The organism is Kitasatospora arboriphila, assembly GCF_039528095.1.
In the GTDB taxonomy this organism is placed as follows: Bacteria; Actinomycetota; Actinomycetes; order Streptomycetales; family Streptomycetaceae; genus Kitasatospora; species Kitasatospora arboriphila.
Window position 1 is genome coordinate 34562 of record NZ_BAAALD010000018.1, and the last position, 57671, is coordinate 92232.

Sequence of the window (57671 nt, forward strand, 5' to 3'; positions counted from 1 at the left end):
GTCTCCGCCTACTACCTGTCCAAGTGGGGCAACGACCAGGCCAAGGACAACAACGGCGCCGTCATCCCCGACTGCCCGGGCGGTTCCACCCCGCCGCCGTCCGGCACGACCAGGTACTGGGTCGACACCTTCGCCAACGCCCCCGTCTACGCCTCCCCCACCAGCACGGCAAGCACCGGCACCCTCAACCAGGGCACCAACTACGTGTTCTGCAAGACCTGGGGACGCGAGATCCGCAACGGCAGCAGCTACAACCACTGGTGGCTGAAGACCGACCCCGACACCGGCCCCGCCGGCCAATGGGTCTCCGCCTACTACCTGTCCAAGTGGGGCAACGACCAGGCCAAGGACAACAACGGCACCGTCGTCCCCGACTGCTGAGCCGGCGGGCCCCGGCCCGGTGGACGACCCCGTCCCGGGCCGGGCCCTGCGGCCGAGCGGCACCGCCGGCCCACCCCACGCGACGTCGGCTCTCCCGATCGGTGGACCGGAACCGTCTCCGCGGCCGCTACCGTCTGCTGTGAACGACGGGACGTGGGACGGCGAGAGGATCGGCGGCGTGGAGGCACTCGGGTCCGCGGACCCCCGGCAGGTGGGCGACTACCGCCTGGTCCGCAGGCTCGGCGCGGGCGGGATGGGCCAGGTCTTCCTGGGGCGGACCGCGGGCGGGCGCACGGTGGCGGTGAAGATGGTGCACCCGCCCTACGCGGCCGACCAGGAGTTCCGGGTGCGGTTCCGGCAGGAGGTGGCGGCGGCCCGACGGGTCGGCGGTCGGTGGACCGCGCCGGTGCTGGACGCCGACACCGAGGGCGACCGCCCCTGGGTGGCCACCGGATACGTCGCCGGACCGTCGCTGGGATCGGCGGTCCACGAGTACGGTCCGTTGCCGGCCGCGGCCGTCCACGCGCTGGGGATCGGACTGGCCGAGGCGCTGAAGGCCGTGCACGGCCTCGGCCTCGTCCACCGCGACGTCAAGCCGTCGAACGTCCTGCTGGCCCTGGACGGGCCGCGGCTCATCGACTTCGGCATCAGCCGGGCACTGGACGCCACGACCGCGCTCACCCAATCGGGTTTCGTGCTCGGCAGTCCCGGCTACCTCTCGCCGGAGCAGGCCGAGGGGCGGACGGTGGGCCCGGCCTCGGACGTCTTCTCGCTGGGCGCGGTGCTGGCGTACGCCGCCACCGGCGTCCCGCCGTTCGGCGCGGGCGTGAGCACACCCGTCCTGCTCTACCGCGTCCTGCACGAGGAGCCCGACCTCCGCGGGCTCGACACCGTCGCCCCGGGGCTGCGGGACCTCGTGTCCGCCTGCCTCGCCAAGGACCCCGCGGCACGGCCCGCCCCGGACCGGATCAGCGCGTGGCTGGCGGCCGGCGACGGCGCGGCGGCGGAACGGCTGACGGGGCACGGCTGGCTGCCGTCCGAGATCGCCGGCTCACTGGCCCGCCTCGCGGTGGAACTGCTCGACCTCGCCGCCGAGGCCGCGCCGGGCGGACGCCCGGGCGACGTCGCCCCGCCACCGCTCCGGTCCGCCGTCCAGGTGCCGGACCCGGCGCACCACGGTCCGACGGTGCGGGGAGCCACGGCCGTACCGCCGCCGCCGGCCCACCCGCCCACGCCGACGGCTGCGGCCGTCCCGTCGGCCGGAATCATGGCGGCGGTCGACCCCCCGCCCGTGGCGGCCCGTTCCGGTCGCGTGCGTCCCGGTCTCGTCATCGCCACCGCAACGGCGGTCGTGGTGGCCGGTACGGCCGTCTACCTCTCCACCAGCCACAGCAACCACGTCTCCGGCGCCGGACAGCCGACGGCCGGCGGCCGCGACGCCCGGTCCTCCGGCCCGTCCGCACCGGTGCCCGCCCCGACGTCGCCGACCTCCGGCGAACCGGCCCCGCAGACACCCGCCGGCACGGTACCCACCGCCCTGCTCGGCACCTGGCAGGGTCCGCTCACCGGCCAACAGAACGACGTCCGGGCGGACTTCACCATCACCCTCACCCAGGGACGGCCGGGCGAGCCGGTCGGCACCATCCACAACAACACCGGAACCGGCACCCGCTACTGCGACTCCGTCGCCGACCTGGTCGCCGTCGGCACCGACCGCCTGATCCTCAAGACCCGCCCGATGAGCATCCTCACCGGCTGCGCAGCCGACCCGCACGAGCAGGTCTACACACGCAACGCCGACGGCAGCCTCCACCTCAGCGTCGGCGCCTACTCCGGCGACCTCGCGAGGAGGTGACCGCCGTGCACGACCGTCGGCCCGCCGTCCGCGGGCCGACCCGTGGCTCACCGGCCGGCGGGTGGGACTCCGGTCACGGCGCGCCGGAGGACACCCAGATGCTGATGGTGCTGCCGGGGTCGATCCGGCTGAAGCTGCCCGGCTCCTGGCGGACGACCTCGCCGCTCGGCCAGATCTTGTCCGGCACGCTCTGCTCCTGCAGCTTGAAGTGGCCGATGTCGGCGCAGGTGCGGGCGTCGGCCACGGTCATGTGTTCCAGTGCCGGTGCTTCGGGCCGGTCGCCGGTCGCGCTGTCGCAGCCGGTGAGGGCGCCGACGGCCCTGGGGTCGCCGCCGGTGGAGATCCAGACCTTGACGGTGCTGCCGACGGTGGTGTCCTCCGATCCGGGTTCCTGGCGTGCCACCTGCCCGGCCGGGGTGAGGCGGTCCTGGACCTTGCCGGCCTCCTCCAGCTTGAGGTGGGCGATGTCCGCGCAGGTCCGGGCGGCGTTCAGGGTCCTGCCCTTGAGCCAGGGGGTGGGGACCTTGCCGTGCTGCTCCTCGGCCTCGCAGTTGGCGAGGTCCCCCGTCGCCCGGGGATCGCCGCCCGTCGACACCCAGACGGTGACGGTGCTGCCCTGCTTCACCGACTGGGAGGTCCCCGGTTCCTGCCGGGTGACGGTGTCCTTGTTGTACTTGCTGCCGGTGGTGGTCTTCTGGTCGATCTTCAGTCCGGCGATCTCCGCGCAGGTCCGCGCCTCGGCGGGCGACATGCCCGAGAACGAGGGCGGGTTGAAGCCGTCGCCCCCGAAGGACAGCGGATCGCACGAGGAGTACGGGCCGGTCGCCCGCGGGTCCGGGGTGTGGGTGGCCGTCCGGTACCCGAAGGGGTCACCGAACGCGGTCACGGCCCAGACGACCGCGACGACGGGCACCAGGGCCAGACCGACGATCCTGGCGTTGCGCACGCGCCGCAGCTGCGCCTGCCGCCGGATCGCGACGTACCGCATGCCCTCGGCGAGGGCGTCGGCCGTGGCGGCGTCGTCGGCACCGGTGAACGCCGCGAACGGCCAGGACGGACCGGTACCCGCTCCGGCACCCGCGCCCCCACCCCTGCCCCCGGTGTCCCGGGCGTCGGCGTGCTCGGCCCCGGCGGGCCGGGCCCTGTCGTCCTCGGCCCTGATGTGCTCCGCCCTGATGTGCTCGGCCGTGACGGTGGGAGCGGAGTGCAGCGGACGGGTCGGTGCTCCGCCCGCGGCGGCCCGGCGGACGTCCTCGGCCATGGCGTGGGCGCTCTGGTAGCGCCCGGCGGGGTCCTTCGCGAGGGCGCGGGCCACCACCGCGTCGACGGCCGGCGGCAGCGACGGGTTGATCGAGGACGGCACCGGCGGCGGCTGCTGGACGTGCTGGTAGAGCACGCTCATCGCCGACTCCCCGTCGAACGGCAGGGTGCCGGTGACCAGTTCGAACAGCATGCAGCCGACCGAGTAGAGGTCGGAGCGGGCGTCCGCCGGCCTGCCCTGCGCCTGCTCGGGCGAGAGGTACTGGGGTGTGCCGAGGACGGTGCCCGTGCGGGTCATCGCGGTGGCGTCCGACTGCAGCGCCCGGGCGATGCCGAAGTCCATCACCTTGACGGTGCCGTCGTCCGTCGTCATGACGTTGGCCGGTTTGATGTCCCGGTGGACGAGCCCCTGGCGGTGGCTGCACTCCAGGGCGTCCAGCACGGCCGAGGTCACGGCCAGCGCACGGTCCAGCGGGACGGTGCCGCCGGCACGGCGCGCGGCCGCCTCACGGACGAGTTCGCGCACCGACCGGCCCCGGACGTACTCCATCACCATGTACGGCACCACGCCGTCGGGCCCGGTGTCCTCGCCGCTGTCGTGCACGGCCACGATGTTGACGTGGTTGAGCGCCGCGACCGCCTGCGCCTCGCGGCGGAACCGCTCGCGGAAGGCCGGGTCGCGGGCCAGGTCCGGGTGGAGCGTCTTCACGGCGACGGTCCGTCCCAGCACCCGGTCGCGGGCCCGGTGCACGGACGCCATGCCGCCCTCCCCGAGCGGTGCCTGCATCTCGTAGCGGCCCTGCCCGGCCGAGCGGATCGGCCCCGCCGTGTGCAGGCCCTCGGTCTCCTCGACGTCCATCGCCCCCGTCTTCCCCGTCGCCCTCTCGGCGCGGGGCCGCCACCGGGTGAACGTCGACTCCGGTGGCACCCCGTCGGCCGGGCGTGATCGCTGCCCGTGCGCACCGGCCCTGACCGACCGTCACCGGTGCGGCCGGGGCCGCACGGCGGGCCTGGTGTGCATGACAGGCGACCGTACCGCGCCGACCGCGGCCGGGTCGAACCGAATGCGTGCACGACTCGACCCGGCCCCGGCCCCGGCCCCGGCCCCGACGGAGCCCTAACGGAACATGCGGTCACCGGCGTTGGCCATGCGGTGGGTCGAGCCGTGGCGGTTCACCCAGTCGCGGACGAGGTCGACGGCGTTGGCGCACTGCCAGCTCCGGTCGTACTCGCGCACCCCGGTGAAGGCGCCGTAGCCCGCGATGATGCCGTCCACCCGCGCGTCGCCCAGCAGCTTGTCGACGTACCACGGGTCGTTGTAGGTGGTCGTCCAGGAGAGCGTGGCGGCGAGCTGTCCGGCGGCGCGGTCCGCGGCGCCCTTCTTCAGTTCCGCGCACGTGTTGTACGTGGCTTCGGTGCAGTTGCCGAACCCCTTGGTGATGTCGCTGTCGCCGTAGTCCATCACCCGGCGGCCGGCCGGGATCGCCGGGCCGGACCGGTCGAAGGCGGCGCGGACCCGGTCGCGCGTCCCGGTCGTCGTCATGCCCTCCAGCGGGCCGAGCCTGCCTTCGAGGCTCATCCAGCCGCGGCCGCCGACGTCCGGGGTGCTGCCGCCGTGGTACTCGTAGAAGCCGTAGAGCACCTGGATGCCGGCGGCCGTCAGCCGCTGGGCCTTGTCGCGCAGTCCGGCGACGCTGCATCCGCGGTTCTGCTGCTCCCCGCAGTAGTTGGGGTCCTTGATGTCCAGCCAGACCAGGGCCAGCCGGCGCCCGGCACCGGCGTTGCCGACGATCCGGTCGATCATGCTGTCGAAGCTCGGGCCCGGCCGGGCGTCGCCGGCCGAGGAGCAGTCGTGGTAGGCGCGCCATTCGTTCGGGTTCCACCAGGCGCAGACGTCGATCTCGATGCCGTTGGCGCCGTGGTCGAGTGCGGCGTCGACGCCGTCCAGGGTGTCGACCCGGTGCGCGACGGCGTAGATCGCGTGACGTTGGTCGGCCGCCGCGGCCGGGGTAGCCCCGACGGTGCCGGCGCCGACGGCTCCGCAGAGTGCGGCGGCGGTCAGCGCCGCCCACCTCCGCAAGCCGGCACCCCTCCCGAGTCGAGCGATCATGAATGGCCCCCTTCTTGTCCGCGTTCAGTCAATCGACCTCACCGACTGCATGCTGACACGGCCCCGGCGACGGGGAACCGGATCCGGCCACGCCACGGCACCCGCATGGCCGCGGCCCGGAGCCTCGGGACCGCCCTCACAGCCTCCGGCTGCGCAGCACCCCGGTCAGCATCGGCAGGGTGAACTCACCGCGGGCGGTCTCCGGTTCACCCGCGAGGAAGGCCCGGATCCGGCCCAGCGCGGCCTCCCGTTCCCGCTCCGGCATGACCAGCATCCCCGCGCGGGTCGCGAGCGAGGCGACCAGGGTGTCGGCCGTGCGGCGCTGCCCGTGCGGGAACGCGGTCTGCTCGGGCGACCCGAACCGGGCGGGTCCGCCGGCCTTCGGAAGGTGCATGGCGGCCGTTTCGGCACGCCAGGCGGCGGGCGTGTCACGGGGGCCGACGGCCGCGCTCCCGGCGGTCCGCGCCAGTCCGGCGACCCAGTCGACCCGGTCGTCCAGCAGGTTCCACAGGCCGGCCAGCACGCCGTCGGGTGCCAGGACCCTGGCGATCTCGGGGCCCGCGACGGCCATGTCGAACCAGTGCATGGCGTTGCCGGCCAGCACGGCGTCGACGGAGGCGTCCGGCAGCGGGATCGCCTCGGCGTTGCCCCGCAGGGCGCGGACGTCCGGCAGCGAGCGGCGCAGCTCGGCCAGCATCGCCGGGTCGGGCTCGACCGCGACGACCTCCGCGCCCGGCGCGAGCAGTCCCGCGGTCAGCTTGCCGGTGCCGGCGCCGAGGTCGAGCACCCGCGGGCCGGGCGCGGGTTCGAGCGCCCAGCGCACGGCGGCCTGCGCGTAGTCGGGGCGGTGTTCGGCGTAGGCGGTCGCCGCGACGCCGAACGACGAGGCGTGGAGTGAGCGTTCGTCCTGATTCACACGCCCACGCTAGCTGACGGACGGTCAGCCGACCCGATGGTGCGCGAACCGGATGCCCGAACCGGATGCCCGAACCGGCGGCCGGCCCACGGGTGTTCCGCGGGCACGGCTCGGCGGCCTGCTGCGCCGGTTCGACCGGTTCGACCGGCCCGGCGGGCCGGCGGGCTGGCGGGCTGGCGGGCCGGTCAGGGCTGGCGCAGGGCTTCGCCGAGCCGGCCGGCGGCCTCGACGACGGCCTGGGAGAGCCGGGCGCCGGGGTGGCGGGTGAGCCGCTCGATCGGCCCGGAGACGGAGACGGCGGCGACGACCCGGCCGGCCGGACCGCGCACGGGTGCGGAGACGGAGGCGACCCCGGCCTCGCGTTCGCCGATGGACTGGGCCCAGCCGCGGCGCCGTACGCCGCTGAGGGCGGTGGCGGTGAAGCGGGCGCCCTGCAGGCCGCGGTGGAGGCGTTCGGGCTCCTCCCAGGCGAGCAGGATCTGCGCCGCGGAGCCGACCTTCATCGGGAGGGCGATGCCCACCGGCACGGTGTCCCGCAGGCCGGAGAGGCGTTCGGCGGCGGCCACGCAGATCCGGACCTCGCCCTGCCGGCGGTAGAGCTGGGCGCTCTCGCCGGTGAGGTCGCGCAGGTGGGCCAGGACCGGGCCGGCCGCGGACAGCAGGCGGTCCTCGCCGACGGCCGCCGACAGCTCGGTGAGCCGGGGGCCGAGGGCGAACCGCCCTTGCAGGTCGCGGGCGACCAGGCGGTGCTGTTCCAGTGCGACGGCGAGCCGGTGGGCGGTGGGCCGTGCCAGGCCGGTGGCGGCCACGAGTCCGGCCAGGGTGGTGGGACCGGCCTCCAGGGTGCCGAGGATCGAGGTGACCTTGTCGAGCACGCCGACGCCGCTGGTGTTCTCCATGATGGGTACTCCGTCTCAGATCCCGTGAGCGGCGGGGGCCCCGCCCACGGACGCTCCGCGCGGGAGCGGGGGTGGTCAGCGAGGACAGGCCGGAGAAGTCGGCCGAGTGGCTGCGCCGGGCACGGGACGGGTACGCGGAGAGACCGGGGCGGGAAGCGCCCGGGCGAAGGACAGCACAGAGAGCACCGTGTCTCCTCATCTTTCCCGCGCCACAGTGGCGGCAGGCCGGAGTTGGCACTGATCCCGGGCGGCGCGGCGCGTACTTCGGACGCCGGTTCGACCGGGGAGTTGCCGGGGCTTCGTAGGGCCGGTCCCTCCACCCCTCTGGATGATTCGCGAGGAACCATACAAGATTCCGCGGGCGGCCCGCCAAACCTCCCCCGTCCGCGCCCAGGTCCGTCGGCATCGGCACGGAGCGAATGCCCTTGCTGCAAATTGCAGAAACCCCGTGCGCCCTGACTTGACGTGTCCTCAGGACGGCGGGATCGTCGGTCGCGCGACGCACCCCACCGCCCCCGCGGGCCGGGATCGCCCGTCCCACCGGTCGGCGACCCCCCGCGCACCCCCACCACCCTTCACCCGGGACGGCCGCGACGTGCCCCCACACGCCGTCGCGCCGACGTCCCGGGCCGCCCGGGAGGCAGTCCCCCATGGCTCACACCTTTCCGCGCGCAAGATCGGCCAGGACGGCGTCGTTCGCGGTGCTCCTCCTGCTCGCCACCGCCCTCGTGTCGCTCACGGCGTCCACGGCCGACGCCGCGCCGGCCGCCGTCAGCCTGCCCGGAACCTTCGACAGCGAGATCGGCTGCTCCGGCGACTGGCAGCCCGACTGCCCACGGGCGCAGCTCGCGCAGCGCTCCGACGGACGGTGGGCGGCCGCCTTCGCCCTGCCCGCCGGCAGCTACGAGTACAAGGTCGCGATCGACAACGGCTGGACGGAGAACTACGGCGCGGGCGGCGCGGCGGGCGGCGCCAACCTGTCCGTGACCGTGCCCGCGGGCGGCGCCTCGGTCGCGTTCGTCTACGACCCGGCCACGCACCTGGTCGACAGCTCCGTCCGGCCGGTCGTCACCGCCGTCGGCGACTACCAGTCCGAACTCGGCTGCGGCGCCGACTGGGCACCGACCTGCGCGGCCACCACCCTGCAGGACCCGGACGGCGACGGCGTCTACAGTTACACCACGACCGCGATCCCCGCCGGGGCGTGGAACACCAAGGTCACCGTCGGACAGTCCTGGACGGAGAACTACGGTGCCGGCGGGGCGGCGGGCGGCGCGAACATCGGCTTCACCGTCCCCGCGGACGGGGCGGCCACCACGTTCTCCTACTCCGCCGCCACGCACCTGACGACGGTGCGGAGCACCGAGGCCACCGACACCCCCGCCACGCTCGGCGCGATCTACTCCCCCACCGGCACCACCTTCCGGCTCTGGTCGCCCGACAGTTCCGACGTCAGCGTCAGCGTCGGCGGCACCAGCCACCCGATGACCCCGGTGACCGTGAGCGGCTACTCCGCCGTCTACCAGGCCGTGGTCGGCGGCGACCTCAAGGACCAGGCCTACCAGTTCTCCGTGCGCGGCACCGCCGTCCGCGACCCCTACGCCCAGATGGTCAGGCCCGGCACCACCCAGGGCGTCGTCGTCGACACCGCCTCGGTCGCGCCGACCGGCGGCAGCCGGGCCCCGCGGCCCGCCCTCGCCGATCGGGAGGACTCCGTCGTCTACGAGTTGAGCGTCCGCGACTTCACCGTCGACGCCAGCTCCGGGGTGGACCCTGCCAAGCGCGGGAAGTTCCTCGGCCTGGTGCAGACCGGCACCACCACCGCCGGCGGCGCCAGGACGGGCATCGACCACCTCAAGGAACTGGGCGTCACCACCGTCCAGCTGATGCCCTCGTTCGACTTCGGCAGCACCGTGCCCAACTGGGGCTACGACCCGGTCGACTACAACGTCCCCGAGGAGCAGTACTCCCAGTTCAGCGCGCCGGAGGACCGGATCCGCGAGTTCAAGGACATGGTCGACGGATTCCACCGCAACGGCATCCGCGTGGTCATGGACGTGGTCTACAACCACACCTACGACAAGAACGTCTTCGGCGGCATCACCGGGAAGTACTACACGCCGACCGACCTGTCCGCCACCGGCAACTCGATCGACGACGGCAACCCGATGGTCAGCCGCATGATCCGGGACTCGCTGGAGCACTGGGTCCGCGACTACGACGTCGACGGATTCCGCTTCGACCTCGCCGGGGTGCACCGCTACAGCAGCGTCTCCGCCTGGGCGGGCTACCTCAACACCACCTACCCGGACCGCAACCTCCTGCTGTACGGGGAGCCGTGGAGCGCCGCCGCCGACCCGCAGGAGGCCCAGAAGGTGCGCTACGGCACCGTCCCGGCCCTCGCACCGGCGCACGTCGGCGTCTTCAACGGCGTCTACCGGGACGCGATCCGGGGCGGCACGGACGACGACGTCATGGCCTACATGGGCGGTTCGGGCAACCCCGGCGCCATCGCCTTCGGCATGCGCGGCTCACCGACGGACGCGAAGAGCACCGCCGTCCTGTCCGACCTGTGGAGCCCGGCGTTCGCCTACGACCCCGAGCAGACCGTGAACTACGCCTCGATCCACGACAACCTGAACCTCTACGACAAGATCACCTACTCCGGGGCGAGCGGCGGCGCAGCCGGAACGGCCGGCCGGATCGACCGGTTCGCCGTCGGCATGGTGCTCACCTCCCAGGGGATCCCGGTCATCGCCGAGGGTGACGAGTTCCTCCGCTCCAAGGTCGTCGGGGGCGACTACGCCACGGCGAAGAACTCCTACAACGCCTCCGACACGGTGAACGCGATCCACTGGGGCGACAAGACCGCCAACGCGGCCGTGTTCCGCTACTACAAGGACGCCGTCGCGCTCCGGAAGGCCGCACCGGCGCTGCGCCTCACCGGCTGGGACGCCGTCCACAACCAGATGACCGCCCAGGTGGACGGCTCCGTGGTGGTCGGCCGCATCGGCTCCGACGCCGCGGCGCCCACGAGCTACGACACCGTCGTCGTCTACAACCCCACCGGCAGCACCTACGACGTGGGCCTGCCGCCGGGAACGTGGACGAAGGTCCTCGACGGCGGCGGCGCGGCCTCCGCCACCGGCGACACCGCCTGCGCCGGCCTCGCGGTGACGGTGTTCCGCAAGAACTGACACCGGGCGCGGCCGGTCAGTGGCCGGTCAGTGGCCGGTCAGCTCCAGGACCTCGACGGTGGTGCCGCCGGCGACCCCGCCCGGCGGCACCACCGCGAGGGCGTCGGCGAGCGCCAGACCGCGGAGCATCGCGGGCCCGTCGAACCCGAGCGGCACCGCGCCGCCCCCGGTGAACGCCACCGGCAGCAGCCGGGTGTCCCGTGCGCAGCCCGGCAGGTCGGTGGCGGCGACGACCCGGCGGGGGGACGGGTCCGGCCGGCCCGCCAGCCGCCGGAGCAGCGGCAGGGCGAGGGTCACCGCGCCGGCCACCGCGGCGAGCGGGTTGCCGGGCAGGCCGACCAGGAGGCGGGCCCTGCCGTCGGCGGCGGGCGGCAGTTCGGCGAGCAGCATCGGGTGCCCGGGCCGCACCGCGACGGAGTCGACCGGCAGCCGGGCGCCCAGCCCGCCGAGTGCGTGGTGCAGGAAGTCCACCGGCCCGGCCGCGGTGCTGCCGGTGGTGACCACGACATCGGCCGTCGAGCTGCGCAGGGCGGCGCCCAGCGGCCAGCTGTCGTCCGCCACCCGCCGGATCCCGGTCACCTCGGCGCCCGCGCTCCGCAGCAGGGGCGGCAGCAGCGGGCCGAGGGCGTCGCGCACCCGGCCGTCCCGCGGCAGGCCGGAGGTCAGCAACTCGTCGCCGAGCAGCAGCAGTTCCACGGTCGGGCGGCGGTGGACGGTCAGCCGGTCGTACCCGGCGGCCGCTGCCAGGCCCAGCACGGCCGGGGTGACGGTGGTGCCCGCCGCCAGCAGCAGGTCGCCCCGGCGGCACTCCTGACCGCGCGGGCGGACGTCGCGGCCCGGGGCCGCCGGCTCCGGTGTCCGCCAGTACAGGACGCCGTCGGGTGCCGTCGCCCGCCCGTGCTCGCGGCGCAGCACGGACGTCGCACCGGACGGCAGCCGGGCGCCGGTGGCGACGGGTACGGCGGTGCCCTGGTCGAGCGGCGCGGCCTCGGCGCCGCCCGCGAGGACGCCGCCGTCGCGCAGCCGCCACGGTCCCGTCCCCGCCACCGCCCATCCGTCCATCGCGGAGGTGTCGAACGGCGGCAGGTCGGTGAGGGCGGTCAGCGGCTCGGCGAGCGTGTGGCCGAGCGCCTCGGGGAGGGCCCGGACGGCGGCGGGCAGTGGCTGTCCGGCGCTGTCCCGGGCCGCCTCGCGCGCCCGTTCCCACGTGATGGCCCCGGACGTGGTGCCGTGTTCGGCGCGGGTGCGCAGCGCCGGCCGGTTCACCGGGCACCGCCGGTCGGGGCGGGGCGCCGGCGGTAGACCAGGTAGGGGCGGACGAGGTAGCCGACGGGGGCGCTCCACACGTGCACCAGCCGGGTGAACGGCCAGGCGGCGAAGAGCAGGCAGGCCGAGAGCGCGTGCAGTTGGAACAGCAGCGGGGCACCGGCCATCGCCTCGGGCCGGGGGTGGAGGGCGAACACCCCGCGGAACCAGATCGAGACGGTGGAGCGGTAGTCGTAGCCGCCGCCGACGACGTTGTGCACCGCGGTGGCGGCGAAGCCGAGCAGGACGGTCGCCGACAGCAGCGGGAAGAGCAGTTTGTCGCTGCGGTCGGTGACGATGCGGATCCGCCGGTTCAGCAGTCTGCGGGCGCTCAGCATGCCGAGCCCGGTGATCATGGCCGTTCCGGCGACCGTGCCGAGCGAGACGGCCGTCAGGTGGTAGGCGTGCTCGGAGATCCCGGCCGCCTCCGTCCACGAGGCCGGGACGGCCAGGCCCACGACGTGGCCGCCGATCACCGCGAAGGCGCCCAGGTGGAACAGCGGGCTGCCCCAGCGCAGCCAGCGGTGCTCCAGGAGCTGGCTGGTGCGCGAGGTCCAGCCGAACTGGTCCTGCCGGTAGCGCCAGACGTGCCCGACCGCGAAGACGGCGAGGCAGATGTAGGGGAAGGCGACCCACAGCAGCAGGTCGGCGCCGCCGGCGGGTGCGGCGAGGGGGGTGCCTGCGGGGCTCATCGGTGGCCCTCCTTGGTCCTGGTCGGCAGGAGCGGGATCAGTGTCGGAGGGGCGGGCTCCGGCGGGACGAACGTCTGCGGCGGTGCGAACAGGCCGCCGCCGTACGGGTCGAGGCCGACCTCCTCGGCGGGCGGGCCCGCGGCGGCGAGTTCCGCGACCGCCGCGAGGTCGGCGGCGGTGGGCGGCGGGAGGAGGGTGAGGAGCGCGGCGAGCAGGTGCCGGTAGGGGGAGCCGGCGTCGGCCAGCGAGTGCCGGATCAGTTCGAGTCCGCGCCGGTGCTGGCGCAGCGGCGCCTCGCCCGCGCCCGGGCCTTCGAGGGCGGCGAATTCGAGGACGACCGGGAGGTGGTCCGGGAGTTCGGCGGCGTCGGCCTCCCAGCCGGCGGCGCGGTAGCGCTGGGCGAGGGCGAGCAGGGCGGTGCCCCGGCGGCGGGTGTCGCCGTGCAGGTAGTAGGTCAGGTAGAGGCTGCTCCGGCGGCGCAGGTCGAAAACCTCGACGTAGTGGCGTTCCAGGGCGTCGGGCGGCTGCTCGGCGAACCAGGCGGTGAAGGCGGCGATCTCGACGGCGGCCGGGGAGGGCTGCAGGGCCTCGGCGGTGGCGGCCAACTCCTGCCGCCCGCGGACCAGTTCGGTGTCCGGGTACTGGAGCAGCAGGGAGAGCAGGCGCAGCAGGAGCACGCGCTGCGCGGTCTGCTCCGCCGTGCCGGCCGGGCGGGTCCGGGCCAGGATGCCGATGTGCGGTGCGTTCATGCCGCTACTCCCCCGTCCTTCTGCGCAGGGTGGGGATGCCGAGCATCACCCGGCCGCCCCGGTCGCCGGAGACCTCGACCGGGCAGCGGTCCTCGATCCCGGCGAGGGCGGCGGCGTCCTCCTTGTGCGCGGCCGGCACGACGTACCGGTCGGCGTACTTGGCGACGGCGAGCAGCCGGTGCAGGTCCTCCGCCTCGCGGGCGGTGAGCCCGACGGCCTTCAGCGCGCCCTCGTCGCCCGCCTCGCCGAGGGTGCGCCCGCGCATGTGGGAGCGCAGCGCGGTGAGCTTCATCAGCACGCCGGCCACCACCTCGGTGTCCCCGGCGCTGAACAGCTCGGCCAGGTACTCCAGCGGGATGCGCAGCCGGGTGACGGCGGCGAAGACGTGGTCGGGGTCGTCCCGGCTGCCGCCCGCCGAGTCCACCGCGTCGAGCACCGGGGAGAGCGGCGGGACGTACCAGACCATCGGCAGGGTGCGGTACTCCGGGTGGAGCGGCAGGGCGACCTTGTAGGTGGAGACCAGCGCGTGCACGGGGGAGCGCCGGGCGGCGTCCAGCCAGTCCTCGGGGATGCCGGACTCCCGTGCCGCCGCGATGACTCCGGGGTCGTGCGGGTCGAGGAAGACCCCGCGCTGGGCGTCCAGCAGGTCCTTGTCGTCGGGGGTGGCCGCGGCCTCGCCGACGCGGTCGGCGTCGTACAGCAGGAGGCCGAGGTAGCGCAGCCGGCCGACGCAGGTCTCGGAGCAGACGGTGGGCTGGCCGGCCTCGATCCGCGGGAAGCAGAAGGTGCACTTCTCGGCCTTGCCGGTGGCGTGGTTGACGTACACCTTCTTGTACGGGCAGGCGGTGACGCACATCCGCCAGCCGCGGCAGCGGTCCTGGTCCACCAGGACGATGCCGTCCTCGACCCGCTTGTACATCGCACCGGACGGACAGGCCGACACGCAGGCCGGGTTGAGGCAGTGCTCGCACAGCCGGGGCAGGTGGAAGAGGAAGGTCTGCTCGAACTCGAACTTCACCTTCTCGGCCCACTCGCCGGTCAGGTTGGGGTCGCCGCCCGCGTGCTCGGGCGCACCGCCGAGGCCGTCCTCCCAGTTGGCACCCCAGGTGATCGCCGTCGGCTCCCCGGTGAGGACCGAGCGCGGGCGGGCGACCGGGACGTCGTTCCCGGCCGGGGCGCTGACGAGGTTGTCGTAGTCGTAGGTGACCGGCTCGTAGTAGTCCTCGATGGACGGCAGGTCGGGGTTGGAGAACAGCGACAGCAGCCGCTTGACGCGTCCGCCCGAGCGCAGGACGAGCCGCCCGCGCGCGTCGAGCATCCAGCCGCCCTTCCACTTCTCCTGGTCCTCGTAGCGGCGCGGGTAGCCGACGCCGGGCTTGGTCTCGACGTTGTTGAACCAGGCGTACTCGACTCCGGTGCGGTTGGTCCACGTCTGCTTGCAGGTGACCGAGCAGGTGTGGCAGCCGATGCACTTGTCGAGGTTCATCACCATCGCGATCTGGGCCATGACCCTCATCAGTAGGTCACCTCCTGCGAGCGGCGGCGGATCACGGTGACCTCGTCGCGCTGGTTCCCGGTCGGGCCGTAGTAGTTGAAGGCGTAGGTGAACTGCGCGTAGCCGCCCGCGAGGTGGGTGGGCTTGAGCAGCAGCCGGGTGAGCGAGTTGTGGATGCCGCCGCGCCGGCCGCTGACCTCGGTCTTCGGCACGTTCACGTTGCGGTCCTGGGCGTGGTACATGTACACCGTGCCCTCGGGCATCCGGTGGGTGACGACCGCCCGGGCGGCGACGACGCCGTTGCGGTTGTACGCCTCGATCCAGTCGTTGTCCTTCACGCCGATCCTCTCGGCGTCGCCGGTGGACATCCAGATGACCGGGCCGCCGCGGGACAGGTCGAGCATGTACTTGTTGTCCTGGTAGTTCGAGTGGATGGACCACTTGGAGTGCGGGGTGAGGTAGCGGACGGTGACCTCGGCCCGGCCGTCGCGCAGGTGCTCGTCGCCGTAGTGCCGGGGCGAGTTCAGCGGGGGCCGGTAGACGGGCAGTTGCTCGCCGACCTCGGACACCCAGTCGTGCTGGACGAAGAAGTGCTGGCGGCCGGTGAGGGTGTGCCAGGGCTTCTTGTGCTCGGTGTTGATGACGAACGGCGAGTAGCGCCGCCCGCCGGTCTCCGAGCCCGACCACTCGTACGAGGTCAGCACGGCGCGGGGCTGGGTGCGGGTGTCGGCGAAGGTGATCCGCTCCGCCTCGCGTTCGGCGGCGAGTTCGACCAGGCCCTCGCTGCCGGTCTGCCGCTCCAGCACCCGGAAGCCCTCGGCGGCCAGCCGTCCGTTGGTGGTGCCGGACAGCGCGAGGACCGCCTCGCACATGTGGCTCGCGGTGGCGAGCGAGGGCCGTCCGGCGGCGATCCCGTCCTTCACGGTGCCGTTGCGGTGCCGGAGTTCGTCGATCTCCTTGTCGGGGACGACGGTGACGCCCTTGGTGGTGGTGCCCAGGGTGTCGAGCAGCGGGCCGACAGCACGCATCTTCTGCGCGATCGCGGTGTAGTCCCGTTCGACGACCGCCAGCTTGGGCATGGTCTTCCCGGGGATCGGCTCGCACTCGCCGGCCTTCCAGTCCCGCACCACCCCGCCCGGCTGGGCGAGTTCGTCGGGGGTGTCGTGCAGCAGCGGCACGGCGATGACGTCGGTGCGGGTGCCGAGGTGGTCGGCCGCCAGCTCGCTGAACCGGTCGGCGAGGGCCAGGAAGGTGTCGTAGTCGGTGCGCGCCTGCCAGGGCGGGGCGATGGCCGGGGTGAAGGCGTGCATGAAGGGGTGCATGTCCGTGCTGGACAGGTCGTCCTTCTCGTACCAGGTGGCGGCGGGGAGGACGACGTCGGCGTACAGGCCGGTCGAGGTCATCCGGAAGTCCATGGTGACCAGCAGGTCGAGCTTGCCCTCGGGTGCCTCCTCCCGCCACACCACGTCCTTCGGCCGCCCCTCGGGCGGGGTCTCCTCGGAACGCACGGCCCCGTCCGTGCCCAGCAGGTGGCGCAGGAAGTACTCGTTGCCCTTGCCGGAGGAGCCGAGCAGGTTGGCCCGCCACACGGTCAGCACCCGCGGGAAGTTGGCGGGGTCGTCGGGGTCCTCGGCGGCGAACCGCAGCCGTCCCGACTTCAGCTCGTCGACGACGTGCTCGGCGACCGGCCGGCCGGCCCGGGCGGCCTCGTCCGCCAGGTCGAGCGGGTTGCGGTTGAAACCGGGGTGGCCGGGTGTCCAGCCCAGTCGCACGGCCTGCGCCAGGCAGTCGGCGAAGCCCTTGCCCCGGAACCGTCCCTCGCCGAGCGGGGAGGCGATCTCGTCGGGCCCGAACGCCTCGTAGCGCCACTGGTCGGAGTTCAGGTACCAGTACGAGGTGCCCGCCATGTGCCGGGTGGGCCGCTGCCAGTCGAAGGCGAACGACAGGTGCTGCTGCCCGGTGACCGGGCGGACCTTCTCCTGGCCGACGTAGTGCGCCCAGCCGCCGCCGTTGACGCCCTGGCAGCCGGTCATGGTGATGAGCGCCAGGAACGCCCGGTAGATGGTGTCGGAGTGGAACCAGTGGTTGGTCCCGGCCCCCAGCGCGATCATGGACCGGCCGTTGGTGCGCTCGGCGTTGCGGGCGAACTCGCGGCCGATGCGGGCCGCCTGCTCGGCCGGCACGGAGGTGATCGTCTCCTGCCAGGCCGGCGTGCAGGGCTGCGACGCGTCCTCGTACGAGGACGGCCAGCTGCCCGGGAGCCCGGGACGGTGCACCCCGTACTGGGCGAGCATCAGGTCGAAGACGGTGGTGACGAGCCGGCCGCCGATCCGGCGCACCGGCACCCCGCGCACCAGGACGGAGCCGCCCTCGGTGGCGCCCTCGTCGAAGCGGGGCAGCGCGATCTCGACGGTCTCCTCGGCCCGCTCCAGCAGGCTCAGCTCGGGCACGACGTCGCCCAGGTCGAGGTTCCAGTGGCCCTGTTCCTTCGCCCAGCGGAAGCCGAGCGAGCCGTTCGGCACCACCGGCTCGCCGGTGGCCGAGTCGACGAGGACGGTCTTGGAGCCGGCGTGCTCCGTGTCCTGCCCGAGGTCGGCCGCGGTCAGGAACCCGTCCGGGACGAGGCCGTGCTCGTGCTCGCGCAGGGCCACCAGGAACGGGGCGTCGGTGAACGTGCGCAGGTAGTCCCGGAAGTACGGCACTTCGCGGTCGACGAGGAACTCGCGCAGGACCACGTGGCCCATGGCCATGGCCAGTGCGCCGTCCGTGCCGGGGTGCGGGGCGAGCCACTCGTCGGCGTGCTTGACGTTGTCGGCGTAGTCGGGGCTCACCGCGACGATCTTGGTGCCGTTGTAGCGGGTCTCGGTCAGGAAGTGCGCGTCGGGTGTGCGGGTCACCGGGATGTTGGAACCCCACATGATCAGGTAGCCCGCGTTCCACCAGTCCGCGGACTCCGGCACGTCGGTCTGGTCCCCCCACACCTGCGGCGAGGCGACGGGCAGGTCCGCGTACCAGTCGTAGAACGACAGCAGCGTCCCGCCGATCATCGAGTGGTACCGGGCCCCGGCCGCGAACGACGCGATCGACATCGCCGGGATCGGCGAGAAGCCCGCCACCCGGTCCGGACCGTACGTCCTGACGGTATGCACCTGGGCGGCGGCGACCAGTTCGGTCACCTCGTCCCAGTCCGCGCGCACCAGGCCGCCCTTGCCGCGCGCCCTCTTGTACGCCCGCGCCTTCGCCGGGTCCCCGGTGATCTCGGCCCACGCCGCCACCGGATCGCCCAGGCGTCTGCGGGCCTCCCGCCACAGCTTCAGCAGCTCGCCCCGCACGTACGGGTAGCGCACCCGGCTCGGCGAGTAGGTGTACCAGGAGAACGACGCCCCGCGCGGGCAGCCGCGCGGCTCGTACTCCGGACAGTCGGTGCCGATGGACGGGTAGTCGGTCGCCTGGTGCTCCCAGGTGATGATCCCCTCCTTGACGTACACCATCCAGGAGCAGGAACCCGTGCAGTTGACCCCGTGGGTGGACCGCACGACCTTGTCGTGGGACCAGCGGTCCCGGTAGAAGCCCTCCCACTCCGTGCCGCCCTCGCCGAACGAGGCGCGGCCGTCGGCCGACACCTCACGGCGGGTCAGCAGGCGTCTCGCCGCCAGCGGCCAGTGCTGTCGTTCGCGGGGCCCGGGGTCACCCGCAGCGCTCTCCTCGTCCATGGCCCGAACGCTAGGCAGTGCCCGCAGGTCCGCGCGGGGGCCGAAGGTCCCTGATCACCCGGCCGGCCGGCCCGGGGCACCGGCCGGGAATCGGGCCCTCCGGCACCCCGGTCCGGGACGGTCGGCAGGGACCGCGCAAGGCCCCGGACCAGCAGGCTGATGCCCGACCGAGCCCGAGGCCACCGGCGTGCACGACCTGACGGGCCGCACACCGGAGAGACGGAGAACCCCATGGACACCCGACCGAACGGGACGAGAGCGGCCGCGCCGGCCTCCGGGAGGCGGACCCTGATGCTGGCCCTGGCCACCCTCGGCTTCGCCCTCAACTTCTGGGCCTGGGCGCTGATCAGCCCGCTCGGGCCGCGGTTCAAGGACTCCCTCGGCCTCAGCTCGTTCCAGCAGTCGCTGCTCGTCGCCGTGCCGGTGATCGTCGGGTCGCTGGGCCGCATCCCGGTCGGCGCGCTCACCGACCGCTACGGCGGCCGGGTGATGTTCCCGCTGGTGTCCGCCGCCACCATCGTCCCGGTGCTGTACCTCGGGCTCGCCGGGCACTCCTCGCTGACCGAACTGCTCGTCGGCGGATTCTTCCTCGGCATCGCCGGCACCTCCTTCGCCGTCGGCGTGCCCTTCGTCAGCGCCTGGTTCCCGCCGGAGCGGCGCGGCGCGGCCGTCGGCGTGTTCGGCGCCGGGATGGGCGGCACCGCCATCAGCGCCCTGACCACCGTGAACCTGGTCAAGGGCCACGGCACCGCCACCCCCTTCGTCCTCACCGCGGTCGTGCTCGCCCTCTACGCGGTGGTGGCACTGCTCCTGCTGCGCGACGCCCCCGGCCGGACGGTGCCCTCCGAGCCGCTCGCCCGCCGCCTCGGCGCGGCGCTCCGGCTGCACGTCACCTGGCAGGCCTCCGCCCTGTACGCGGTCGCCTTCGGCGGCTACGTCGCCTTCTCCGTGTACCTGCCGACCTACCTCAAGACCGCCTACGGACTCCAGAGCGCCGACGCGGCCAACCGGATGGCCGGGTTCGTGCTGCTCGCCGTCCTGATGCGGCCGGTCGGCGGCTGGCTGTCCGACCGCACCAGCCCCGTCCGGGTCCTGACCTGGGCGCTCGCCGTGGTCGCCCTCGGCGCCCTGGTCCAGGGCTTCACCCCCGCACTCGCGCCGCTCGGCACGGCGGCCTTCCTGGCCATGGCCGCGGCGCTCGGCGCCGGCAGCGGCGCGACCTTCGCCCTCGTCGCTCTCCTCGCCCCCGCGAACCAGGTCGGCTCCGTCACCGGCGTGGTCGGCGCGGCCGGCGGCCTCGGCGGCTTCGTCCCGCCGCTCGTGATGGGCGCCCTGTACGGCAGCTACCACTCGTACGCGGCCGGCCTGGCGGCCCTCACCCTGGTCGCCCTGGCCGCCGTGGTCTTCACCGCCACCCGGGTCCGGCGCGCCGTCCGCGCCGCCTGACCCGTCCTCCGACCGACGAGGAGAACCCCGACATGTGCGAGTACTGCGGGTGCCAGGCACTGGCCACTATCCGCGACCTGACGAACGAACACGAGGCGGCGGTCAACCTGATCGGCACGGCCCGGGTCGCCCACCGCGAGGGCGACCCGGCCCGGATGGCCGAGGCCGCCCGGGCGATCGCCGCGATCCTGCGCCCGCACACCGAGGTCGAGGAACACGGCCTGTTCCCGGCCCTGGCCGGCGAGTTCCCCGAGCACATCGCCGCCCTGGAGGCCGACCACCGCCGCATCGAAGCCGTCCTCGCCGAGGCCGCGGACGGCACCCCCACCGACCCCGCCTGGCCCCGGCGCCTCCTGGACACCCTCGCCCAGCTGCGGGCCCACATCCTCAAGGAACAGGACGGCGTCTTCCCCGCCGCCCTCGCCGCACTGGGCCCGGCCGACTGGGAGGCCGTCGAAGCCGTCCGCGCCCGCGCCGGCACGGCCCTCCCCCGCCCGGCCCGCTGACCACCGCCCGCTGACCACCGCCCGGTCCCACCGCCCGGTCCCACCGGCATCACGCCGGTCCGCCGGAGCGGAGCCGGGCGGGGCCGAAGGGGTCCGTTGCGTTCGGCGGCACCCCGGTGCTGCGCCCGGAGCTCCGGTGCAGCCGCCGTGCTCGTGGATGCCCCTGGTGGGCGAGCAGCTCCACGACCTTGTCGACGGCGGCCTCGACGGTCTCGTGCTCCCAGATCCTCGGGGGGAGCCAACCCGGCCGGACGAGGTTCTCATCGGTGTGCCGGTCGCGACGCACGTCGTCGTCGAGCTTCCGCCACCACCATTCGGCGTTGTGCTTCGGCGCGTGCAGGTGCTCGGGGCACGCGTGCCAGAAGCAGCCCTGCACGAACACCGCGGTACGCCAGGGCACGAAGGTGATGTCCGCCCTCCCGCGGCGCAGGGTGGGGAGGGGAAGGTCCACCCGGTGGCGGAAGCCGAGTGCGTGCAGTGCCCGCCGGAGGGCGAGTTCGGGTGCGGTGTTCACACGGCGCTGGGCCCGCATCACCCGGCGGGCGTCGGCGTCCCTCGGTCGCGGGACCACCTGCCGGGCACCCGCCTCTTCCATGCCCCGATCAACTCCGACCCGGCCCGGGTGGTCACTCCGACCCGTCGCCGACCTGACCGGCCCGCGACCGTCGCGAGGTGACGCCCTGCCGGAAATTGCTTGGACCGCACCGGGGCCGTCGCGGGAGACTGGGGCTTCTGCCCTTCCGTGCAAGGTTTTTGACGATCAGTCATACATCATTTCATTCGCCGGGAGGGGCAGTCGCTGGGCTTCCGCACGACGCAACGAGGTCGGGATGGGATCGTCCGAGACACTCCGAGGAGCACCGGGCAGGCGTTCGGTGCTCCTCGCGCTCCGCTACTACGGACGGGAGCTGGCCCGGCTCCCGTACCTCACGGTGCCGGCCATGCTGCTGCCGGCGTTGGGCAACATCGGGATCGCCTACCTCGCGCCGCTGGCGGTGGCGAAGCTCGTCGGCCGGATCGCCTCCCCCGCGGGGGCCGGGTCCGGCTCGCTGCTGCCGTACGTCCTGGGCTTCGCCGGCGCCCTGCTGGCCGGGGAGGCGGTGTGGCGCGTCGGCCTGCACTGCCTGAACCGCCTCGACGCCCTCGGCATCGAGCACCTCTACGTGATCGGCATGGACGAGCTGTTCGCCAAGGACGCGGCGTTCTTCCACGACAACTTCGCCGGCTCGCTGACCAAGCGGGTGCTGAGCTTCGCCTCCCGCTACGAGGAGTTCGTCGACACGCTGACCTTCTCGGTCGTGGCCAGCTTCGTGCCGCTGGTCTTCGGCTCGGTGGTGCTGTGGCGCTACGAACCGCTCCTCGTCATCGGGCTGCTGGTGATGATCGCCCTGACGGCGCTGTGCGCGGCCCCGCTCATCCGCCGCCGCCAGGCCCTGGTCAACGAGCGCGAGGAGGCGATCGCCCGGGTGTCCGGCCACGTCGCCGACAGCCTGATGAACATGGACACCGTCCGGGCGTTCGCGGCCGAGCGGGGCGAGGCGGCCGAACACCGCTCCCGTGTCGCCGAGTCGCGCCGGCTCTCGCTGCGGTCCTGGGACTACGGCAACCTGCGCATCGACACCCTGGTCGCGCCGATGTCGGTGCTCACCAACGCCCTCGGCCTGCTGCTGGCGGTGACCCTCGGCGGGGGCCGGCACAACGTGGAGGCGGTGGTGGTCGCCTTCACCTACTACAGCAACGCGACACGGATCATGTTCGAGTTCAACCAGATCTACCGCCGGCTGGAGAGCTCGCTGACGGAGGCCGCACAGTTCACGGAGCTGCTGCTCACGCCGCCGACCGTGCTCGATCCCGCCGTGCCGGAACCGCTGCTGCGCCGGGGCGCGGACGTCCGCTTCGAGCGGGTGCACTTCGCCCACTCCGGCGCGGACCCGATCTTCCGGGGCCTCGACCTCACGGTGCCGTCCGGGGCGAAGTTCGGACTGGTCGGCCGGTCCGGCGGCGGGAAGACCACCCTCACCCGGCTGCTGCTGCGGATGACGGACGTCGACGCCGGACGGATCCTGATCGGCGGCCAGGACGTCACCCGGCTGCGCCAGGCCGACCTGCGCAGCCTGATCGCCTACGTGCCGCAGGACCCGGCGATGTTCCACCGGTCGCTGCGGGACAACATCGCGTTCGCCCGGCCGGGCGCCACCGACGCCGAGATCCGCCGCGCCGCGGAGGCCGCGCACGTCACGGAGTTCACCGACGCGCTGCCGCAGGGCTTCGACACCATGGTGGGCGAGCGCGGCATCAAGTTGTCCGGCGGACAGCGGCAGCGGGTCGCCCTCGCCCGGGCGATCCTGCGCGACGCGCCGATCCTGCTGCTCGACGAGGCGACCAGCGCCCTCGACTCGGAGAGCGAACTCCTCGTCCAGGAGGCCCTGTGGCGGCTCATGGAGGGGCGGACGGCACTGGTGGTGGCGCACCGGCTGAGCACGGTCGCCACCATGGACCGGCTCGTCGTCCTGGACCGCGGACGGATCGTCGAACACGGCACCCACGAGGAACTGCTCGCATCGGAGGGCACCTACGCGAAGCTCTGGCAGCACCAGTCGGGCGGCTTCCTCGACGACACCCCCGCCGGGGCCGACCCTGCCCGTGCCGACCTGCACTGACGCCGGCCGCGGCACGCTCCGCGCATCCGGGGCGACGTGGCCGGGTCCGGCCGTACCGGCAGTCGGTCGCCGACATCGCGGACCCGGGCGAAATGCCGCAGCCGCGGTCCGGCGACGGCGACCATGGGGGCGTACGCGTTCTCCGACCGTTGCTGAGGTGCCCACGTGACTGGCATGACGAGGCTGGTCCCGGTGTCGCTGCGCGGGTACCGGCGGGCGTGGCTGGGCCGGGACGTGCTCGCCGGGGTGGCGCTGTCGGCGGTCGCGATCCCCGAGGTCATGGGGTACACCTCGATCGCCGGCATGCCCATCGTCACCGGCCTGTACACGCTGGTCCTGCCGGCGATCGCCTTCGCCCTGCTGGGCTCGTCGAAGCTGCTGGTCGTCGGCGCGGACTCCGCCACCGCGGCGATCCTCTCCGCCGGGCTGCTCGGGCTCGGGGTGGACGGTCTCGTCCCGGGGTCGCCGCAGTGGGTGGGGCTGGCGGGGCTGGTCGCCCTGCTGTCGGGCGTGATCCTCGCTGCCGCGCGGCTGCTGCGGCTCGGCTTCCTCGCCGACTTCCTGTCCGCCGCCGTCCTGATCGGGTTCCTGACGGGTGTCGGTGTCCAGGTGTCGACGGCTCAGATCCCCGAGCTGCTCGGCATCCCCAGGGGCCGCGGCAACTGGTTCCAGCAGCAGTGGTCCTGGATGTCCCGCCTGGACGAGGTCTCCTGGCGCACCGCCGCCTTCGGCGCCGCCACCGTCGTGATCATCGTGGCCTTCAAGCGGTTCCTGCCCCGGTTCCCCGGTTCCGTCGTGGCGGTGGTGGTGCTGATCGCCGTGTCGGCGGCGACGGACGCCTCGGGCCACGGGGTCGCCGTCGTCGGCGCCGTCGAGGGCGGCTTCCCGCCGCTCGGCCTGCCGTCCGGGCTGACCCCCGGTGACGTGACCGCGGTCTTCTCCGTCGCGGTCTCCTGCTTCGTCCTGATCCTGGCCCAGAGCGCGGCCACGGCCCACAGTTTCGCGACCCGCCACGGCGACCGCGTCGACGTCGACCGCGATCTGGTCGGCCTGTCGGTCGCCAACCTCGCCGCCGGGCTGAGCGGGACCTTCGTCGTCAACGGCTCCCCGACGAAGACGGAGATCCTCGACCAGCAGCGCGGCCGGACCCAGGTCGCCAACCTCACCATGGCGCTCCTGTCGCTCCTGGTCGCGCTGGTCTTCACCGATCTGCTGGCCGACATGCCGCTCGCGACGCTGGCCGGGATCGTGCTCCTGGTGGGCCTCGACCTGATCGACGTGCGCGGTCTGCGGCGGATCCGTACCCGGCGCCGCAACGAGTTCGTCGTGGCCGTCGCCACCGCCCTCGCGGTGTTCTGCATCGGTGTCGAGCAGGGCGTCCTGCTGGCCCTCGCGCTGTCCCTGTTCGAGGTGATCCGGCGGGAGTACCGGCCCAAGGACTTCGTCGTCGGCGTCACCGGCGAGGGCGTGCCCACGTACACGGTCGCCGGGCCGGGGATCGAGAGTGCGCCCGGCCTGATCGTCTTCCGCTTCAACGCGGAGCTCTTCTACGCGAACGCGAGCCGCTTCGCCGACCAGGTCAAGGCGCTCGTCGACGGCGCGCCCCATCCGGTGCGCTGGCTGGTGCTCGACGCCGCGGGCATCGCCGACGTCGACTACTCCGCCGGGGTCCGTCTGCACAGCCTGCTCGACTTCCTCGCCACGCGCGGCGTCACCTTCGTCCTCGCACGGCCCGACGCGGCCCTGGTGGAGACCCTGAAGGTCTACGAGTTGTGGCAGCGGATCCCGCCGGAGAACGTCTTCGGCAACCTGATCGACGCCGTCCGCGCGTATTCGGGCGGCCCGTCCCCCGATGCCCCTCCCGGGGGGCCTCCGGCCGGCTGAGTCCGTGCCCGGTCCTCGCGCACTCCCGGGCCCGGCCACGGGGATCGGGAGCGTACGGTGCCAGCGGGGCCGTGCGGTGCGGGTGAAGGCGCGGCGGTAGGCGCTCGGCGGGACGCCGCGGCGGCGGACGAACTGCTCGCGAGGGACCGTCGCACTGCCGTAGCCGACTCTGCGGGCGACCTCCCCCACCGGTAGCCCGGTGGTCTCCAGCAGTTCCTCGGCACGGGCGAGGCGTTGGTTCAGCAGTCAGGGGTGCGGGGTGCTTCCGGTCGCCGCGGTGAAGCGCCGGGCGAAGGACCTGCGGCTCGTCAGCGCGCGTTCCGCCAGTTCGTTCACCGGCAGCGGCCGGTCGAGGTGCTCGCGCGCCCGGGCCAGGACCCGGACGCGCGCGCCGGCACTATGACACGCCTCACACAGCATCGTGACGCTGCGTCATTCGCACTGTTCGCCGTGGACATGTCCAACTCCCGTGGCCGGATTCGTCAGTAAGCCGTCATTGCCGCCACTCCCCGGCCGGACACAGGCTGTAACGGTGTCCCAGCGACGAGTTGTTGTGGTGGTCTACCCGGGTGCCCAGGCCCTCGACATCACGGGCCCGATCGAGGTGTTCGACACCGCCAACCGGCGGCGTCCCGGAGAGGAGGGCGAGTACCGGATCGAGATCGTCTCGCCCCGTGCGCCGCGGGTGCGGACCAGCACGGGCATCGTGATCGAGGCCGAGCCGCTCGGGACGGGCGAGGGCCCGATCGACACGCTGGTCGTGCCGGGCGGCTGGAGCCTCCCCGAGGCACTGGCCGACCGGGAGCTGGTGTCCTGGATCGGGCGGGCGGCCGGGCGCTCGCGACGGGTGGTGTCCGTCTGCGGTGGCGCCTTCCTGCTTGCCGAGGCGGGTCTGCTCAACGGCCGGAGGGCCACCACCCACTGGGCGTTCTGCGACGAGCTGGCCCGACGCTACCCGGAGGTGGCCGTCGACCCGGATCCGATCTTCGTCTGGGACGGCACCTACGCGACCTCGGCCGGCGTGGCCAGCGGGATCGACCTGGCCCTCGCCCTGGTCGAGGCCGATCACGGTGCCTCCTTCGCGCTGGAGGTGGCCCGTTTCCTGGTGCTGTTCTTCAAACGGAACGGCGGCCAGTCGCAGTTCAGCACGATCCTGGAGGCCCAGCTGGCCGACCGTCCGCCGATCCGGGCCGCGCAGGAGTGGATCCTGGAGAACCTCGAACAGCCGCTGCCCGTACCCGAGGTGGCCCAGCGCGCCAACATGAGCGTACGCAACTTCGCCCGGGTGTTCCGGCGCGAGGTCGGCACTCCGCCTGGCCAGTACATCGAGCAGATGCGCATCGCCCGGGCCCGGAAACTGCTGGAGTCCACCGAACTACCGGTCGGCCAGATCGCCCGCCGTTGCGGATTCGCCTCCGCCGAAACCTTCTTCCGTTCCTTCGGCCGGACGCTGGAGCTCACTCCGAACGAGTACCGCCGGCGGTTCCAGGCCCTCGCGCCGGCCGGTCTGGTCCTCGGTACCGGCCCGGCAGACAGGAGTGCCACCCCGTGACCACCGACATCCGGGAGACGACCCCGCCGACGGGCCCCACCGGCATCCGGGCGACCCCGCCCGGGGAGACCGCAGGCGCGACCGCCGGGGTCCGCGTCGTGGACCATCTGGCGGCCGCTCTGGCCGAGGACGGAGTCCGGCAGGTGTTCGGCATCGGCGGCGCGAACATCGAGGACCTGTACGACGCCCTGCACCTCCTCGGGGGCCGCCCGCGCACCGTCGTCGCAAAGCACGAGTTCTCGGCCGTCACGATGGCCGACGGGTACGCCCGCACCACCGGGCGGCTCGGCGTCGTCGCAGCCACCTCCGGCGGCGGCGCGATGAACCTGCTCCCGGGCCTGGCGGAGGCGTACGCCTCACGCGTCCCGGTGCTGGCGCTCGTCGGGCAGCCATCCACCGCTCTGGACGGGCTCGGCGCCTTCCAGGACACCAGCGGACGGGCCGGATCGCTCGACGCCCACCGACTGTTCGCGCCGGTCAGCCGCTTCTGCGCCCGGGTCGAGGACCCGCACGCACTGCCGCGGCTGCTCGCCGAGGCGATGGCCGCGGCCCGCTCGCACCCGCGCGGGCCCGCGGTGCTCCTGCTGCCCAAGGACGTCCAGCAGGCCACCCTGACACCCCGCGGGGCGGCACCGCCCACCCCGATACCCGAACCGCGCACCCCGGCCGTGCGGCTGGACCGCGCGACGGAGCGGCTGCGCGCCGCCACCCGGGTGCTGGTGATCGCCGGCGAGGGCGTCGCCGCGGCCGGGGCGAAGCAGGAACTCGCCGACCTGACGGCGAGGTTGGGCGCCTGGGTGGCGGTCACCCCGGACGCCAGGGACGTGTTCGACAACGACGACCAGCACTTCGCGGGCGTGGCCGGGGTGATGGGGCATCCGAACGTCCTGGACTGTCTGCGGCGGGCCGAGCTCTGTCTGCTCGTCGGCACCCGCCTGCCGGTGCTGGCCCGCGGCGGGCTGGAGTCGGCCCTGGCCGAGACCCCCGTGATCTGCGTCGATCCCGAGCCGCCGTTCGTCCCGTCCGTCCCCGGACTCCATCTCTCCGGCGGTCTGCGTGACACCCTGCGGCAACTGGCCTCCCGGCTCGCCGCCGGCGTCCGTCCCGCCCCCGGGCACGCCGGTCCGGTTCCGCTGGCGCCCCCGCCTCCCGGTGCCGGAGGTCTCTCCCACACCGCGGCGGTGGCCGCGGTGGCGGACGCCCTTCCGCCGGACGCCCACGTCTTCGTGGACGCCGGGAACACCGGAGCCAGCGCGATCCACCGGCTCCGGGCGACCCGGCGGGGGCGGTTCGTGGTGGCCGTCGGCATGGGCGGCATGGGTTACGCCTTCGGCGCCGGCATCGGGGCGGCACTCGCCACCGGGCAGCGCAGCTACGTGCTCGCCGGGGACGGAGCGTTCTTCATGCACGGCATGGAGGTGCACACCGCGCTCGAGTACGGCGCTCCCGTCACCTTCGTGATCCTCAACAACAACGCCCACGCCATGTGTGCCACCCGCGAGCAGCTCTTCCTGGGTGCCCCGAACCCGGCCAACCTCTTCCTCCCCTCGGACATCGCCGCTGGTGTGGCAGGCATGTTCCCCACCCTGGCCGTGCACCGGGCCGCCACCGGACCGCAGCTGCGACAGGCGCTGCTGCGCGGCAACACGACGAGCGGTCCGCTCCTGGTGGCCGTGGACGTCGACCCCGCGGAGATCCCCCCGTTCCTTCCCTTCCTGACCGCAGCCGGCCCTGTGCCGGCCGACCACGAGGAGAGCGCTCATGACCGCTACACCGTCCACACCGGCTGAGCTGTCCGGCCCGACCGGCGTGCCCTGTCTGACCACGGTGGAGAACACCGCACCGGCCGTCCTGGCGGCCCGCTGTGCGGAACTGACCCGCCCGGCCCATCCGCACCAGGAGGTCTACGGGCAGTACTGCACGATCCACGAGTACGTCGACTGCCCGCCGGACGACGCGTACGCCTACCTGCGTCAGGGGCACCACCTGGAGGAGTGGACGTTCAGCCTGCGGAACTTCGAGCCCGCCGGCACCCCCGGCCTGTGGGTCGGGGACGACCTGCTGGAGGCCGGGACCAGGATCTACTGCCGGGTGGAGTCCAACGCCGAGGCCCGGACGGTGGACTTCCACTGCGCCTGGGACCAGGGCGAGCAGCTCTGGATGATCTACCTGATGCGGGTCGTGCCCGCCGAACCGGTGCTGGGGCGGCCCGGTTCCGTCATCACCTGGACCAACTGCCGGCACCCGTACTACGACGCCAACCCGCGCCCCGAGCTCGCCCCGGGCCCGGACCGGGCCTGGGTGGGCGCGTACTGGGACCTCTTCTACGCGGGGCACACGGTGGAGATGTCCAACCTCAAGGCGATCCTGGAGCACCGCTCCCACAACTCCCTGCCGGTGAGCGTGCCGCCGCGTTCGGCGGTCGCCGCTGCCGATCCGGGGTCGAAGTGAAGACCGTCAGCCTCACCGACGTCTCCGGCCACCTGCCCGGGGAGCCGGTTCCCGCCTCGTACTACACCGACCACCCGGGGGCGGAGGACAGGCTCAGGGACAGCCCGATGTTCCGCGTCCCGGCGCTGCGGCACCACGTGACCGGGGAGAGCAACGTGGACCTGGTGGAGCAGGCCGTCCAGCCGCTGATCGAGCGCCACGGCCGGGCCGAGATCCGGGCGGTGGACGTCCTGCTGGTGCACAGCCAGCTGCCGGACAGCCCGTTCGTCGGGGCCGGCACCGAGGTCGCGCGCCGGCTCGGTCTGAACCCGTCCTGGCTGATCGACGTGGCCAACGCGGGCTGCGCCTCCTTCGTCCACATGCTGGAGCTGGCCGGGCAGATCCTCCGCACCACCGAGGCGAGGACGGCGCTGATCTGCAACGCGCAGACCGCCGCCGGGCAGCTCTTCACCCAGTCCGAGGTGCGACGGCTCGCCCAGGCCGCGATCCCCGGGGACGGCTGCGGCGTCGGCTACCTCACCACGTCGGCGGCCTCGCCGGTGCTGGCCGTGGTCGGCCGCCACATCGGCGCCCACGGTGGGGACATGACGGCCGTCCTGGAGGACGGCCGGCGCTACTGGGAACCGGGGCGGTCCCAGCTGCGGATCGGCTTCACCGAGGAGAGCGTCGGTACCGTCCTCGAACGCGGCAACCGGCTGGTGCCCGACCTGGTCTCCGAGGTCTGCGCGCGGATCGGCGTCCCCACCGCGGAGATCGACGTGCTGGTCACCAACCAGCCCAACCGTGCATTCCTGGAGAACTGGCGGCGTTCGCTGGGACTTCCGCCCGACCGGCATCCCGACACCTTCGACCGGTGCGGCAACCTCTTCGGCGCCGCCATCCCCGTCACCCTGGACCGGGCGCGGCGGTCCGGTCGGGTGAAGGACGGCGACCTGGTGGTGCTGGGCGGCTTCGCGCACGCCGGCGACTACGCGGGTGCGGCAGCCGTCCGCTGGGGCGCCGGGGGCGGGTGAGCGCCCGCTCGCCGAACCGGGGCCCGACCGCCGACGACATCGCACGGTGGCGTTCGGCGGCGACCCGACCCGCCGCCCCGCCCGCCCGGTGCCCCGTGCGCACCCGCCGGCGTCCGGCGAGCGGTCGCCGTCGGCGTCACTCCGGCCGGCGGCGCCGCGGTCCGTCCAGGAGCGGTCCGTCCAGGAGCAGGCCGTCCAGGAGCAGGCCGATCAGCCGCCGGGGGTCGTACTGCGGGTCTCCGCCCCCGATGCACAGGTTGCCGATGCCGCGCATCAGTTCGTAGGGCCGGATGCCCGCCCGGATCTCGCCCGCCTCGGCCGCGGCGTCGAGCAGCTGCCCGCAGACCGGTAGCAGGCGGTCGAGGAACTGGCCGTGCAGGGCGGCGAAGCCGCTGCTGTCGGACTGCATCGCGTCGGCCAGTCCGTGCTTGGTGACCAGGAAGTCGACGAAGAGGTCGATCCACTGCCGCAGGGCGGCGAACGGGGAGCCGGTACCGGCCAGCAGCTCCGGGCCGGCCTCCGCGCACTCCTCGATCTGGTGGCGGTAGACGGCCGTGACGAGATCGGCGCGGGTCGGGAAGTGCCGGTAGATCGTTCCCGTCCCCACCCCCGCCCTTTCCGCGATCCGGCGGATCGGCGCGTCGACGCCGGAGGCCACGAACACCTCGGCGGCGGCCGCGAGCAGCGCCTGTTGGTTGCGCAGCGCGTCGGCCCGCTTGCTCCTGGCCGGCGCCCCTCCCGTGGGGCTCTCGCTGGACACGACTCTCCGCTCCCTCCGATACCCGTTGACAAAACGGAACGATGTTCCGGATAGTAAACGGGACAGCGTTCCGCTTCAGGCTAGCCGAAGCGGGCGCAGCCGGCCATCACCCGTGCCCGCCGCCGCCCGTTCCGGTCGGCCGCGGCACCCACCGCAGTAGGGAGACCCGCCCGCCATGCACGCATCCACCCGCACCGCCCCCGCCCCCGTCCTGTCGTACAGCCCGGTGGTCCTGCCCGTTCCCGGACGCCCCGTGGACCTCGAGGTACGCGTCTCCGCCCCCGCCTCCGGAACCGGCCTCCCCGTCGTCCTGCTCTCCCACGGGCACGGCCCCTCGAACAACCTCTCCTCGCTGAACGGCTACGCCCCGCTCGCCCACGCCTGGGCCGCCCGGGGCTTCGTCGTCGTCCAGCCCACCCACCTCACCTCCCGCACGCTGAGCCACCTGGTCGCCGACGCCCCCGGCGCGCCGGACTTCTGGCGCTCCCGCGCCGAGGACATGGGCCACGTCCTCGACCGGCTCGACGCGATCGAGCGCACCGTGCCGCAGCTCGCGGGACGGATCGACCACACCAAGATCGCCCTCGCCGGGCACTCGCTCGGCGGCTTCACCGCCGCCCTCCTGCTGGGCGCCGGACTCACCGACCCGGACACCGGGAAGGTGGTGCACCTGGCCGAGCCGCGGATCAAGGCGGGCGTCCTGCTCGCCGCACCCGGCAGGGGCGGCGACGCCTTCAACGGGCCCATGGCCGAGCAGTGGCCGATCGTCGGCGCCGTCGACTTCTCCACCATGACCGCCCCCGCCCTGGTCGTCGCGGGAGACGAGGACGACTCCCGGCACTTCACCGACATGGGCCCGGACTGGCACGCCGACCCCTACACCCTCGCCCCCGGCCCCAAGTCCCTGCTCACCCTGTTCGGGGCGGAGCACGGACTCGGCGGGATCGCCGGATACGACGCCGCCGAGACCACCGACGAGAACCCCGCGCGGGTCGCCGCCCTCGCGCAGCTCACCGCCGCCTACCTCCGCAGCCGGCTCCACCCCGGCGACACGGCCTGGCAGACCGCGTGCGAGGCGCTGGCGACCGACCCCGACCCGATCGGACGAGTCGAGGCCAAGTAGCCCGCCGGGGCCGCACGGTGGACCCCGCGCGGTGTCCCCGGCCCCGCGCGCGGCCCGCCGGCCGATACGATCGGCGCGTGACGGGAACAGGACGACTGCCGACGGTCCGCGAGGCGGACGTCCGGCGATGGCTGCCGATCGGGCTGCGGACGGCCGCGGCCCTGCTGGTGCCGTGGATCGTGGTGCTGGCCCTGTCCGTCCGCCGCTTCGGCGCGCGCAACCTCGCCAACTCCTGGGTCTGGCTGGACGTCATGGAGGTGGCGGCGCTGCTGCTGCTCGCCGCAATGGTGCGCCGCCGCCACCGGGCGACCAGCCCGCTGGCCGCCGCCACCGCCGTCCTGCTGGCGATGGACGCCTACTTCGACATCTGGTCGGCGCACCACGGCCACGACTACCTGCTCGCCCAAGTCCTCGCCTACAGCGCCGAGTTGCCCGCGGCGACGGCCCTCGCCGTGCTCTCCTGGCACTCGCTCCGCTGGGCGGCCCCGGATTCGGTCGCGCCGTAGCGGGTCCCCGCCGACCGGTCGGTCGCCGGTCGTGCCCGACCGGACACGACTCACGGCCTGCGATGGTGCCCCAGGAGTGACCGGGGCAGGCTGAGAAGTGCACCCCGCGACGGACGGCCGACCGGACCCGTGCCCCTACCGGCCGCGCCGGCCGCACGCAACGCCGCGCACCGAGTCCTTGGAGGTCACCCATGACCGATCCTGCCGCCCGCCCCACGGCCGGCCCGATCGTGGTTGGCACGGACGGTTCGCCCCAGGCCCGGCATGCCGTGACCTTCGCGCTCCGCGAGGCCCGGCTGCGCGCCGCCGGCCTGCGAGCCGTCTGCGCGTACGAGTACGCCCCCGCCCGGCAGTCCGGCTTCGCATGGACGGTCTCCTCCGGCCCCGACAGCCAGCCCGTCCCCCAGCAGCGCGATCTCGTCATGCAGGCCGTGGCCGACTCCGTCCGAGAACTGCAGGAACAGCTCGGCGAACCGTTCGTGGACGTGGAGATCGTCTGCGAACCCGGCCGCCCGGCGCAGGTCCTCCTCGAAGCGAGCAAGGACGCCGGCCTGCTGGTGGTCGGCTCCCGGGGATCGGGGGCCTGGGGACGACTCGCCCTCGGATCGACCAGCACCGAGGTCGTCCACCACGCCCGCCTCCCGGTCGTCGTCGTCCCGGCGGAACACGACACCGCACCCTCCTGAGCACCGCCGCCCGAGACCCCTGCTGCTCACCGCCTACCACCCCGAGCAGGCCCCGCGGGCCGACTGACCGCCGGGGCCGGACCCACCGCGTCCGGCACGTCCCGTCGCGGCCGTCACGTCCGCCGCGGGTGGCGCCCCCGGCCGCCCGGCGGTCCGGCCCGGACCGGTTCGCGGCGCTGCCGGTCTCGGCACGTCGGGTGATCCGCCCTCGGTGATACTGGCGATATGGACGCACCGGTGCCCGCGTTCGGCGAGGCTCCAGAGGACCCCTTCGCGGTGGCCCGTTCGGCATGGGCTGTCCTGGACGACCGCGGCACGGTCGTCGGCTGGAGCGAACGGGCCGAGGCCCTGCTCGGCCACCGGGCCGGCGAGGCGCTCGGTCGCGCGGCCGCCGAGTTCCTGGTCCACCCCGCCGATCGGGACACGGTGCTGGACGCGATCGCGGAGTGTGAGCGCGAGCACGGCTGGTACGGGGTGCTGCCGGTGCTGCACCGTGGCGGCCACAGGGTGGAGCTGGGCTTCCGGGCCCGTGCCGTGACCCGGGTCGACCTGCGCTGCGAGTGGTTCCTGGTCATGGCGCCGGCCCAGGAGGTGGTCCAGTGGGAGACGGACCGGTCCGTCCTGGACGGCCTCTTCCGGCGCTCCCCGATCGGTCTGGCGGTACATGCCCCCGACCTGAGCATCCTGCGGGTCAACAGGGCGATCGCCCGGTTCAGCGAAGTCCCGGTCGAAGAGCACCACGGCCGCCTGATGGGTGACTTCCTGATCGGTCCCGACGTGGAGACGATCGATGCACTGCTGCGGCAGGTCCTGGAGACGGGCGAGCCGCTGATCTTCACCGAGCAGCCCTGCCGGGTACGGCGGGATCCCGACCGTGAGCGCATGGTGGCGATCTCGGCCTTCCGGATGCAGGACCCTTCGGGCCAGGTCCTCGGGGTCACCCAGACGGTGGAGGACGTCACCGATCGTTATCGGTCCCGGCGCCGGCTGGCGCTGCTCAACCGGGCGAGTGCCCGGATCGGCACCACCCTGGACGTGGCGCAGACCGCCCGGGAGCTGGTCGACGTCGTGGTCCCCGATCTGGCCGACGCCGTCGCCGTGGACCTCCTGGAGCCGGTGATCCGCGGCGAGGAACCTGTTCGGACGGCATCCGGGCCGATGCGCAGAGCGGCGGTCCGGGCGGTCGAGCAGGCCGCGCTCGATGTGATGTATCCGGTCGGCGAGGTCTTCTCCTTCGATCCCCGAACGCCCCAGGCCAAGTGCCTCATCGGGCAGGCGCCGGTGCTCGAGTTCGAGCTGGAGTCCAGCCCGGGCTGGTACTTCCAGGACCCGGAGCGCTCCAGGCGCGCCGTCGCCCTGGGCGCCCACTCGCTGCTCGTGGTCCCGCTGACCGCCCGCGGTCTGCTGCTGGGCATCGTCAGCCTGTGGCGGGCCGGACGGCCCGAACCGTTCGAGCAGGACGATCTCACGCTCGCCGAAGAGCTCGCGGCCCGCGCCGCCGTCTGCATCGACAACGCGCGCCGCTTCACCCAGCAGCACCAGGCGGCGCTGACCCTGCAGCGCAGTCTGCTGCCGCACGCACTGGCCGAGCACCGCGCCGTCGAGGTCGCCCACCGCTATCTGCCGGCCGATCCGAGCTCGGGCATCGGCGGCGACTGGTTCGACGTGATCCCCCTCTCCGGCGCCCGCGTCGCCCTGGTCGTGGGCGACGTCGTCGGCCACGGCCTGCACGCCGCGGCCACCATGGGCCGACTGCGCTCCGCCGTCCACGCCCTGGCCAACCTGGACCTCGCGCCGGACGAGGTGCTCTCCCATCTGGACGATCTGGTGAGCCGTCTGGCCGATGAGCAGGAGGCGGCCGACGGAGGTCCACCGGGCCGGCAGATCGTCGGCGCCACCTGCCTCTACGCGGTGTACGACCCCGCCGCCGGGCAGTGCACGCTGGCGCGGGCCGGCCACGTACCGCCCGCGGTGGTGACTCCGGACGGCCGCTTCAGCCTCCTGGACCTGCCCCCCGGGCCTCCGCTGGGCCTGGGCGGGCTGCCCTTCGAGGCTGCCGAACTGCAGCTCGCGGAAGGCAGTCTGCTCGCGTTGTTCACCGACGGGCTCATCGAGACGCGGGACCGCGATCTCGACATCGGGCTGCAGCGGCTGCGCGAGGCGCTGTGCCGGCCCGCCCGGTCGCTCGAGGAGACCTGCACGGCGGTGCAGGGCGCGCTGCTTCCGAAGCCCTCCCACGACGACGTCGCGCTGCTCATCGCCCGGACCCGGGTGCTGGCGGCAGAGAACGTGGCCTCCTGGGAACTTCCCGCGGACCCCACCGCGGCCGGCCTGGCCCGCGAGCTGACCACCTCCACACTGGCCGAGTGGGGGCTCGACGAGCTGGCCTTCACCGCCACACTGGCCGTCAGCGAGCTGGTCACCAACGCCTACCGCTACGGCGGGGCACCGGTGATCCTGCGACTGATCCGCGACCGCTTCCTGATCTGCGAGGTCTCGGACGGCAGCAGCACCTCACCCCACCTCCGCCGTGCCCGCATGACCGACGAGGGCGGCCGCGGTCTCTTCCTGGTCGCCCAGCTCACGGAACGCTGGGGTACGCGCTACGCCCGGGACGGCAAGACCGTGTGGACCGAGCTGCCGCTGCCGTAGCCAGGACCGCAGCACCTCCGGACGCCGGTCGGGAATCGAGTGCGGTCGGGCTCGGTGACCATCGCCGACCAGGCGAACACGGCTGAGGGAGACATGCTCCTCGGGCACTCCCCCATCGGTGGATTGGCAATCGCCGGCCCCGTCGGACGACCATGGTGGCATGCGCACGGCCACCGCAGTCGATCAGAGGAAGTGAGTCAGATGGCCGCCGTCTCCACCCTGGTCCCACTCGGGACACCGGCGCCGGACTTCTCGCTGCCCGCGATCGACGGCCGGGTCGTCGCACGGGACGACTTCGCCGCCGCACCCGCCCTGCTGGTGGCCTTCCTGTGCAACCACTGCCCGTACGTACGGCACGTCGAGCAGGCTTTCGGCGAGTTGGTCGGCGAGTTCCCGGACCTCGCGGTCGTCGGGATCTGCACCAACAGCCCGGCCGTCGCACCCGCCGACGGCACCGACGGGCTGCACGCCCAGGTCACACGCACGGGGTGGGCCTTCCCGTACCTCGTCGACCTCGACCAGTCCGTCGGCCGGGCGTACCAGGCCGCCTGCACACCGGACTTCTTCCTCTACGACGCCAACCGCGAGCTGGCCTACCGGGGCGCGATGGACGACTCGACGCCCGGCAACGGGAAACCGGTCACCGGGAACCTGCTGCGGCACGCCGTCGACCTGGTGCTTGCCGGCCGGACCGTCCCGGAACCGCACCGGCCGAGCATGGGCTGCTCCATCAAGTGGGCCTGACGGACGACCGCCGGGCCGGGCGTTGACGCTTGGCAGCCTCGCCGACCGGATCCGGATGACGCCCCTCGGCGGGGCCGACCACCTCTGGTCGTGCCCTGTGCGCGGTGGTCACGGCCTCGGCCGCGGCACGGCGTCCGCCGATGCCCGGGTGCGTGCCGTCCACTGGCCGTGCGCCCACACCATCAGGCCTGCGAGCGGCAGCGCTGTTCCGAAGGCGCAGACACTCGTCCACCCGTGGGTGGTGTGCAGTGCGCCGGCGACGGCGGAGGAGACGGCGCCGCCCGCGAAGACGGTGGTCATGAAGATGGTGTTGATCCGGGCGCGGGCTTCGCCGCGCAGGGCGTAGATCTCGTGCTGGCTCAGCACCTGATGGCACTGCACGGCGAAGTCCAGCAGCACCGCGGCGAGGGCGAGCAGCAGCACGCTGCCGTGTCCGAGCGCGGCGAGCACGGAGGCGCCCGGAGCGAGCAGCAGGGCGGCGCCGACGGCGCTACGGCCGTGTCCACGGTCGGCGATCCGGCCGGCGACCGGTGCGGCTGCCGCACCGCCGGCGCCGACCAGGGCGAACAGGACGATCTGCACCTGGCCGAAGTGGTGTTCCTCGATCAGCTCGTAGGCGATGGCCGTCCAGAACGTGGTGAACGCCCCGCACATCGTCGCCTGGCACACCGCACGGCGACGCAGCACGGGCTCGCGCCGCACCAGCCCGCCCAGGCCGGCCAGCAGTGCGACGTAGCCGGCCGTGTGGTCGGGTGCCCGCCGGGGCAGCAGCCGGCGCAGGACGACGCCGAGGGCGAGCATCAGGACTGCGGAGATCACGTAGTTCGCGCGCCGGCCGAACAGGTCCGCGCCCAGGCTCGCCACCGTCCGGGCCGGCAGGATGCCGGTCAGCAGACCGCTCATCACCCGGCCGACGACCCTGCCGCGCTGGCCGGTGGGGCCAGGTGCGCCGCCCAGCGGTACCACGAAGAGCAGGCCCAGGGCGTACCCGGCCTGGGTCAGTGTCACCACGGTCGCGGCCGCGCCCTGACCGACGCCGAAGGAGCGGGCGACGGGCTCGAGCAGCGGCTGCGCGTAGTGGAGATTGGCGGCGGTCGGCCAGCAGGCCACCGCAAGTACCACTGCGGATGCTGTTCCTGGTGGCCGCCGCGGTGACCGGTCCGCCCGGGCGCGGCGCGAAGCCCGGCCCGCCGCCGTCGCCGGACCCGGGCGTCAAGAACCCGTCGACCCGGGCCCGGGCGGCGTGGCAGGCGCGTCAAGGAATCGTCGTGGCGCGTGCTTCACGGCGAGTCGATCTCCATCGATGGCTAGGGTGGTGCACCTCCCCCGACCCGATCAGCAAGGAGCGCCATCACGTGTCTGCCGGCTTCGTTCACCTGCACGTGCACACCGAGTACTCGATGCTGGACGGTGCGGCGAAGAACGGCAAGCTGTTCGCGGAGGCGGAGAGACAGGGCATGCCCGCCATCGCGATGAGCGACCACGGCAACATGTTCGGCGCGTACGAGTTCTTCCACGCCGCCGCCAAGAGCCCGGTGAAGCCGATCATCGGCATCGAGGCGTACGTGGCGCCCGGCTCGCGCTTCGAGAAGAAGCAGGTGTTCTGGTCGCCCGGCGGCCAGCGCCCGACCGGCGCGGACGGCGAGGGCGGCAAGGACGTCTCCGGCGGCGGCCGCTACACCCACATGACCATGTGGGCGCAGAACGCGACCGGCCTGCGGAACCTCTTCAGGCTCTCCTCGCTCGCGTCCATGGAGGGCTACTACATGAAGCCCCGGATGGACCGTGAGCTGATCGCCGCCAACGCCGGCGGCATCATCGCCACCACCGGCTGCCCGTCCGGCGAGGTGCAGACCCGGCTGCGGCTCGGCCAGTACGAGGAGGCGGTCAAGGCCGCCGCCGCGTACCAGGACATCTTCGGGAAGGAGAACTACTTCCTGGAGCTGATGGACCACGACCTGTCCATCGAGCGGGACGTCCGGGCCGACCTGCTGCGCCTGGCCAAGCAGCTGAACATCCCGCTGCTGGCCACCAACGACTCCCACTACGTGACCGCCGACCAGGCCGATGCCCACGACAGCCTGCTGTGCGTCGGCGTGGGCAAGAACAAGGACGACCCGAACCGCTTCAAGTTCCAGGGCACCGGCTACTACGTGAAGACCTCGGAGGAGATGCGCGAGCTCTTCCGCGAGCTGCCGGAGGCCTGCGACAACACGCTGGCCGTCGCCGAGCGGATCGAGTCGTACGAGGAGGTGTTCACCTACGTCGACCGGATGCCTCAGTTCGACGTGCCCGAGGGCGAGACCCAGGCCTCCTACCTGCGCCAGAAGATCGCCGCCGGCCTGAAGCACCGCTACGGCGACGACCCGAGCCAGGAGGTGCTGGACCGGATCGAGCTGGAGATGGGCGTCATCACCCCGATGGGCTTCGACGCGTACTTCCTCGTGGTCGCGGACATCTGCCAGTACGGCCGGGACAACGGCATCCCGGTCGGCCCGGGCCGCGGCTCGGCGGCCGGTTCGATGGTGGCCTACCTGACCGGGATCACCCAGCTGGACCCGCTGGAACACGACCTGCTGTTCGAGCGGTTCCTCAACCCCGAGCGCATCAACCCCCCGGACGTCGACATCGACTTCGACGACCGCCAGCGCGACCAGATGGTGCGGTACGTCACCGAGAAGTACGGCTCCGCGTACACCGCGCAGGTCAACACCTTCGGCACGATCAAGGCCAAGGCCGCCGTCAAGGACGCCAACCGCATCCTCGGCTACCCCTTCTCGATGGGCGACCGGATCACCAAGGCGATGCCGCCGGACGTGATGGGCAAGGGCGTCCCGCTGGCGGACCTCTTCGACGAGAGCCACCCGCGCTACAACGAGGGCACCGAGATCCGGGCGCTCTACGCGAACGAGCCGGACGTCAAGAAGATCATCGACACCGGCCGGGGCATCGAGGGCCTGATCCGCGGCACCGGCGTGCACGCCGCCGCGGTGATCCTCTCCTCGACCCCGTTGCTCGAACTGATCCCGCTGCACATGCGGGACAAGGACGGCACCATCATCACCGGCTTCGACTACCCGTCGTGCGAAGCCATGGGCCTGATCAAGATGGACTTCCTGGGTCTGCGGAACCTGGGCATCATCGACCACTGCATCAAGATCATCAAGGCCAACCGGGGCGCCGACGTCGACATCGAGAAGATCCCGATCGACGACCCCACCACCTACCAACTCCTGGCCAGGGGCGACACCCTGGGTGTGTTCCAGCTTGACGGCGGCCCCATGCGTGCCCTGCTCCGCCTGATGAAGCCCACCGAGTTCGCCGACATCTCCGCCGTGTCCGCGCTGTACCGGCCCGGCCCGATGGGCATGAACTCCCACACCAACTACGCGCTGCGCAAGAACGGCCAGCAGGAGATCGTCCCGATCCACCCCCAGCTCGAGGAGCCGCTCAAGGAAGTCCTCGGCCCCACCTACGGCCTGATCGTCTACCAGGAGCAGGTCCAGCGAGCCGCCCAGGTCCTGGCCGGCTACAGCCTCGGCCAGGCCGACCTGCTCCGCCGCGCGATGGGCAAGAAGAAGAAGGAGGTGCTGGAGAAGGAGTTCATCCCCTTCCAGGCCGGCTGCCGCGAGCACGGATACTCGGACGAGGCGATCCAGGCCGTCTGGGACGTGCTGGTCCCGTTCGCCGGCTACGCCTTCAACAAGTCGCACTCCGCCGCGTACGGCCTGGTCTCGTACCAGACCGCCTACCTGAAGGCCAACTACCCGGCCGAGTACATGGCCGCGCTGCTCACCTCGGTGGCGGACGACAAGGACAAGATGGCGGTCTACCTGGCCGAGTGCCGCCAGATGGGCATCAAGATCCTCTCCCCGGACGTCAACGAGTCCGTCGTCGACTTCACCGCCGTCGGCAGCGACGTCCGCTTCGGCCTCAAGGCGGTGCGCAACGTCGGCGTCCCGGTGATCGAGTCGCTGGTGCGGACCCGGCAGGAGAAGGGCAAGTACACCTCCTTCGCCGACTTCCTGGACAAGGTGGAGCTGGTGGTGTGCAACAAGCGCACCGTCGACTCGCTGATCAAGGCCGGCGCGTTCGACTCCCTCGGGCACACCCGGCTCTCCCTGAACGCCGTGCACGAGAACGCGATCGACGCCGTCACCGGGGTGAAGAAGCAGCAGGCCATCGGCCAGGACGACCTCTTCGGCGCCCTCGACACCGGGACGGGCACCCCGGCGATCGGCCTCGACTTCGACCTCCCCGACCGCGAATGGCCGCGCAAGCAACTGCTCAGCCTGGAAAGGGAGATGCTCGGCCTGTACGTCTCCAGTCACCCGCTGGACGGCGCCGAGCACGTACTCTCCAAGAACCGCGACGTCTCCATCGCCGAACTGCTCGGCTCCGGCCGCACCGAGGGCGAGGTCAGGCTCTCCGGCCTGGTCACCGCCGTCGACCGGCGGATCAACAAGGCCGGCAACGCCTGGGCGATCATCACCCTGGCCGACCGCGACGGCTCCGTCGAGGTGCTGTTCTTCCCCGCCGCCTACCAGCTGATGTCCGCCCAGATGGTCGAGGACAACGTGATCTCGATCCGCGGCCGGCTCAACGAACGGGACGGCGCGCTGAGCGTCTTCGGTCAGGAGATCACCACGCTCGACATCTCCTCGGCCGAACTCGGCACCAAGCCACCCGTCCAGATCACCGTGCCGGTCGGAAAGATCACCCCGGAGCTGGTCGCCGAACTCAAGCGGGCGCTGCAGGCGCACCCCGGCGACGTCCCCGTCCGACTGCTCACCACCAACTGGGACAAGAACACCCTGTACGAGCTCGGCTACCGGGTGAACGCCGAGAACGGACTGGCCTCCGACGTCAAGACCCTCCTGGGCACCCATGCCTGGATGGGAACGGTCTGACGAGGGGATCTCCGGTACGGGCCGGGGCTGTTCCGGTTGCCACCGCGCAGCGGGCAGCCCTCGGCCCGGTCGGGCCACCGGTGAACCACTGCCGAAGGGCACCGGGCCCGGTGGGGCGCGATCAGGTCCCAGGTGCCAGGCGTAGCACGCCTTCGGGGTGCGCTTCTGCGTCTCGAAGTCGACGTGGACGAGGCCGAAGCGCTGGTGGTGCCCCTCGGCCCGTCGAACGCCCTGACAGCCGGCTCTTGCCCCTCGCGACGGGCGGCGTTCCCCTCACTCGAGGCCGGCCGGCTCACCGTCCTGTTCGGCGCGGCCCTGCGGTGTGCCCAGGCCCCCGCGGACCGAGTCCAGGATCGTCAGGCCCTGGCCGACCAAGCCTGCGGCGATCTCGCCCAAGCCGTCGGCGCCGTTGAGAACGTTGACATTGGCGCCCGCGAGCCCACCGGCCGCCTCCTTGACGATCTGCGGCAGCTGGTCGATCAGCATCCGGTCCAGCGCCACCCGGTCGTGCGAGGCCGCCGCCTCGGCCTGGATCTTCATCCGCTCCGCCTCGGCCAGTGCCAGGACCCTGATCCGCTCGGCCTCCGCCTCGGCCGGCTTCACGACCTCGGCGACCAGCTGCTGCTGGCGCAGCTCGGCCGCGCGCTGGGCCAATTCGGTCTGCGCCGTCAGCACCTCCTGCTGCGCGTGCGCCTGCGCCAGCGGGCCGGCCTGGGCTGCCTGGGCCTGGGCCCGATCCACCTCGGCGGTGTACTGCGCCTTCACGACGGCCGTCTCCCGGGCGTACTCGGCCTGCTTCCGGGCGGACTGCTGCTCCGCCTCCGCCGCGGCCTGGGTGGCCTGTGCCTGGGCGATCTGGGCCTGGCGCTGGATGGCGGCCCGGTGCGGGGCCGACATCGCGGCGATGTAGCCGGTGTCACCGTCGTCGATCGACTGGATCTGGAGCGAGTCGACGATCAGGCCGATCTTCGCCATCTCGGCCTTCGAGGTGTCGAGCACCTCGGTCGCGAGTTTCTGCCGCTCGGTGACGATTTCCTCGACCGTCATCGAGCCGATGATGGCGCGCAGGTGCCCGGCGAAGATCCGGCCGGTCAGCACGGACATCTGGTCCTGGTCGGAGAGGAAGCGCTGGCCGGCGTTGACGATGCTCTCGGTGTCGTTGCCGACCTTGAAGGCGATCACCGCCCGCGCCGTCAGCGCGATGCCCTGCTTGGTGACGCAGGTTTCGGCAACCTCCGCCTCGCACATCGCCAGGGTCAGGAAGCGGACCTTGCGGAAGATCTGCAGGACGAACGCCCCGTGCCCGGTCACCACGCGGAACGGCGCGCCGGCAAGGCCCCGTCTTCCACCGGAGATCAGCATCGCCTGGTCGGGGGCGGGAACGCGATAACCGAACATCCTGGTTGCCTCCTCAGCGAGGTCCGTCGGGGAGGTCGGACCCCGGGTCGCCGACGGGGTCGGTCCACTCCATGACGTCGACCTGGCGAGTACCGCGCGATTCGATCACCAGAACCGGTGTTCCCTTGGGCAGAGGCTCCTCGGACCAGGCCAGGAAGGTCTCCGAACCGCCCCTGATCCTCACCAGGACCTCACCCGGGCCGGCGGCTCCCCGGGTCCCGATCACCAGCGTGCCGGGGCAACCGATCACGGCCTCGTCCGACACCATCGGCGGCCGCCCCTTTCACCTGTCGAACGTCGCGCCACCATCCTGGCAGCACCGGCCGACCGCAGCGGGCAGGCGCGCGGCCGGGTCGCCGCACTGGATCAGCCGACTCCAAGGTGTCACCGACGCTCGCGCTGCCGAAGGTGCGCAGGCGGGGCGTGTGCCGCCCACCGTGCGACTGTCTCGGCCCCCTGGATGACGACGAGACCCACACACCGTCGCGGTCGGCGGCAACAGCCGCCGATGCCACCTCCCGTGCACCGCCCAAGCACAGTGAACGGCAAGCCCGATGGGCGGCGATCAGGTCCCGGTACCAGGCGTGGGACGCCTCAGGGGTACGGCGCCGAGTCTCGAAGTCGACGTGGACGAGGCCGAGGAGCCGGTGGTGGCGCTCGGCCCGACGAACGGGCTGTCACCCCCCGCCGGGAAGCCGGGGCGCGGTCGAGCAGGGTGCACCCGGCTCCGAGGGGCAGGGTGGCACGCCTCGGAGCCCTCTGCCTCCCGGTGTCCTGCGGACCCGGATCGTCCCGGCCGACCGACCCCGCCCGAAAGACCGCGCACGTCGCGGCACCGCCGGCGCACCGCCCGACCCGGCGCCCCGCAGTCGGCTCCGGCTTCGGCAGCCGCCCGGGTCGAACCCGTCCGGTGACACCGCGTGAGACCGTCGGGAGGCCCGCCTCCGGTTGACAGGACCCTCGACGGCGAAGCTACTTTGGGTACGGAGGAATTCACGTGCTGTGATCACCTCTGCCCGTCACCCACCGCGAGGACCCGAGCGTGACCTCGGCCCCCGCCCGTCCCACCGAATCGCCCGCCTCCGCCACACCCGCCCGCGCGCCTTCGCCGGCATCGTCGACGACAGGCCGAGGAGCCACCGGCCTAGGCGCCGGGGCATCCCGTACGGCCGGAGTTCGAGCGTGAAGCGGACGACGGCCGGGGCCGCGGGCTGAAGTCCGCCCGTGACGTGGTCCCACCGGAGCAGCAGTTCGGGCTGGTCCGGCAGCACCGGTCCGCCGCCCCGAGTTCACCCCCGGAGAGCCGGAGCCCCCGCACACGTCCCCAGCGGCTTCGACGAGGCCGTCGGCCTCGCCCGACGGCCGGGATCGGGCGCGCGGACGGCATCTCCGGCGCCGTCGGCGCGCTCCACGCCCCGACACCTTCGACCACCACGCTGCGACCCCTCGCCGAGGGCGAGCACCTCCCCCCGACAAAGCCGGTCGGTCCCTGACCGCCGGGCATCCCCGAGGAGACACCATGGAGAACCCCGTCATCGAAGGCACGGCCGGTGAACGCGCCCGCTGGCAGACCTGCCAGCGGCTGGCGCGCGAGCTGTTACTGGTCGGTCCGGACGACAAGGACCTGAAGCTCCGCTACCTCGACGTACTGATCAAGGACGGCATTCCGGAGACCGACGAACCCAAGGACGTGCTGATCATCGGCGCGGGCATCGCGGGCCTGGTCGCCGGGAAGCTGCTCAAGGACGCCGGACACAACGTCACCATCCTGGAGGCCAACGCCAGCCGGGTCGGCGGGCGGATCAAGACCTTCCGGTCCACCGGCGACGCGGTCGACGGACCGTTCCGCGACCCGGAGCAGTACGCCGAGGCCGGGGCCATGCGGCTGCCCGGCTTCCACCCGCTCACCCTCGCGCTGGTCGACAGCCTCGGCCTGCGACGGCAGCTGTTCTTCAACGTCGACGTCGATCCGGACACCGGCAACCAGAACGCGCCCGTCCCACCGGTGGTCTACGAGTCGTTCGAACCCGGCAAGGTCTGGAAGTACGGCGCGGACAGCCCGGACTTCCGCGAACCGGTCAAACGCTTCAACTCCTGGATCCGCACCAACCGGGTCCAGGCCCGCCGCAAGGAGTACGCCGCCGATCCGAGCTGCGTCAACGAGAGCTTCCACCTCACCGGCGACGAGGTGCGGATCACCGCCGCCGACATGGTCAACCAGGCCCTGGAGCCGGTCCGCGACTACTACTCGGTGATCAGGGACGGCAAGCGGGTGAACAAGCCGTTCGCCGAGTGGCTGGACGGCTGGGCCCGGGTGATCCGCGACTTCGACGGGTACTCGATGGGCCGCTTCCTGCGCGAGTACGCGGGCTTCAGCGACGAGGCGATCGAGGCGATCGGCACGATCGAGAACATGACCTCGCGGCTGCACCTGGCCTTCTTCCACACCTTCCTGGGCCGCAGCGACATCAACCCGAACGCCACGTACTGGGAGATCGTGGGCGGCAGCTCGAAGCTGCCCGACGCGCTCGCCGAGGAGCTGCGGGAGGAGCTGCGGATGGGCGAGCGAATGATCCGGATGGAGTACTGGGACCCGCGCCGGGACGGCGGGGGAGCCCGGAGCGTCGGCCCGGTCGGGCCGCAGGTCGCCGTCGAGACCGTCCCCGAGGACGACCCGGAGGCCGAACCCACCGTCTGGAAGGGCGACTTCGCGATCGTCACCGTCCCGTTCTCCGCGCTGCGGTTCGTCCAGGTGACGCCGCCGTTCTCCTACAAGAAGCGCCGGGCGATCATCGAGACCCACTACGACCAGGCCACCAAGGTGCTGCTGGAGTTCTCCCGCCGGTGGTGGGAGTTCACCGAGGCCGACTGGAAGGTCGAACTCGACACCATCGCACCCGGCCTGTACGAGTACTACCAGCGGGCGGGCGAGGACGACGCAGAGGCGGCCGTGGCCGCCGCCCAGAACGGCCACCGCCCCCCGCGGGACCTGCCCGAGGTGCTGCTCGGCGCGCACCCGAGCGTGGACGAGCGCCGGATCAGCCGGGGCCAGCGGGAGGTGTACCGGCACACCCCGCTGCTCCGGGCGAGCGTGCGCCCCGCCACCGACTGCTTCGGCGGAGGCTCGACCACCGACAACCCGAACCGCTTCATGTACTACCCCTCGCACCCGGTGCCCGACGGCAACGGCGGCGGGGTGGTGCTGGCGAGCTACAGCTGGTCGGACGACGCGGTGCGCTGGGACTCCATGGAGGACGACGAGCGGTACGTCTACGCGCTGCGCAACCTCCAGTCGGTGCACGGTCGGCGGATCGAGGTGTTCTACACCGGCTACGGGAAGACCCAGAGCTGGCTGCGCGACCCGTACGCCTTCGGCGAGGCGGCGGTGTACACCCCGCACCAGATGACCAGCTTCCACCTCGACGTGGTCAAGCCGGAGGGCCCGGTGCACTTCGCCGGCGAGCACGCCTCGCTGAAGCACGCCTGGATCGAGGGCGCGGTGGAGACCGCCGTCCGGGCGGCCGTCGCCGTCCACGAGGCACCGGCGCCGCCGGCCCCGGCGGAACCGGAGATCCGGCCCGAGGTCCGGCTGCGGCGGGAGAGCCGACAGGAGGCCCTGCGCGGATGAGCGGCGACGGCGAATGGACGGTGGCCCGCTACCTGGCCACCAGACTCGAACAGTTGGGCATCCGGCACCTGTTCGGGGTTCCCGGGGACTTCCTCGGCCCGTTCCTGACGATCATGCAGGCCACCACGGCCGTGCGCTGGATCGGCACCCCGACCGAGATGGGCGGGGGCTACGCCGCGGATGCCTACGCCCGGGTGCGGGCCGCCGACGCCGACCCGGACGGTCGCGAGCAGGGCGTCGGAGCCGTGGCGGTGACCTACGGGGTGGGCGCGTTCAGCCTCCTCAACACCATCGGCGGCGCCTACGTCGAGGACGTGCCACTGATCGCGATCAACGCGGCGCCGTCCTACGAACAGTGGCTCAACCAGCAGGCGGTCGGCCTGCTCACCTCGCACATGAGCCCGCGCCGGGAGAGCAACCTGGACGTCTACCGGCAGGTCACGGTGGACGCACAGGTGCTCTCCAACCCGGGACTCGCCCCCTCGCAGATCGACAGCGCGATCACCGCGTGCCTGACCGAGCGCAAGCCGGTCTACCTGGAGGTCATGGAGGACCTCTGGCACGCACCGTGCGAGCCCCCGCAGGGCGAGCTCCGCGCCCACGAGCGGCCGTTCACCCGGCGCAACGAGGAGATGCTGGAGAAGGCCGTCACGGCAGCGGTGGAGCTGATCGGGAAGTTCGGCGCACCGATCGTCTGGGCCGGCGAGGAACTCGTCCGCCGGCGGCTGGAGGACGAGCTGCTGGAGTTCGTGCAGACCACCCGCATGCAGTTCTGCACCACGGTCGGCGCGAAGTCCGTGGTGTCCGAACGGCACCCGCTGTTCGCCGGCGTCTACAACGGCAGGGCGAGCCTGCCGGAGATCCGGACGACCTTCAAGAACGCCGGGTGCCGGATCGGCCTGGGGATCTGGTCCACCTCCAAGAACCTCGGCGGCGAGCAGTCGATCGGCGACGACTGGATCGTGGCGGCACGCGGCGGCGTCAGCGTCGGCGCCGGATACTTCCCCGACGTCCAACTCGGCCGGTTCATCACGGCGTTGCGCGAGGCGCTGGCGGGGCAGACCTTCCCCGCCGACCACTTCGCGCTGGCGCACGCGGCAGGCCTGGACGTCCCGGCCAGCACGGCCGACTTCCTGGACTCGCTGAGCACCGACCGGTACCCGCCCGAGCTGACGTACGACAGCTTCTTCCAGCACATCAACTTCTTCCTGGAGCACCGGGCCACCGGTGGCGACCCACAGGCCCCCTCTCCGTTCACGGTGGTCTCGGACGCGGCGTTCGCGCTGCTGGGCTCGATGAACCTGCGGATCACCGAGCGGGCTGGCTTCCTCGCGCAGAACAGCTGGCTGTCCATCGGCTACTCCGTCGGCGCGGCCACGGGCGTGGCGCTGGGACGGCAGCAACCGATGAAGCGCCCGCTCGTGTTCGTCGGGGACGGCTCGTTCCAGGAGATCTGCCAGGAGCTGTCCACCCACGTACGTCACCATCTGAGGCCGGTGGTCTTCGTCCTGGACAACGAGGGCTTCTACGGCATCGAGCAGATGCTGGTCAGCCCCTGCTACTACAAGGAGAAGCCGTCCAACGGGGCCGACTTCTACAACGTGCTGCACCCGTGGCGCTACGAGAAGCTGGCCGAGGTCTTCGGCACGGACAAGGACCGGATGCACGGGTTCGAACTCACCACCCACGCCGAGCTCGACTCGCTCCTGCGGGACATCGCCGATCCCGGCAACGACCTCAACCACGCGCCGATCCTGGCCCGCGTCCGGCTCAGCCGGCACGACTACCCGAAGGCGCTCCAGTACAAGATCGACGAGAAGTGCACCTAGCAAAGGCGTACGGATGCCACATGGGGGCGCGTGGGGGCACCTCCCGCGCGCGCCCGTGAATCGACCACCCGAGCGCCCTTTGAAGACAACTCCTAGGCCCTCGCCCACCGGCCCCCGTCCCCGACGGGGGCCGGTGCGTGTCACCCGAGCCAGTGCTGCAGCTCCAGTGCGAGGCCGATCTGCAGCCCGCGTCCGGGACGCGGCCTGGGCAGCAGGGCGTCGGCGCGGGCGATGCGGTTGAGGACCGTGTTGCGGTGGGTGTACAGCCGGCGCGCGGCGCGGCCGGCGTTGCAGTCCTCCTGCAGGTAGACGCGCAGCGTCCGGGCGAGTTCGGGGGACGCGTCGGCCAGCCCACCGAGCGTGGCGGCGACGAACTCGCGTGCCTGGTCCTCGTCGTGTGCCGCCATGGCGACGACCTGGACGTCCTCGTAGGCGGTGAGACGGGGCGGCTGGTGCATCCGGAACGTCAGCCGCTGGGCGGTCAGCGCCTGCTGGTGGCTGAGCCGGAAACCGGTGGGACCGTCACCCGGCATCCCGGCGGCCGCACGGGCGTTGCCGCCCGTGGCGGCGAGCGCCTCGGCGAGGACCTCGGTGTCCACCCGCCCGGGAACCGCGATCCAGGCCCACAGCACCGAGATTCCCGCGGCGACGGTGAGGGGCCGCCGTGCTCCGGCCGCCTCGGCGATCGCATCGGCCGCGGACTCCAGCTCGCCCTGCTCCGCCACGCCGGGCGCGTGCCACAGCACCAGGGCCAGATGACGCCGGCGCAGGTCGTAGCCGAGGCGCGCACTCGCCCGTTCCTCGCCGATCGGCGCGCCCTGCAGCAGGAGGTTGACGGTCTCCAGCCGCCGGGCCGGCATGCCGCCGACGAGCTGGTCGCGTTCGTGCTCCACGTGCTTCTGGACGCCGGCCAGGGTGCGGTCCACGAACCGGGACATGGAGCGGGCCGCCAGGTCGAGGGAGACTGCCAGCACCTCCGGCGGGGCCGGCTCGGCGAGCGCGGCGCGCATCCAGTACCGCCACAGCAGGTTGTGCCCGCGCCAGTAGCCCTGGACCAGATAGCGCTCGTCGACGCCGCGTCGGACCATGTCGCGCGCCACGTCCAGGATCTGCGCCGTCAGGTCCGCGGGAACCGGGCGGCCGGGACGGAGCCGGTTGGCGCGTACCCAGCGCCCGACGGTGTCCCGGTTGCTCGCGGCGATCTCCTGGGCCATGACCGGGTCGGTCGGCGCCTCCGGCGTGTCGGGGGCCAACTGCTGACCGATCTCGGCGAGCAGCTCGTCCAACGTGCCCTGCATCCGCTCCGCGGTCGCCCGGATGTGTTCCGCCACATCGGGCGCGGGCGCCGCCCAGCCGTCCTTCATGGTCCCAGGCTAGCCCGAACCATGTTGGGCAGGTTGCACACCCATAGGCCGATGTCTTGTGCAGATGCACCTGGCCATGCGCGGGCCCGCACCCTAGGTTGAGCGCGTCGCAGGACAGAACCGCAGCTCAGGGCCGCCGGAAACCGCCGTCGGCCGCCTCGCGCGGCCCCGCGGCGAAGACCACCGGGGGTCGCCCGGGCACCCGGACACAGAGGAGGGACAGGCAGTGCAGCGCTCCGTCTACACCGAGGACCACGAGAACTTCCGGGAGATGATCCGGGACTTCATCGCCCACGAGGTCGTGCCCCACTACGACGCCTGGGAGGCCGCCGGCCACGCGCCGCGCGAGTTCTACCACAAGCTCGGCGACCTGGGGGTCTTCGGCATCGAGGTCCCGGAGGAGTACGGCGGCTCGGGTGTCGGCGGCTTCAAGTACCAGGCCGTGGTGGTCGAGGAGCTGATGCGCGCGGGCGTGTCCTTCGGCGGCTCCGGCGTGCACACCGGTCTGGTGCTGCCGTACCTGCTCGAGTTCGCCGACGACGAGCAGAAGAAGCGCTGGCTGCCCGACTTCGTCTCCGGGCGGATGATGACGGCGATCGCGATGACGGAGCCCGGCACCGGCTCGGACCTGGCCGGCATCCGCACCACCGCGGTGCTGTCCGAGGACGGCACCCACTACGTGCTCAACGGCGCGAAGACCTTCATCACCGGCGGTGTCCTCGCCGACCTGATGCTGGTGGTCTGCCGCACCTCCCCGGCCCCGGCGGGCGACCGCCGCGGCGGCCTGTCCATCCTGTGCGTGGACACCGGCAGCGAGGGCTACGCGGTCGGCCGCAAGCTGGAGAAGATCGGCCTGCGCAGCTCGGACACCGCCGAGCTGTCCTTCACCGACGTCAAGGTGCCGGTGGAGAACCTGCTCGGCGAGGAGGGCAGGGCGTTCGCGTACCTCGCCCACAACCTGATTCCCGAGCGTCTGGGCATCGCCGTGTCCGCCGTGGCCGCCGCCGCGGCCGCGATCGACTTCGCGCTCGCCTACACCCGTGACCGCACGGTCTTCGGGCAGCCCGTCTCGGGCTTCCAGAACACCAAGTTCGTCCTCGCCGAGTGCGCGGCCGAGGTGGCCGCCGCACAGGCCCTCTGCGACCGGGCCCTGGACCTCATCGAGCAGAAGGAACTCACCTCCGCCGACGCCGCCGCCACCAAGCTCTTCTGCACCGAGACGGCGTCGCGGGTCGTCGACAAGTGCCTGCAGCTGCACGGCGGCTACGGCTACATGCTCGAGTACCCCATTGCCCGCCTCTACACGGACAACCGCGTCTTCCGGATCTACGGCGGCACCAGCGAGGTCATGAAGACGGTCATCGCCAAGTCCATGGGCCTGTGACCGCAGCGGGCCCATCCCGCGGGCCGGCACTACGCCGGGTCGGCGCCCAGCATGCGGAGGACGAGGTCGGCGTACTGCTGCCCCAGGGCCCGGGGTGAGGTGCGCATGCGGTCCTCGTACCAGCGTGCGACGTCGATGCCGAGCGAGAGCACGGCGCGGCCGGCGGCCTGCACGTCGCGGACCTCGAACACACCGGCCTCGATCCCCTCGCGCACGAGTCCCCGCGTGAGGTGCTCGATCCTGCGCCGCAGGTCCACCACGGTGCGGTAGTCGTCCTCGGGCAGGGACTTCAGCTCGTACGCCACGACCCGGGCCACGGCGTGGCGGCGGGCGTGCCATTCGGTGAACTCCCGGGCCAGCCGGCCCATCCTCACCACCGGGTCACCGGCCCCTGTGACGGCCCGGTCCACCACGGCGAGGATCTGCTCGTGGCCGCTCCGCACGATCTCGAAGAGCAGGGCGGCCTTGGACGGGAAGTGGACGTAGAGCGCCGCCGAGCTCATCCCCGCCGCCGCGGAGATGTCGCGCGTGGTGGTGGCGTGGTAGCCCTGCCGGGCGAAGCACTCGAGGCCGGCCGCCATCAGCCGGCGGGCGGTCTCCGGTTGGACGTCGGGCCACAGCTCGTCCGCGAGGGCGGCCGGGGTGGACGCAGATCTTCCCTCGCTCCGACGCATGCGCCGACCCTATCAACCGCGCCGCGGAAATTACCGGCCAGTAACACTTACTAAGCGCTTGCTTAGTACTGGTGGGGGTCATAGCCTCCGTCACACGCCCACACCGCAGGCGACCGCCCACGCCCCTCTCCACTGCCGCCTCCGGGACCGCCGACTGCCGCCCCCGCCCACCCGGGCCGCACAGCACCCATCCCCTCGGGAGTGCCCTCATGAGCTTCAACCTCGCGACCATGCTCCGGGAGTCGCGCCAGGCCCGTCCGGACAAGCCGATGTGCCACTTCGCGGACACGTCCTTCAGCTACGCACAGGTCGACGAGATCTCCGGCCGCGTCGCGAACGGCCTTCGCGCCCTCGGGCTGGAGCGCGGCGACAAGGTCGCCGTCCACCTGCCCAACGTGCCGCAGTTCCTGTTCACGTACTTCGGGATCCTCAAGGCGGGACTGACGATGGTCCCGCTCAACCCGCTGCTCCGCGCCCCCGAGATCGCCTACCACCTCGACGACTCCGACGCGAAGCTGCTGGTGACCTTCGAGTCGTTCGCCGACGAGGCGCTCAGGGGCGCACGGCAGGTGGCGGGCGTCACGACGTACGTCGTCACCTCGCCGAGCGGCGCAGGGCTGCCGGCGGGCACGGTCCACTACGACGAGCTCTGCTCCGGCGAGGACACCGGCGAGATCGAGCCGACCGACGCGGACGACACCGCCGCGCTGCTCTACACCTCGGGCACCACCGGCCGGCCGAAGGGCGCCGAACTCACCCACTTCCAGCTCTACATGAACTGCACCGTCGCCGGAGAACTGTTCGGCTTCCGCGAGGACGACGTCGCCGTGGCGGTGCTGCCGCTGTTCCACGTCTTCGGGCTGTCGAGCGTGCTGAACGCCTGCGTGCGGTACGGCGGCACGATGGCCCTCGTACCCCGGTTCGAGCAGGAGTCGGTGCTCGACGCCGTCGAGCGGCACGGCTGCACGGTCTTCTCCGGCGTGCCCACCATGTACGTCGCCCTCCTGTCGGCCGACACCTCCGGCCGGGACCTCCGCTCGCTGCGGGTCGGAGTCTCCGGCGGAGCCGCGATCCCCGGTGAAGTGATCCGCGCCTTCGAGGAGAGGTTCCCGGGCGTCGTGGTCCTGGAGGGCTACGGGCTGTCGGAGACGGCGAGCACCACGACGTTCAACACCAGTGCCGAGGCCCGGAAGGTGCTCTCGATCGGCAGGCCCATCTGGGGCGTTCAGGTACGGGTGGTCGACGAGAACGACGAGGAGCTGCCACCGGGGCCCGACCACGTCGGCGAGATCGTCGTCCGCGGCCACAACGTCATGAAGGGCTACTACAAGAGGCCCGAAGCCACCGCCGAGGCGTTCAGGAACGGATGGTTCCACACCGGCGACCTCGCCTACGCCGACGAGGACGGATACCTGTTCGTCGTCGACCGCAAGAAGGACCTGATCATCCGCGGCGGCTACAACGTCTACCCGCGCGAGGTGGAGGAGGTCCTGTTCACGCACCCGGCGGTGGCCGAGGCGGCCGTCGTCGGCAGGCCCCACGAGAGGCTCGGCGAGGACGTCCTGGCCTACGTCGCGCTCAAGCCCGGTGCGTCGGCCACACCGGAGGAGATCGCCGCCTACTGCAAGGACAGGGTCGCCGCGTACAAGTACCCGCGCGAGGTACGCCTGGTCGACGCACTGCCCAAGGGGCCGACCGGGAAGATCCTCAAGAAGGCACTCCGCTCCCAATCGTGAACCACCCGACGCTCCGCCGCAGTTGACCCGTGCTGCGGCGGAGCTTCGGCATGCCCTCGCGCCGCGAGAACGCTTTCCCGGCGATCGCCGCCGCTGCCCCCGCCGGCCGCCGGGCATGTGACGCGGTCCACACCGAGCCGCTGAATCGGTCCTGTTGACGCCCGTGTCGCATCTGCTGCAGCCTGAGGAACTAAGCAAGCGCTTAGTAAGTGCCGAAGGGAAAGCCATGCCCGAAGCCGTCATCGTTGCCACTGCCCGCTCGCCGATCGGCCGGGCCTTCAAGGGCTCGCTGAAGGAACTGCGCCCCGACGACCTCACCGTCCAGATGGTCCGGGCCGCCCTCGCCAAGGTGCCCCAGCTCGACCCGGGGACGATCGACGACCTGGTACTCGGCTGCGGCCAGCCGGCCGGCGAGTCCGGCTTCAACATGGCGCGCATCGTTGCCGTCCTCGCCGGACTGGACTCGGTCCCCGGCACCACGGTGAACCGCTACTGCTCGTCCAGCCTGCAGAGCACCCGGATGGCACTGCACGCGATCAGGGCCGGCGAGGGCGAGGTGTTCGTCTCCGCCGGCGTGGAGACCGTCAGCCGCTACACCCAGGGCAACGCGGACGGACTGCCCGGCACCAGGAACCCGGTCTTCGCCGAGGCCGAGGCCCGCACCGAGCGGTTCGCCGAGGGCGGCCGGACGTGGGTGGACCCGCGCACCGAGGGCCAACTGCCGGACGCGTACATCGCCATGGGCCACACGGCCGAGAACGTCGCGCAGTTCAAGGGCATCAGCCGCGCGGAACAGGACGCCTTCGGCGTGCGCAGCCAGAACCTGGCCGAGAAGGCGATCACCGACGGCTTCTGGGAGCGCGACATCACCCCGGTGACCCTGCCCGACGGCAGCCGGGTGACCGAGGACGACGGGCCACGGGCCGGGGTCACCCTCGACACGGTCTCCCAGCTGCAGCCCGTCTTCCGCCCCGACGGCACCGTCACCGCCGCCAACTGCTGCCCCCTGAACGACGGCGCCGCCGCCCTCGTCGTCATGTCGGACACGCGGGCCAGGGAGCTCGGCATCACCCCGCTGGCGCGGATCGTGAGCACGGGCGTCTCGGCGCTGTCCCCGGAGATCATGGGCCTGGGGCCGGTCGAGGCCTCGAAGCAGGCCCTGGCACGTGCCGGCCTGGCCATCGGCGACATCGACCTGGTCGAGATCAACGAGGCGTTCGCCGCCCAGGTCATCCCGTCGGCGCGCGACCTCGGCGTGCCGGAGGACAGGCTCAACGTGAACGGCGGTGCCATCGCCGTCGGCCACCCGTTCGGCATGACCGGCGCCCGGATCACCAGCACCCTGATCAACTCGCTGCAGTGGCACGACAAGCAGTTCGGCCTGGAGACCATGTGCGTCGGTGGCGGCCAGGGCATGGCGATGGTGCTGGAGCGGCTCTCGTGACCACCGTGGAGGCCGTGGTCCTCGACTACGGCGGCGTCCTCACCGGACCGGTCCGGAACTCGATCGCGGCATGGCTGCAGGCCGACGGCATCCGGCCGGAGTCCTTCTCCCGGACGCTCAGGGCCTGGCTGTCCCGCGACGCCGAGGACGGCACCCCCGTCCACCGGCTGGAGACCGGCGAGCTGACGATCGACGAGTTCGACGCACTGCTCGCCGCCGAACTGGTCACCGTTCACGGCGCGCCGGTCGAGCCGGTCGGCGTCCTCGCCCGCCTGTTCGCCGGGATGCGGCCCGACCCGGCGATGTTCGAGTTGGCCGGTGAGCTGCGCGACCTCGGGATCCGGGTGGCCCTGCTGTCCAACAGCTGGGGCAACACCTACCCGCGCGAGCGGATCGACCCGCTCTTCGATCCCGTCGTGATCTCCGGCGAGGTCGGCCTGCGCAAACCGCTGGCCCCGATCTACCGGTTCACCCTGGACCTGCTCGGAGTGCCGCCCGAGCGGGCGCTGTTCGTCGACGACGCCGAGCCGAACGTGCTCGGCGCCCGTGCGGTCGGCATGCAGGCGTTGCTCCACACCGACGCCGGCACCACCCGGGCCGCGCTCGCCGACCTGATCCCCGGCCTGTCCCGACGGCCGCTCCCGACCCCTACCACCAACACCCATGACTCGAAGCGGAGTTGACACAATGAACACCACTCGTACCGCCGTCGTCACCGGAGCGGCCCGCGGCATCGGAGCAGGCGTCGCGAAGCGGCTCGCGGCCGACGGCCTGTCCGTCGCGGTCATCGACCTGGACGAGGAGGCCTGCAAGCCGGTCGTCGAGGAGATCGAGGCCGCCGGGGGCCGGGCGCTGGCCGTCGGGGTGGACGTGGCGGACGAGCCGGGCGTGCAGGGCGCCGTGGACCGGATCGCCCGGGAGCTGGGCGCGCCCACCGTGCTGGTCAACAACGCCGGCATCACCCGCGACAACCTGCTGTTCAAAATGACCGCCGACGACTGGGACGCGGTCATGAACGTTCACCTGCGCGGCTCGTTCCTGATGACCCGTGCCGTCCAGGGCCACATGACCGAGGCCGGCTGGGGCCGGATCGTCAACCTTTCGAGCACCTCTGCACTGGGCAACCGCGGCCAGGCCAACTACTCCGCGGCCAAGGCCGGGATCCAGGGCTTCACCAAGACGCTCGCCATCGAGCTCGGGAGGTTCGGCGTCACGGCCAACGCGATCGCCCCCGGGTTCATCGAGACCGAGATGACGGCCGAGACCGCGCGCCGGATCGGCATGACCTTCGACGAGTTCAAGGCGGCCGCAGCAACGCAGATCCCGGTCGCCCGTACCGGCAGGCCCGAGGACATCGCGCACGCGGTGTCGTTCTTCGCCGGCGAGGGCGCCGGGTTCGTCTCGGGCCAGGTCCTCTACGTCGCCGGCGGACCGCAGGACTGAGCGGAGAACGAGGAGAGAGAGCACATGAAGACCTTCCACGGCATCGAACAGCTCGCGCAGGCGGCCGGCACCCACCTCGGGTACTCCGACTGGCACACCGTCACCCAGCAGCAGATCGACACCTTCGCGGAGGCGACCGGCGACCACCAGTGGATCCACGTCGACCCCGCGAAGGCGGCGCAGGGTCCGTTCGGCTCCACCATCGCGCACGGCTATCTCACGCTGTCGCTGGTGCCGATGCTGGTCTGGCAGGTGTACCGGGTCGAGGGGCTGAGCATGGGCGTCAACTACGGGGCCAACAAGCTCCGTTTCCCGTCCCCCGTCCCGGTGGGCTCCAACGTGCGCGCCGGGGTGGAGCTGTTGTCGGTGGTGCCCGGCGGCGGTGGCCACCAGGCGACGGCGAGGGTGACCGTCGAGGTGGAGGGCCTCGACAAGCCGGCCTGCGTCGTGGAGACCGTCAGCATCCTGGTGCCCTGATCGCCCCGGCCGCAGGCGGCTCCGTGGGCGGCCTGCCGGCGGCGGAGCCGCGGCCGCCGCACCGGGCAGCCGGCCGGCCACGTCGGTGGGCCGTCTACAGCAGCCCGTGCAGGCGGTGCTCGGACCCGTCCGTACGCCGGATGGCGACGACGGCCGCGTCGTCGCCGAGCCGCCCACCGGCGTGAGCCAGCAGGTCACGGCGGATGTGCTTGACCAGCGCCTCCGGCGTGCTGCCGGCCCACCGGGCGACCCGGTCCGCGAACGGGTAGAACACACCGGAACGGTCACGGGCTTCGACCACGCCGTCGGTGTAGAGCAGGAGCGTGTCCCCGATCTCGAAGGGGAACGCGTCGTCCGGGTAGTCGGCGGCCGCCAGGACACCGAGGCCCAGGGGCGGCGCGCTACCGCCGCCGTCGAGTCCGATCACGCGGTCGTGGCGCAGCAGCAGCGGTGGCGGGTGCCCGCAGTTGGTCATGCGGGCCACCGGGGCGTCGTCGGGGATGTCCAGGAGCAGGGCGGTGACGAAGTGCTCGGCGGTCTCCCGGTCGGTCTGGGCGAAGTCGAGCAGGTACCGGCTGACGTTGTGGTCCAGTGTCCGGGCGAGGTCGGGCAGCGTGGCGTGCTGGGCGGCGACGAGCCGGAAGGCGCTGAGCAACAGGGCGGACTCCCCGACGGCGGCCAGGCCCTTCCCCCGGACGTCCCCGACGATCATCCGCGCCCCGCCGTCCGTACGGGTCGCCGTGTAGAGGTCACCGCCGATCTGCGCCTCGTGCTCGGCGGCCAGGTAAACGGTCGCGATCTGCAGCGGACCGATCCGCTCGGGAATCGG

42 protein-coding genes, 2 pseudogenes and 1 riboswitch (1 of these 45 cut by a window edge) are annotated in these 57671 nt (G+C 72.6%); of the genes and pseudogenes, 25 read left to right on the plus strand and 19 right to left on the minus strand.

Going from position 1 to position 57671, the window contains the following annotated elements; genetic code table 11:
- Positions 1–381, plus strand: a pseudogene (locus ABD353_RS12365) (M23 family peptidase); the annotation flags it as partial.
- A gap of 178 nt (positions 382–559) precedes the next feature.
- Positions 560–2236 carry a protein kinase domain-containing protein gene (locus ABD353_RS12370; protein ID WP_344623586.1) on the plus strand — a complete coding sequence of 559 codons (1677 nt, stop codon included), beginning with the start codon at positions 560–562 and terminating at the stop codon, positions 2234–2236.
- 73 nt (positions 2237–2309) lie between these two features.
- Here the strand turns inward: ABD353_RS12370 and pknB are convergent, their stop codons facing one another.
- The 4 genes from pknB to ABD353_RS12390 form a co-directional block, all read right to left on the minus strand.
- A complete protein-coding gene (pknB, locus tag ABD353_RS12375; RefSeq protein WP_344623587.1) occupies positions 2310–4355 on the minus strand; it encodes a Stk1 family PASTA domain-containing Ser/Thr kinase in 2046 nt (681 codons plus the stop codon).
- A 258-nt stretch (positions 4356–4613) separates the two neighbouring features.
- The gene (locus ABD353_RS12380) at positions 4614–5606 is read right to left on the minus strand and encodes a PI-PLC domain-containing protein (protein ID WP_344623588.1); all 993 of its coding nucleotides are present in this window, start codon (positions 5604–5606) and stop codon (positions 4614–4616) included.
- Positions 5607–5742: 136 nt separating this feature from the next.
- A complete protein-coding gene (locus ABD353_RS12385; RefSeq protein WP_344623589.1) occupies positions 5743–6522 on the minus strand; it encodes a class I SAM-dependent methyltransferase in 780 nt (259 codons plus the stop codon).
- 185 nt (positions 6523–6707) lie between these two features.
- Complete coding sequence (locus ABD353_RS12390; protein ID WP_344623590.1) at positions 6708–7421, minus strand: IclR family transcriptional regulator; 714 nt, start codon at positions 7419–7421, stop codon at positions 6708–6710.
- A gap of 192 nt (positions 7422–7613) precedes the next feature.
- A riboswitch (SAM riboswitch) is annotated at positions 7614–7756 on the minus strand.
- A gap of 315 nt (positions 7757–8071) precedes the next feature.
- Here ABD353_RS12390 and ABD353_RS12395 point away from each other — a divergent pair.
- The gene (locus tag ABD353_RS12395; protein ID WP_344623591.1) at positions 8072–10618 is read left to right on the plus strand and encodes a pullulanase X25 domain-containing protein; all 2547 of its coding nucleotides are present in this window, start codon (positions 8072–8074) and stop codon (positions 10616–10618) included.
- A gap of 27 nt (positions 10619–10645) precedes the next feature.
- Here the strand turns inward: ABD353_RS12395 and ABD353_RS12400 are convergent, their stop codons facing one another.
- The 5 genes from ABD353_RS12400 to ABD353_RS12420 are packed head-to-tail and all read right to left on the minus strand — an operon-like array spanning position 10646 to position 18572.
- A complete protein-coding gene (locus ABD353_RS12400; RefSeq protein WP_344623592.1) occupies positions 10646–11884 on the minus strand; it encodes a molybdopterin molybdotransferase MoeA in 1239 nt (412 codons plus the stop codon).
- On the minus strand, positions 11881–12615 hold the full coding sequence (gene narI, locus ABD353_RS12405; protein WP_344623593.1) for a respiratory nitrate reductase subunit gamma: 735 nt from the start codon (positions 12613–12615) through the stop codon (positions 11881–11883). The genes ABD353_RS12400 and narI overlap by 4 nt, the downstream gene beginning before the upstream one ends.
- Positions 12612–13364, minus strand: a complete 753-nt coding sequence (gene narJ, locus ABD353_RS12410; RefSeq protein WP_344623594.1) for a nitrate reductase molybdenum cofactor assembly chaperone — start codon at positions 13362–13364, stop codon at positions 12612–12614. The genes narI and narJ overlap by 4 nt, the downstream gene beginning before the upstream one ends.
- Before the next feature lie 4 nt (positions 13365–13368).
- On the minus strand, positions 13369–14880 hold the full coding sequence (gene narH / locus ABD353_RS12415; RefSeq protein WP_344623595.1) for a nitrate reductase subunit beta: 1512 nt from the start codon (positions 14878–14880) through the stop codon (positions 13369–13371).
- Positions 14880–18572: a nitrate reductase subunit alpha gene (locus tag ABD353_RS12420; RefSeq protein WP_344623596.1), complete on the minus strand. Its 3693-nt coding sequence runs from the start codon at positions 18570–18572 to the stop codon at positions 14880–14882. The genes narH and ABD353_RS12420 overlap by 1 nt, the downstream gene beginning before the upstream one ends.
- 231 nt (positions 18573–18803) lie before the next feature.
- On the opposite strand from ABD353_RS12420, the gene ABD353_RS12425 reads away from it, so the two are divergent.
- Together ABD353_RS12425 and ABD353_RS12430 are read left to right on the plus strand one after the other, a co-directional pair.
- Entirely contained in the window at positions 18804–20018 is a 1215-nt protein-coding gene (locus ABD353_RS12425) for an MFS transporter (protein ID WP_344623597.1), read from the plus strand.
- Between the two features lie 32 nt (positions 20019–20050).
- Positions 20051–20524: a hemerythrin domain-containing protein gene (locus ABD353_RS12430; RefSeq protein WP_344623598.1), complete on the plus strand. Its 474-nt coding sequence runs from the start codon at positions 20051–20053 to the stop codon at positions 20522–20524.
- 49 nt (positions 20525–20573) lie between these two features.
- On the opposite strand, the gene ABD353_RS12435 is transcribed toward ABD353_RS12430, so the two are convergent.
- A complete protein-coding gene (locus ABD353_RS12435) occupies positions 20574–21119 on the minus strand; it encodes a very short patch repair endonuclease (protein ID WP_344623599.1) in 546 nt (181 codons plus the stop codon).
- Between the two features lie 280 nt (positions 21120–21399).
- Here ABD353_RS12435 and ABD353_RS12440 point away from each other — a divergent pair, with 280 nt between their 5' ends.
- Positions 21400–23184 (plus strand): ABC transporter ATP-binding protein, encoded by a 1785-nt coding sequence (locus ABD353_RS12440; RefSeq protein WP_425555145.1) that lies wholly within the window; start codon positions 21400–21402, stop codon positions 23182–23184.
- Between the two features lie 174 nt (positions 23185–23358).
- Entirely contained in the window at positions 23359–25068 is a 1710-nt protein-coding gene (locus ABD353_RS12445; protein WP_344623601.1) for a SulP family inorganic anion transporter, read from the plus strand.
- Between the two features lie 102 nt (positions 25069–25170).
- Here the strand turns inward: ABD353_RS12445 and ABD353_RS40395 are convergent.
- Together ABD353_RS40395 and ABD353_RS40400 are read right to left on the minus strand one after the other, a co-directional pair.
- A pseudogene (locus ABD353_RS40395) lies at positions 25171–25314 on the minus strand (helix-turn-helix domain-containing protein); the annotation flags it as partial.
- A complete protein-coding gene (locus ABD353_RS40400) occupies positions 25315–25488 on the minus strand; it encodes an AraC family transcriptional regulator (RefSeq protein WP_425555146.1) in 174 nt (57 codons plus the stop codon).
- A 112-nt stretch (positions 25489–25600) separates the two neighbouring features.
- Between ABD353_RS40400 and ABD353_RS12455 the strand changes: the two genes are divergently transcribed.
- From ABD353_RS12455 to ABD353_RS12470, 4 genes are read left to right on the plus strand one after another with little or no spacing between them, the layout of a single operon-like run.
- Positions 25601–26620, plus strand: coding sequence for a GlxA family transcriptional regulator (locus tag ABD353_RS12455; protein ID WP_344623602.1), 1020 nt, complete (start codon positions 25601–25603; stop codon positions 26618–26620).
- Positions 26617–28410 (plus strand): thiamine pyrophosphate-binding protein, encoded by a 1794-nt coding sequence (locus ABD353_RS12460; RefSeq protein WP_344623603.1) that lies wholly within the window; start codon positions 26617–26619, stop codon positions 28408–28410. The genes ABD353_RS12455 and ABD353_RS12460 overlap by 4 nt, the downstream gene beginning before the upstream one ends.
- Positions 28382–29071 carry an SRPBCC family protein gene (locus ABD353_RS12465; protein WP_344623604.1) on the plus strand — a complete coding sequence of 230 codons (690 nt, stop codon included), beginning with the start codon at positions 28382–28384 and terminating at the stop codon, positions 29069–29071. Before ABD353_RS12460 ends, ABD353_RS12465 begins: the two co-directional genes overlap by 29 nt.
- Complete coding sequence (locus ABD353_RS12470; RefSeq protein ID WP_344623605.1) at positions 29068–30084, plus strand: 3-oxoacyl-ACP synthase III family protein; 1017 nt, start codon at positions 29068–29070, stop codon at positions 30082–30084. The genes ABD353_RS12465 and ABD353_RS12470 overlap by 4 nt, the downstream gene beginning before the upstream one ends.
- Before the next feature lie 136 nt (positions 30085–30220).
- Here the strand turns inward: ABD353_RS12470 and ABD353_RS12475 are convergent, their stop codons facing one another.
- Positions 30221–30844, minus strand: coding sequence for a TetR/AcrR family transcriptional regulator (locus ABD353_RS12475; RefSeq protein ID WP_344623606.1), 624 nt, complete (start codon positions 30842–30844; stop codon positions 30221–30223).
- A gap of 175 nt (positions 30845–31019) precedes the next feature.
- Here ABD353_RS12475 and ABD353_RS12480 point away from each other — a divergent pair, with 175 nt between their 5' ends.
- The 5 genes from ABD353_RS12480 to ABD353_RS12500 all read left to right on the plus strand — a co-directional run bounded on the left by ABD353_RS12480 (position 31020) and on the right by ABD353_RS12500 (position 36555).
- Positions 31020–31967, plus strand: a complete 948-nt coding sequence (locus ABD353_RS12480; RefSeq protein WP_344623607.1) for an alpha/beta hydrolase family protein — start codon at positions 31020–31022, stop codon at positions 31965–31967.
- Positions 31968–32044: 77 nt separating this feature from the next.
- Positions 32045–32473 (plus strand): hypothetical protein, encoded by a 429-nt coding sequence (locus ABD353_RS12485; RefSeq protein ID WP_344623608.1) that lies wholly within the window; start codon positions 32045–32047, stop codon positions 32471–32473.
- 191 nt (positions 32474–32664) lie between these two features.
- Complete coding sequence (locus ABD353_RS12490; protein WP_344623609.1) at positions 32665–33159, plus strand: universal stress protein; 495 nt, start codon at positions 32665–32667, stop codon at positions 33157–33159.
- Positions 33160–33384: 225 nt separating this feature from the next.
- Positions 33385–35811 carry a SpoIIE family protein phosphatase gene (locus tag ABD353_RS12495; RefSeq protein WP_344623610.1) on the plus strand — a complete coding sequence of 809 codons (2427 nt, stop codon included), beginning with the start codon at positions 33385–33387 and terminating at the stop codon, positions 35809–35811.
- 201 nt (positions 35812–36012) lie between these two features.
- Positions 36013–36555, plus strand: coding sequence for a thioredoxin family protein (locus ABD353_RS12500; RefSeq protein ID WP_344623611.1), 543 nt, complete (start codon positions 36013–36015; stop codon positions 36553–36555).
- Positions 36556–36663: 108 nt separating this feature from the next.
- Here ABD353_RS12500 and ABD353_RS12505 read toward each other — a convergent pair whose 3' ends face one another.
- Complete coding sequence (locus ABD353_RS12505) at positions 36664–37677, minus strand: MFS transporter (protein ID WP_344623612.1); 1014 nt, start codon at positions 37675–37677, stop codon at positions 36664–36666.
- A gap of 233 nt (positions 37678–37910) precedes the next feature.
- On the opposite strand from ABD353_RS12505, the gene dnaE reads away from it, so the two are divergent.
- Positions 37911–41465, plus strand: coding sequence for a DNA polymerase III subunit alpha (gene dnaE / locus ABD353_RS12510; RefSeq protein WP_344623613.1), 3555 nt, complete (start codon positions 37911–37913; stop codon positions 41463–41465).
- Positions 41466–41738: 273 nt separating this feature from the next.
- Here dnaE and ABD353_RS12520 read toward each other — a convergent pair whose 3' ends face one another.
- Both ABD353_RS12520 and ABD353_RS12525 read right to left on the minus strand, forming a co-directional pair.
- The gene (locus ABD353_RS12520) at positions 41739–42863 is read right to left on the minus strand and encodes an SPFH domain-containing protein (protein ID WP_344623614.1); all 1125 of its coding nucleotides are present in this window, start codon (positions 42861–42863) and stop codon (positions 41739–41741) included.
- Between the two features lie 13 nt (positions 42864–42876).
- Entirely contained in the window at positions 42877–43131 is a 255-nt protein-coding gene (locus ABD353_RS12525; RefSeq protein WP_344623615.1) for a hypothetical protein, read from the minus strand.
- Between the two features lie 1251 nt (positions 43132–44382).
- Between ABD353_RS12525 and ABD353_RS12530 the strand changes: the two genes are divergently transcribed.
- Positions 44383–46491 (plus strand): flavin monoamine oxidase family protein, encoded by a 2109-nt coding sequence (locus ABD353_RS12530; protein WP_344623616.1) that lies wholly within the window; start codon positions 44383–44385, stop codon positions 46489–46491.
- On the plus strand, positions 46488–48320 hold the full coding sequence (locus ABD353_RS12535; RefSeq protein WP_344623617.1) for an alpha-keto acid decarboxylase family protein: 1833 nt from the start codon (positions 46488–46490) through the stop codon (positions 48318–48320). Before ABD353_RS12530 ends, ABD353_RS12535 begins: the two co-directional genes overlap by 4 nt.
- A 140-nt stretch (positions 48321–48460) precedes the next feature.
- Here the strand turns inward: ABD353_RS12535 and ABD353_RS12540 are convergent, their stop codons facing one another.
- The gene (locus ABD353_RS12540) at positions 48461–49684 is read right to left on the minus strand and encodes a PucR family transcriptional regulator (RefSeq protein ID WP_344623618.1); all 1224 of its coding nucleotides are present in this window, start codon (positions 49682–49684) and stop codon (positions 48461–48463) included.
- 226 nt (positions 49685–49910) lie between these two features.
- Between ABD353_RS12540 and ABD353_RS12545 the strand changes: the two genes are divergently transcribed.
- Positions 49911–51068: an acyl-CoA dehydrogenase family protein gene (locus tag ABD353_RS12545; protein ID WP_344623619.1), complete on the plus strand. Its 1158-nt coding sequence runs from the start codon at positions 49911–49913 to the stop codon at positions 51066–51068.
- A gap of 29 nt (positions 51069–51097) precedes the next feature.
- Here the strand turns inward: ABD353_RS12545 and ABD353_RS12550 are convergent, their stop codons facing one another.
- On the minus strand, positions 51098–51742 hold the full coding sequence (locus tag ABD353_RS12550; RefSeq protein ID WP_344623620.1) for a TetR/AcrR family transcriptional regulator: 645 nt from the start codon (positions 51740–51742) through the stop codon (positions 51098–51100).
- A 209-nt stretch (positions 51743–51951) separates the two neighbouring features.
- Between ABD353_RS12550 and ABD353_RS12555 the strand changes: the two genes are divergently transcribed.
- From ABD353_RS12555 to ABD353_RS12575, 5 genes are all read left to right on the plus strand, one after another.
- Positions 51952–53478, plus strand: a complete 1527-nt coding sequence (locus ABD353_RS12555) for a long-chain-fatty-acid--CoA ligase (RefSeq protein WP_344623621.1) — start codon at positions 51952–51954, stop codon at positions 53476–53478.
- 226 nt (positions 53479–53704) lie between these two features.
- On the plus strand, positions 53705–54922 hold the full coding sequence (locus ABD353_RS12560) for an acetyl-CoA C-acetyltransferase (protein ID WP_344623622.1): 1218 nt from the start codon (positions 53705–53707) through the stop codon (positions 54920–54922).
- A complete protein-coding gene (locus tag ABD353_RS12565; protein ID WP_344623623.1) occupies positions 54919–55605 on the plus strand; it encodes an HAD family hydrolase in 687 nt (228 codons plus the stop codon). Before ABD353_RS12560 ends, ABD353_RS12565 begins: the two co-directional genes overlap by 4 nt.
- A 4-nt stretch (positions 55606–55609) precedes the next feature.
- Positions 55610–56365 (plus strand): 3-oxoacyl-ACP reductase FabG, encoded by a 756-nt coding sequence (gene fabG / locus ABD353_RS12570; RefSeq protein WP_344623624.1) that lies wholly within the window; start codon positions 55610–55612, stop codon positions 56363–56365.
- A 24-nt stretch (positions 56366–56389) separates the two neighbouring features.
- Positions 56390–56842 carry a MaoC family dehydratase gene (locus ABD353_RS12575; RefSeq protein WP_344623625.1) on the plus strand — a complete coding sequence of 151 codons (453 nt, stop codon included), beginning with the start codon at positions 56390–56392 and terminating at the stop codon, positions 56840–56842.
- A 94-nt stretch (positions 56843–56936) separates the two neighbouring features.
- On the opposite strand, the gene ABD353_RS12580 is transcribed toward ABD353_RS12575, so the two are convergent.
- Positions 56937–57671, minus strand: partial view of a PP2C family protein-serine/threonine phosphatase gene (locus tag ABD353_RS12580; RefSeq protein WP_344623626.1) — the 3' portion only. It continues 399 nt past the right edge of the window; only the last 735 of its 1134 coding nucleotides appear in the window; its start codon lies off the right edge, out of view — the gene reads right to left on this strand; its stop codon occupies positions 56937–56939.

Bases quoted from the DNA above. Each gene is read 5' to 3' on its own strand.
- pknB (WP_344623587.1), bottom strand. From the start codon at position 4,355: ATGGACGTCGAGGAGACCGAGGGCCTGCACACGGCGGGGCCGATCCGC.
- ABD353_RS12380 (WP_344623588.1), bottom strand. From the start codon at position 5,606: ATGATCGCTCGACTCGGGAGGGGTGCCGGCTTGCGGAGGTGGGCGGCG.
- ABD353_RS12390 (WP_344623590.1), bottom strand. From the start codon at position 7,421: ATGGAGAACACCAGCGGCGTCGGCGTGCTCGACAAGGTCACCTCGATC.
- ABD353_RS12395 (WP_344623591.1), top strand. From the start codon at position 8,072: ATGGCTCACACCTTTCCGCGCGCAAGATCGGCCAGGACGGCGTCGTTC.
- narI (WP_344623593.1), bottom strand. From the start codon at position 12,615: ATGAGCCCCGCAGGCACCCCCCTCGCCGCACCCGCCGGCGGCGCCGAC.
- narJ (WP_344623594.1), bottom strand. From the start codon at position 13,364: ATGAACGCACCGCACATCGGCATCCTGGCCCGGACCCGCCCGGCCGGC.
- narH (WP_344623595.1), bottom strand. From the start codon at position 14,880: ATGAGGGTCATGGCCCAGATCGCGATGGTGATGAACCTCGACAAGTGC.
- ABD353_RS12420 (WP_344623596.1), bottom strand. From the start codon at position 18,572: ATGGACGAGGAGAGCGCTGCGGGTGACCCCGGGCCCCGCGAACGACAG.
- ABD353_RS12425 (WP_344623597.1), top strand. From the start codon at position 18,804: ATGGACACCCGACCGAACGGGACGAGAGCGGCCGCGCCGGCCTCCGGG.
- ABD353_RS12430 (WP_344623598.1), top strand. From the start codon at position 20,051: ATGTGCGAGTACTGCGGGTGCCAGGCACTGGCCACTATCCGCGACCTG.
- ABD353_RS12435 (WP_344623599.1), bottom strand. From the start codon at position 21,119: ATGGAAGAGGCGGGTGCCCGGCAGGTGGTCCCGCGACCGAGGGACGCC.
- ABD353_RS12445 (WP_344623601.1), top strand. From the start codon at position 23,359: ATGACGAGGCTGGTCCCGGTGTCGCTGCGCGGGTACCGGCGGGCGTGG.
- ABD353_RS40400 (WP_425555146.1), bottom strand. From the start codon at position 25,488: ATGCTGTGTGAGGCGTGTCATAGTGCCGGCGCGCGCGTCCGGGTCCTG.
- ABD353_RS12465 (WP_344623604.1), top strand. From the start codon at position 28,382: ATGACCGCTACACCGTCCACACCGGCTGAGCTGTCCGGCCCGACCGGC.
- ABD353_RS12480 (WP_344623607.1), top strand. From the start codon at position 31,020: ATGCACGCATCCACCCGCACCGCCCCCGCCCCCGTCCTGTCGTACAGC.
- ABD353_RS12490 (WP_344623609.1), top strand. From the start codon at position 32,665: ATGACCGATCCTGCCGCCCGCCCCACGGCCGGCCCGATCGTGGTTGGC.
- ABD353_RS12495 (WP_344623610.1), top strand. From the start codon at position 33,385: ATGGACGCACCGGTGCCCGCGTTCGGCGAGGCTCCAGAGGACCCCTTC.
- ABD353_RS12500 (WP_344623611.1), top strand. From the start codon at position 36,013: ATGGCCGCCGTCTCCACCCTGGTCCCACTCGGGACACCGGCGCCGGAC.
- ABD353_RS12520 (WP_344623614.1), bottom strand. From the start codon at position 42,863: ATGTTCGGTTATCGCGTTCCCGCCCCCGACCAGGCGATGCTGATCTCC.
- ABD353_RS12525 (WP_344623615.1), bottom strand. From the start codon at position 43,131: ATGGTGTCGGACGAGGCCGTGATCGGTTGCCCCGGCACGCTGGTGATC.
- ABD353_RS12530 (WP_344623616.1), top strand. From the start codon at position 44,383: ATGGAGAACCCCGTCATCGAAGGCACGGCCGGTGAACGCGCCCGCTGG.
- ABD353_RS12535 (WP_344623617.1), top strand. From the start codon at position 46,488: ATGAGCGGCGACGGCGAATGGACGGTGGCCCGCTACCTGGCCACCAGA.
- ABD353_RS12540 (WP_344623618.1), bottom strand. From the start codon at position 49,684: ATGAAGGACGGCTGGGCGGCGCCCGCGCCCGATGTGGCGGAACACATC.
- ABD353_RS12550 (WP_344623620.1), bottom strand. From the start codon at position 51,742: ATGCGTCGGAGCGAGGGAAGATCTGCGTCCACCCCGGCCGCCCTCGCG.
- ABD353_RS12555 (WP_344623621.1), top strand. From the start codon at position 51,952: ATGAGCTTCAACCTCGCGACCATGCTCCGGGAGTCGCGCCAGGCCCGT.
- ABD353_RS12560 (WP_344623622.1), top strand. From the start codon at position 53,705: ATGCCCGAAGCCGTCATCGTTGCCACTGCCCGCTCGCCGATCGGCCGG.
- fabG (WP_344623624.1), top strand. From the start codon at position 55,610: ATGAACACCACTCGTACCGCCGTCGTCACCGGAGCGGCCCGCGGCATC.
- ABD353_RS12575 (WP_344623625.1), top strand. From the start codon at position 56,390: ATGAAGACCTTCCACGGCATCGAACAGCTCGCGCAGGCGGCCGGCACC.